The 55,764-nt window shown below is 40.7% G+C and carries 51 protein-coding genes and 3 pseudogenes (1 of these 54 only partly in view); 32 read left to right on the top strand and 22 right to left on the bottom strand.

From position 1 onward, the window contains the following. Positions 1-84: 84 nt before the first annotated feature. The 6 genes and pseudogenes from MN869_RS10715 to cyoE all read left to right on the top strand — a co-directional run. Positions 85-474: pseudogene (locus tag MN869_RS10715) on the top strand (RDD family protein); the annotation flags it as partial. Positions 475-773: 299 nt separating this feature from the next. Further along, the gene (gene cyoA / locus MN869_RS10710) at positions 774-1,829 is read left to right on the top strand and encodes a ubiquinol oxidase subunit II (RefSeq protein WP_004654397.1); all 1,056 of its coding nucleotides are present in this window, start codon (positions 774-776) and stop codon (positions 1,827-1,829) included. A gap of 3 nt (positions 1,830-1,832) precedes the next feature. Then, on the top strand, positions 1,833-3,824 hold the full coding sequence (gene cyoB, locus MN869_RS10705) for a cytochrome o ubiquinol oxidase subunit I (RefSeq protein WP_004806017.1): 1,992 nt from the start codon (positions 1,833-1,835) through the stop codon (positions 3,822-3,824). A gap of 4 nt (positions 3,825-3,828) precedes the next feature. Continuing rightward, positions 3,829-4,449 carry a cytochrome o ubiquinol oxidase subunit III gene (gene cyoC, locus MN869_RS10700; RefSeq protein WP_004806016.1) on the top strand — a complete coding sequence of 207 codons (621 nt, stop codon included), beginning with the start codon at positions 3,829-3,831 and terminating at the stop codon, positions 4,447-4,449. After that, complete coding sequence (locus MN869_RS10695) at positions 4,449-4,778, top strand: cytochrome o ubiquinol oxidase subunit IV (RefSeq protein ID WP_004806013.1); 330 nt, start codon at positions 4,449-4,451, stop codon at positions 4,776-4,778. The genes cyoC and MN869_RS10695 overlap by 1 nt, the downstream gene beginning before the upstream one ends. A 10-nt stretch (positions 4,779-4,788) precedes the next feature. Then, the gene (cyoE, locus tag MN869_RS10690) at positions 4,789-5,667 is read left to right on the top strand and encodes a heme o synthase (RefSeq protein WP_241345132.1); all 879 of its coding nucleotides are present in this window, start codon (positions 4,789-4,791) and stop codon (positions 5,665-5,667) included. Between the two features lie 158 nt (positions 5,668-5,825). On the opposite strand, the gene MN869_RS10685 is transcribed toward cyoE, so the two are convergent. Then, positions 5,826-6,320, bottom strand: coding sequence for a hypothetical protein (locus MN869_RS10685; protein ID WP_033133676.1), 495 nt, complete (start codon positions 6,318-6,320; stop codon positions 5,826-5,828). A gap of 173 nt (positions 6,321-6,493) precedes the next feature. Here MN869_RS10685 and rpsF point away from each other — a divergent pair, with 173 nt between their 5' ends. The 7 genes from rpsF (at position 6,494) to MN869_RS10650 (ending at position 11,286) form a co-directional block, all read left to right on the top strand. Continuing rightward, positions 6,494-6,877: a 30S ribosomal protein S6 gene (gene rpsF / locus MN869_RS10680; RefSeq protein WP_004806006.1), complete on the top strand. Its 384-nt coding sequence runs from the start codon at positions 6,494-6,496 to the stop codon at positions 6,875-6,877. 11 nt (positions 6,878-6,888) lie between these two features. After that, complete coding sequence (rpsR, locus tag MN869_RS10675) at positions 6,889-7,116, top strand: 30S ribosomal protein S18 (RefSeq protein WP_000090661.1); 228 nt, start codon at positions 6,889-6,891, stop codon at positions 7,114-7,116. Positions 7,117-7,128: 12 nt separating this feature from the next. Then, positions 7,129-7,575, top strand: a complete 447-nt coding sequence (rplI, locus tag MN869_RS10670; protein WP_004654410.1) for a 50S ribosomal protein L9 — start codon at positions 7,129-7,131, stop codon at positions 7,573-7,575. 116 nt (positions 7,576-7,691) lie between these two features. After that, complete coding sequence (locus MN869_RS10665) at positions 7,692-7,991, top strand: TM2 domain-containing protein (RefSeq protein ID WP_033133675.1); 300 nt, start codon at positions 7,692-7,694, stop codon at positions 7,989-7,991. A 186-nt stretch (positions 7,992-8,177) separates the two neighbouring features. Further along, positions 8,178-9,623, top strand: coding sequence for a replicative DNA helicase (dnaB, locus tag MN869_RS10660; protein ID WP_004806002.1), 1,446 nt, complete (start codon positions 8,178-8,180; stop codon positions 9,621-9,623). A gap of 57 nt (positions 9,624-9,680) precedes the next feature. Then, positions 9,681-10,754, top strand: coding sequence for an alanine racemase (gene alr, locus MN869_RS10655; RefSeq protein WP_004805999.1), 1,074 nt, complete (start codon positions 9,681-9,683; stop codon positions 10,752-10,754). Between the two features lie 61 nt (positions 10,755-10,815). Next, positions 10,816-11,286, top strand: a complete 471-nt coding sequence (locus MN869_RS10650) for a DoxX family protein (RefSeq protein WP_033133674.1) — start codon at positions 10,816-10,818, stop codon at positions 11,284-11,286. A 49-nt stretch (positions 11,287-11,335) separates the two neighbouring features. Here the strand turns inward: MN869_RS10650 and MN869_RS10645 are convergent, their stop codons facing one another. From MN869_RS10645 to MN869_RS10630, 4 genes are all read right to left on the bottom strand, one after another. Next, positions 11,336-12,070: a proteasome-type protease gene (locus MN869_RS10645; RefSeq protein WP_004805995.1), complete on the bottom strand. Its 735-nt coding sequence runs from the start codon at positions 12,068-12,070 to the stop codon at positions 11,336-11,338. Positions 12,071-12,086: 16 nt separating this feature from the next. After that, positions 12,087-12,866: a transglutaminase family protein gene (locus tag MN869_RS10640; RefSeq protein WP_033133673.1), complete on the bottom strand. Its 780-nt coding sequence runs from the start codon at positions 12,864-12,866 to the stop codon at positions 12,087-12,089. Continuing rightward, the gene (locus MN869_RS10635; RefSeq protein WP_033133672.1) at positions 12,863-13,465 is read right to left on the bottom strand and encodes an alpha-E domain-containing protein; all 603 of its coding nucleotides are present in this window, start codon (positions 13,463-13,465) and stop codon (positions 12,863-12,865) included. The genes MN869_RS10640 and MN869_RS10635 overlap by 4 nt, the downstream gene beginning before the upstream one ends. Before the next feature lie 72 nt (positions 13,466-13,537). Then, the gene (locus MN869_RS10630; RefSeq protein ID WP_033133671.1) at positions 13,538-15,088 is read right to left on the bottom strand and encodes a circularly permuted type 2 ATP-grasp protein; all 1,551 of its coding nucleotides are present in this window, start codon (positions 15,086-15,088) and stop codon (positions 13,538-13,540) included. 212 nt (positions 15,089-15,300) lie between these two features. On the opposite strand from MN869_RS10630, the gene MN869_RS10625 reads away from it, so the two are divergent. Further along, positions 15,301-16,311, top strand: a complete 1,011-nt coding sequence (locus MN869_RS10625) for a WYL domain-containing protein (protein WP_081406949.1) — start codon at positions 15,301-15,303, stop codon at positions 16,309-16,311. A gap of 325 nt (positions 16,312-16,636) precedes the next feature. Here MN869_RS10625 and MN869_RS10620 read toward each other — a convergent pair whose 3' ends face one another. The 6 genes from MN869_RS10620 to MN869_RS10595 all read right to left on the bottom strand — a co-directional run bounded on the left by MN869_RS10620 (position 16,637) and on the right by MN869_RS10595 (position 21,935). Continuing rightward, positions 16,637-16,957: a putative quinol monooxygenase gene (locus MN869_RS10620; RefSeq protein WP_033133669.1), complete on the bottom strand. Its 321-nt coding sequence runs from the start codon at positions 16,955-16,957 to the stop codon at positions 16,637-16,639. Positions 16,958-17,033: 76 nt separating this feature from the next. Then, positions 17,034-18,353: an adenylosuccinate synthase gene (locus MN869_RS10615; protein WP_004805984.1), complete on the bottom strand. Its 1,320-nt coding sequence runs from the start codon at positions 18,351-18,353 to the stop codon at positions 17,034-17,036. A gap of 57 nt (positions 18,354-18,410) precedes the next feature. Further along, a complete protein-coding gene (locus tag MN869_RS10610) occupies positions 18,411-19,577 on the bottom strand; it encodes an ATP phosphoribosyltransferase regulatory subunit (RefSeq protein ID WP_033133668.1) in 1,167 nt (388 codons plus the stop codon). Between the two features lie 415 nt (positions 19,578-19,992). Beyond that, positions 19,993-20,493, bottom strand: a complete 501-nt coding sequence (locus tag MN869_RS10605) for a GNAT family N-acetyltransferase (protein ID WP_033133667.1) — start codon at positions 20,491-20,493, stop codon at positions 19,993-19,995. 64 nt (positions 20,494-20,557) lie between these two features. Beyond that, on the bottom strand, positions 20,558-20,872 hold the full coding sequence (locus MN869_RS10600; protein ID WP_033133666.1) for a hypothetical protein: 315 nt from the start codon (positions 20,870-20,872) through the stop codon (positions 20,558-20,560). Between the two features lie 37 nt (positions 20,873-20,909). Next, on the bottom strand, positions 20,910-21,935 hold the full coding sequence (locus MN869_RS10595; protein ID WP_004805974.1) for a type I glyceraldehyde-3-phosphate dehydrogenase: 1,026 nt from the start codon (positions 21,933-21,935) through the stop codon (positions 20,910-20,912). A gap of 257 nt (positions 21,936-22,192) precedes the next feature. Here MN869_RS10595 and alaS point away from each other — a divergent pair, with 257 nt between their 5' ends. The 4 genes and pseudogenes from alaS to MN869_RS10575 form a co-directional block, all read left to right on the top strand. Further along, positions 22,193-24,883, top strand: a complete 2,691-nt coding sequence (gene alaS / locus MN869_RS10590; RefSeq protein ID WP_171248657.1) for an alanine--tRNA ligase — start codon at positions 22,193-22,195, stop codon at positions 24,881-24,883. Positions 24,884-24,949: 66 nt separating this feature from the next. After that, positions 24,950-26,230 carry an aspartate kinase gene (locus MN869_RS10585; RefSeq protein ID WP_004805971.1) on the top strand — a complete coding sequence of 427 codons (1,281 nt, stop codon included), beginning with the start codon at positions 24,950-24,952 and terminating at the stop codon, positions 26,228-26,230. A gap of 237 nt (positions 26,231-26,467) precedes the next feature. Next, positions 26,468-26,695 (top strand): annotated as a pseudogene (csrA, locus tag MN869_RS10580) (carbon storage regulator CsrA); the annotation flags it as partial. After that, a pseudogene (locus tag MN869_RS10575) lies at positions 26,696-27,061 on the top strand (cytochrome b/b6 domain-containing protein); the annotation flags it as partial. Positions 27,062-27,103: 42 nt separating this feature from the next. Here the strand turns inward: MN869_RS10575 and MN869_RS10570 are convergent. From MN869_RS10570 to MN869_RS10555, 4 genes are all read right to left on the bottom strand, one after another. Further along, positions 27,104-28,102 (bottom strand): adenosine deaminase, encoded by a 999-nt coding sequence (locus tag MN869_RS10570; RefSeq protein WP_005204754.1) that lies wholly within the window; start codon positions 28,100-28,102, stop codon positions 27,104-27,106. Positions 28,103-28,227: 125 nt separating this feature from the next. After that, positions 28,228-29,547 (bottom strand): NCS2 family permease, encoded by a 1,320-nt coding sequence (locus MN869_RS10565; protein WP_004805960.1) that lies wholly within the window; start codon positions 29,545-29,547, stop codon positions 28,228-28,230. A gap of 325 nt (positions 29,548-29,872) precedes the next feature. Continuing rightward, positions 29,873-30,058 carry a hypothetical protein gene (locus MN869_RS10560; protein WP_004805957.1) on the bottom strand — a complete coding sequence of 62 codons (186 nt, stop codon included), beginning with the start codon at positions 30,056-30,058 and terminating at the stop codon, positions 29,873-29,875. A gap of 317 nt (positions 30,059-30,375) precedes the next feature. After that, positions 30,376-32,574, bottom strand: coding sequence for a TonB-dependent siderophore receptor (locus tag MN869_RS10555; RefSeq protein WP_033133663.1), 2,199 nt, complete (start codon positions 32,572-32,574; stop codon positions 30,376-30,378). 283 nt (positions 32,575-32,857) lie between these two features. On the opposite strand from MN869_RS10555, the gene MN869_RS10550 reads away from it, so the two are divergent. Continuing rightward, positions 32,858-34,930, top strand: coding sequence for a TonB-dependent receptor (locus tag MN869_RS10550; RefSeq protein ID WP_033133662.1), 2,073 nt, complete (start codon positions 32,858-32,860; stop codon positions 34,928-34,930). 158 nt (positions 34,931-35,088) lie between these two features. Further along, positions 35,089-35,310 carry a DUF6500 family protein gene (locus MN869_RS10545; RefSeq protein WP_033133661.1) on the top strand — a complete coding sequence of 74 codons (222 nt, stop codon included), beginning with the start codon at positions 35,089-35,091 and terminating at the stop codon, positions 35,308-35,310. Here the strand turns inward: MN869_RS10545 and MN869_RS10540 are convergent. The 3 genes from MN869_RS10540 to MN869_RS10530 are packed head-to-tail and all read right to left on the bottom strand — an operon-like array spanning position 35,307 to position 38,981. Beyond that, the gene (locus tag MN869_RS10540; RefSeq protein WP_033133660.1) at positions 35,307-36,776 is read right to left on the bottom strand and encodes a sulfite reductase flavoprotein subunit alpha; all 1,470 of its coding nucleotides are present in this window, start codon (positions 36,774-36,776) and stop codon (positions 35,307-35,309) included. The genes MN869_RS10545 and MN869_RS10540 overlap by 4 nt on opposite strands. 9 nt (positions 36,777-36,785) lie before the next feature. Beyond that, on the bottom strand, positions 36,786-37,376 hold the full coding sequence (locus MN869_RS10535) for a PepSY-associated TM helix domain-containing protein (RefSeq protein ID WP_033133659.1): 591 nt from the start codon (positions 37,374-37,376) through the stop codon (positions 36,786-36,788). A 33-nt stretch (positions 37,377-37,409) separates the two neighbouring features. Then, the gene (locus tag MN869_RS10530) at positions 37,410-38,981 is read right to left on the bottom strand and encodes a DUF2271 domain-containing protein (RefSeq protein WP_033133658.1); all 1,572 of its coding nucleotides are present in this window, start codon (positions 38,979-38,981) and stop codon (positions 37,410-37,412) included. Positions 38,982-39,296: 315 nt separating this feature from the next. On the opposite strand from MN869_RS10530, the gene MN869_RS10525 reads away from it, so the two are divergent. The 3 genes from MN869_RS10525 (at position 39,297) to MN869_RS10515 (ending at position 42,028) form a co-directional block, all read left to right on the top strand. Continuing rightward, positions 39,297-40,184, top strand: coding sequence for a DUF4198 domain-containing protein (locus MN869_RS10525; protein WP_033133657.1), 888 nt, complete (start codon positions 39,297-39,299; stop codon positions 40,182-40,184). A 121-nt stretch (positions 40,185-40,305) separates the two neighbouring features. Beyond that, positions 40,306-41,307, top strand: coding sequence for an AraC family transcriptional regulator (locus tag MN869_RS10520; protein WP_241345133.1), 1,002 nt, complete (start codon positions 40,306-40,308; stop codon positions 41,305-41,307). 97 nt (positions 41,308-41,404) lie between these two features. Then, a complete protein-coding gene (locus MN869_RS10515) occupies positions 41,405-42,028 on the top strand; it encodes a sterol desaturase family protein (RefSeq protein ID WP_033133655.1) in 624 nt (207 codons plus the stop codon). Positions 42,029-42,091: 63 nt separating this feature from the next. Here the strand turns inward: MN869_RS10515 and MN869_RS10510 are convergent, their stop codons facing one another. Both MN869_RS10510 and mnmG read right to left on the bottom strand, forming a co-directional pair. Continuing rightward, positions 42,092-42,424, bottom strand: a complete 333-nt coding sequence (locus MN869_RS10510; protein ID WP_005204777.1) for a multidrug efflux SMR transporter — start codon at positions 42,422-42,424, stop codon at positions 42,092-42,094. 100 nt (positions 42,425-42,524) lie between these two features. After that, a complete protein-coding gene (gene mnmG, locus MN869_RS10505; RefSeq protein WP_033133654.1) occupies positions 42,525-44,405 on the bottom strand; it encodes a tRNA uridine-5-carboxymethylaminomethyl(34) synthesis enzyme MnmG in 1,881 nt (626 codons plus the stop codon). 252 nt (positions 44,406-44,657) lie between these two features. Here mnmG and MN869_RS10500 point away from each other — a divergent pair, with 252 nt between their 5' ends. The 9 genes from MN869_RS10500 (at position 44,658) to MN869_RS10460 (ending at position 54,078) form a co-directional block, all read left to right on the top strand. Beyond that, entirely contained in the window at positions 44,658-45,050 is a 393-nt protein-coding gene (locus MN869_RS10500; RefSeq protein ID WP_005204781.1) for a hypothetical protein, read from the top strand. 176 nt (positions 45,051-45,226) lie between these two features. Continuing rightward, positions 45,227-46,132: a 50S ribosomal protein L11 methyltransferase gene (prmA, locus tag MN869_RS10495; RefSeq protein ID WP_033133653.1), complete on the top strand. Its 906-nt coding sequence runs from the start codon at positions 45,227-45,229 to the stop codon at positions 46,130-46,132. A gap of 14 nt (positions 46,133-46,146) precedes the next feature. Then, the gene (locus tag MN869_RS10490) at positions 46,147-47,010 is read left to right on the top strand and encodes a DUF3426 domain-containing protein (protein WP_033133652.1); all 864 of its coding nucleotides are present in this window, start codon (positions 46,147-46,149) and stop codon (positions 47,008-47,010) included. Positions 47,011-47,383: 373 nt separating this feature from the next. Continuing rightward, a complete protein-coding gene (gene fis / locus MN869_RS10485; RefSeq protein ID WP_001086304.1) occupies positions 47,384-47,653 on the top strand; it encodes a DNA-binding transcriptional regulator Fis in 270 nt (89 codons plus the stop codon). A gap of 82 nt (positions 47,654-47,735) precedes the next feature. Next, positions 47,736-49,310, top strand: coding sequence for a bifunctional phosphoribosylaminoimidazolecarboxamide formyltransferase/IMP cyclohydrolase (purH, locus tag MN869_RS10480; RefSeq protein ID WP_033133651.1), 1,575 nt, complete (start codon positions 47,736-47,738; stop codon positions 49,308-49,310). Positions 49,311-49,513: 203 nt separating this feature from the next. Beyond that, on the top strand, positions 49,514-50,800 hold the full coding sequence (purD, locus tag MN869_RS10475; RefSeq protein WP_033133650.1) for a phosphoribosylamine--glycine ligase: 1,287 nt from the start codon (positions 49,514-49,516) through the stop codon (positions 50,798-50,800). A 609-nt stretch (positions 50,801-51,409) separates the two neighbouring features. Then, positions 51,410-52,285, top strand: a complete 876-nt coding sequence (locus MN869_RS10470; protein ID WP_033133649.1) for a MetQ/NlpA family ABC transporter substrate-binding protein — start codon at positions 51,410-51,412, stop codon at positions 52,283-52,285. A gap of 72 nt (positions 52,286-52,357) precedes the next feature. After that, positions 52,358-53,386, top strand: coding sequence for an ATP-binding cassette domain-containing protein (locus MN869_RS10465; RefSeq protein ID WP_033133648.1), 1,029 nt, complete (start codon positions 52,358-52,360; stop codon positions 53,384-53,386). Further along, positions 53,383-54,078, top strand: coding sequence for a methionine ABC transporter permease (locus tag MN869_RS10460; RefSeq protein WP_033133647.1), 696 nt, complete (start codon positions 53,383-53,385; stop codon positions 54,076-54,078). The genes MN869_RS10465 and MN869_RS10460 overlap by 4 nt, the downstream gene beginning before the upstream one ends. A 53-nt stretch (positions 54,079-54,131) precedes the next feature. On the opposite strand, the gene MN869_RS10455 is transcribed toward MN869_RS10460, so the two are convergent. Together MN869_RS10455 and MN869_RS10450 are read right to left on the bottom strand one after the other, a co-directional pair. Further along, a complete protein-coding gene (locus tag MN869_RS10455) occupies positions 54,132-54,998 on the bottom strand; it encodes a histone deacetylase (RefSeq protein WP_033133646.1) in 867 nt (288 codons plus the stop codon). Next, a protein-coding gene (locus MN869_RS10450; protein ID WP_033133645.1) for a hypothetical protein crosses the window boundary here: on the bottom strand, positions 54,992-55,764 show its 3' portion. The gene runs 214 nt beyond the window's last position; the window shows 773 of its 987 coding nt (coding positions 215-987); its start codon lies beyond the right edge, outside the window — the gene reads right to left on this strand; it ends in the stop codon at positions 54,992-54,994. Before MN869_RS10450 ends, MN869_RS10455 begins: the two co-directional genes overlap by 7 nt.

Genomic DNA, 55,764 nt, shown 5'->3' with positions numbered 1-55,764 from the left:
CCAGTTCGTTGTTTTGTATCGGCTTTTTGATTCTGTATTCATCTAACATGTATGGGGATGAAATTTATTTATGCAACAAAGCCGTTTGAAATTCAAAAACAGATGCAAGCCACCCAAATTGCATCTGATAAAGCAGTAGAATTACAGCATCAATTGATGCAGCTAATTCCAAATGAAGCATGGATAATGATCTTTGCTTACCTCATTATCATGCTCATGATTCAGGCGTTCTTTATTGCAAAATCAGGCCAGAGTATTGGTAAAAAAATCGCCAAGATTAAAATTGTGGATGTCGAAACATCAGAAAAAGTCAGCACAATTCGGGCCTTTTGGTTGAGAAGCGTGTTCTTTATCATTCTCAATTTGATCCTTGTCCCAATCATTACCGTGATTGATTATGCTTTATTCGCATTTACCAAAAATCGTCAAACTTTGCACGATAAAATGGCAAAAACTAAGGTCATTAAGCAGTAATCACAAATCGATAAACAAAAGAGGATTTATTCCTCTTTTTTTATGTATTAAGCTGATATCTATATAAAAAACACAGATGCAAATAACAATCCCTACAAAATAAATCGGGTTTTAAAACAAGTATTTCACACGACTTTATGAGTAGCTTAGTTTTTCAATATAAGGCATAATGCCCAACAACGTTGCGGTGTCGCGTGATTGCTAAGCATTTTTTAACCAATCCTTATCAATCACGCGACACTTTAATCGCTATCCCATAATTTTAATTAGGGAATGGGACTCTTCACCGAGGTTGTAAAATGAGACAAACGATTTTAGCTGTATTGTCTTTATCAACGATGGCTGCGCTCTTGACTGGGTGTGGCGGTGATATGGTACTTCTAAACAATAAAGGTCCAGTTGGTCAAGGTCAAAGTAACCTGATGATGACTGCGATCTATTTAATGCTATTGGTGGTGATTCCATCAATCATTATGGCATTATGGTTTGGTTGGAAATATCGCGCATCGAATAAAGATGCAGACTATAAACCTACTTGGGCACACTCAACGACAATTGAGATCGTTGTATGGGGTGTACCTGTCATTATTATTGGTATTTTAGCTTGGTTAACTTGGTGGGGTTCCCACAAGTACGACCCTTACCGTCCGTTAGAATCAGATAAAGCACCATTGACTATTCAAGCTGTCGCTGAACAGTTCAAGTGGATTTTTATCTATCCTGAGCAAAACATTGCAACGGTAAACGAAGTACGCTTCCCAGAACAAACACCAGTAAGCTTTAAGATCACTTCTAACTTCACGATGAACTCGTTCTTCATCCCACAGTTAGGCGGTCAGATTTACGCAATGGCTGGTATGCAAACTCACCTTCACCTATTAGCCGACGAACCAGGTATCTTCCGTGGTTTCTCAGCAAACTATTCAGGTTACGGTTTCTCACAAATGCGCTTTAAAGCACATAGCGTGACTGAACCAGAATTTGCACAATGGGTAGAAGCAGTGAAAGCTGGTAATGGTACAAGTATTAACCCTGAAGCAATTCAAAAAGGCACACTTGACCAAGCTGAGTTAGCAACGCTTAAAGATGGCGATCGTTCTAAGCATCAGATCGAGCATTTAGTGAATCGTGCTAAAGCTGCTGGTGATGAAGAAGCACTTGCAAAAGCTGAAGCGATGAAACCGTTCCCGACTAAGCCACACCCAGTGACTTATTACTCATCAGTTGAGCCAAAATTGTTTGAAACAATCATCAACCACTACATGAGTAACTATCACGGTGCTGACCATTCTGCTGGACATGATGCAACGGCAGAAACTCATGCTGCAGCAGAACACGCTGCTCAAGGGGAATAAGACATGGATATGATTTTTGGTAAATTGGGGTGGGATTCTATCCCGACTGAACCCCTTGTACTTGTCACCATGGTCTTTATGGCACTTGGTGCAATTGCTGTATTAGGCGGTATTACCTATTTCAAGAAATGGGGATATTTGTGGAACGAATGGTTTATCACTGTAGACCATAAAAAGATTGGTATCATGTATATCATCGTATCTGTAGTCATGCTGTTGCGTGGCTTCGCCGATGCGATCATGATGCGTCTACAACTTTTCCTCGCGAAAGGCGGCGGCGAAGGTTACTTACACCCTGACCACTACGACCAGATCTTCACCGCGCACGGTGTCATCATGATCTTCTTCGTAGCAATGGGTCTTGTTGTTGGTATGATGAACATCTCTGTACCTTTACAGATTGGTGCTCGTGACGTTGCCTTCCCATTATTAAACTCTTTAAGCTTCTGGTTATTCGCTGGTGCTGCTGGTTTAATGATGCTTTCACTTGTATTAGGTGAATTTGCTGCGACTGGTTGGATGGCTTACCCTCCTCTATCTGGCATTCAATATTCTCCTGGTGTTGGTGTTGACTACTATATCTGGGCACTTCAGGTTTCTGGTCTAGGTACGCTTTTATCTGGTGTTAACTTCTTTGTTACCATCATCAAAATGCGTGCACCTGGCATGAAATTAATGGACATGCCTATTTTCACGTGGACTTCACTTTGTACGGCTGTATTAATCATTGCATCATTCCCTGTATTAACAGGTACGCTTGCAATGCTTACTTTAGACCGTTACTTCGGCTTCCATTTCTTCACAAATGAGCTTGGCGGTAGCCCAATGCTTTATGTGAACTTGATTTGGACATGGGGTCACCCTGAAGTATATATCTTAGTATTACCAGCATTTGGTTTATACTCAGAAATCGTTGCAACCTTCTCTCGTAAAGCGTTGTTCGGTTATAAGTCAATGGTGTATGCGACGATTGCGATTACTGTACTTGCGTTTGTTGTATGGCTTCACCACTTCTTCACCATGGGTGCTGGTGCGAACGTTAACGCGTTCTTCGGTATCATGACCATGGTTATTGCGATTCCTACAGGTGTGAAAATCTTCTCTTGGTTATTCACAATGTATAAAGGTCGCATCACCTATACTACTCCTATGTTATGGACGCTTGGCTTCCTTGTAACATTCGGTATCGGTGGTTTAACTGGTGTACTTATGGCTGTTCCACCTGCGGACTTCCTTGTACACAACTCATTATTCTTGATCGCTCACTTCCATAACGTAATTATCGGTGGTGTGGTGTTTGGTATGTTTGCCGGCATCATCTTCTACTGGCCGAAAATGTTTGGTTGGAAGCTCAACGAAGCATGGGGTAAAGCTGCGTTCTGGTTCTGGTTCATTGGTTTCTATTTTGCATTCATGCCACTTTATATCCTTGGTTTCATGGGTATGACGCGTCGTTTGAATACATATGACAACCCTGAGTGGGATCCATACTTAGCGATTGCATTGTTTGGTGCTGTCCTTATCGCGATCGGTATTGCATGTTTCTTAATGCAAATCATCGTTGGTTTCTTACAACGTAAGGACAACATGGACCATACAGGCGATCCATGGGATAGCCGTACCCTTGAATGGGCAACGTCATCTCCTGCTCCGTTCTATAACTTTGCGCATGAACCAGATGCTAGCGGCGTTGACCGTTTCTGGACTGACAAAGAAAATGGTGTAGCATACGCACGTAACACTAAATATGAAGACATCCACATGCCGACTGATCGTGCTGCTGGTTTTGTCATTGCAATGTTCATTACAATTCTTGGCTTTGCACTCATCTGGCATATTTGGTGGCTCGCTGTTGTTTCATTCGTTTCAGCTATTGTTAGCTTGATCGTAAGCTCATTCACGAAGAATGTTGATTACTACGTTCCTGCTGCTGAAGTTGAGCGTATTGAAAACGAACGCTATGCATTACTTGAAAAACACTTGAAGAAGGACTAAGGAAATGGCTGAAGTACTTCATCACGACAACCACGGCCACGATGGTCATCATGAACATGATGATACTGACTTAACGGTCTTTGGTTTCTGGACATACTTGATGAGTGACTTGATTCTTTTCGGATCACTCTTCATTGCGTTCGCTGTATTAAGCAGTCATATCCCGCCAGGAACCCCAAGTGCATATGACCTGTTCCATGATTCATTAGGCTTCGTGTTAACTGAAACATTTGCCTTATTGATTTCATCGGTAACATTTGGTTTTGCTGTACTTGCATCTTATAAAAAGAATGTAAATCAAGTGATCACTTGGTTGTTTGTTACATTCCTTTTTGGTGCATCGTTCATTGGTATGGAAATCTATGAGTTCCATCACCTTGTACACGAAGGCCATGGTCCAACTCACAGTGCATTCTTATCTGCATTCTTTACTTTGGTTGGTACACACGGTATCCACGTAACTTCTGGTTTAGTGTGGATGCTGGTATTAATCTACCAAATTAAAAAGAATGGTTTGACTTTACCGAATACACGTCGTCTTGCTTGCTTAAGCTTGTTCTGGCACTTCCTTGACATCGTTTGGATCTGTGTATTCAGCGTCGTTTACTTACTGGGAGTTCTCTAATGAGTAGTCATGACCATAATGCTGCAGGTGCGTCACACGGTAACTTTAAACAATACACGATTGGATTTATCCTATCTGTCATCCTTACCATCATCCCTTTCGGGATGGTGATGGCTGGTGGTTTTAGTCGTGGCATTTTAGTTACAGTAATTGCAATTACTGCTGTTGCTCAGGTACTTGTACAACTTGTGTATTTCTTACACATGAATACATCATCTGACCAACGTTGGAACCTTATTGCATTTATCTACACAATCTTATGTATCGCTGTACTTTTAGTCGGCTCTGTGTGGATTATGAATTACCTACACTACAACATGATGATCTAAACTGATCGTCATGTGGAAAAAGTACTTATTCCTGACTAAACCAGGAATTCTCTTCGGTAATTTTATTACCACCTTGGGCGGCTTCTTCTTAGCCGCCCAAGGCTCTATAGACTGCCTCTTATTATTACTTACTCTTCTCGGAACAACATTAGTGGTTGCTTCTGGTTGTGTAGTTAATAACGTAATTGATCAAGACATCGATCAGAAAATGCAACGCACCATGAACCGTGCACTTGTGACCAAAACCATTTCCCCTCCTGTTGCCATGTGCTATGCGCTGGTTTTAGGTGTGATTGGCTTTAGCATGCTCTGGTTTTATGTTAATGCTTATGCTTTTTTATTCGCTGTCATTGGTTTTGTCGTCTATGTCGGTTTTTATAGTTTGTGGAGCAAACGCACCACAATCCATCAAACCGTGATCGGTAGTATTTCTGGAGCGAGTCCACCTGTTATTGGTTATGTGGCTGTAAGTCATCAGTTCGATATGGCAGCCCTATTGATCTTTGTTGCATATGCTTTATGGCAAATGCCGCATTCATGGGCAATCGCAATTTATCGTTTTGACGACTATAAAAATGCAGGCGTTCCTATTCTACCTGTAGCCCGTTCAATCCTTAGAACAAAAATCGAATCACTGATTTATGTGGTTTTATTTACTCTATCGATGAATGCATTATATGTATATGGATACACCAATATCGTGTTCTTGGTCATCTGTAATATACTTTGCATTTACTGGTTCTACATTGCTATTTTAGGATTCAAGGCCGAAGATGATCAGCTTTGGGCCAAACGCTTTTTCCTTTTCTCAGTAATCCTCATTACTGTTATCAGTTTAAGCTTTAGCTTCACCTTTAAAAGCCCTGCACCATTCTTTCCTATTTTTTAAAAAGATAGAGAATGCTCTATCTTTTTATGCTCTCCCAATTTTTATCATTTCGTGCAATAAAAACATTTCGTTCTTTATTGCCTAAATGAAACAAGCCCAGACTAAATTCCAAATCAGTCGTTACATATAATCTTTAAAGATTAACCTGCAACACGACTCTAGCCAAAAAACTCACTGTCTGGCTCAAAACGTCTAAAAAATTGATCAATATTATGTGGATATTTTTGATCTAATTTTTGCCATACCTCTTGAGGTAACGGAATGAACTCCAAGGTATCGGACCCATCGGAAGCCACACAAAAACGGATTTCATAATCAGGCTGCAAAATTTGATTGAGTGCTTTTAAGGTGGTATCTCGATCTGCGCCCTCACCTTGATAAGGAATAATCAAAGTTTGATTCTGATAATAAACAGTAATGGTAAATCCTTGCAGGTTATCCGCATTTTGTATCTCTGCCCGCAAACTCCCCGTTTGTAAAATATTTTCGCAATATTCAATAATCGCCTCGTCCTCTTCACGCCAATCGACAATCATTAAGATTTGGTAAATGTTACCTTGGTATTGCTCAAAAGCGTCTAAATATGCCTCCTCAGTATTCGACTGCAAAATCGACTCAAGCAGGGCAACTGTCTTTATAAATTGTGGTTCCATTTTTATTGCCTATTTTTATTTAAAAAATATATCACAAAGACTATGGCAAATTTGCTTTATAGCGTCAATTTGCATATAATCCCCGCTTCGCAATTTGCGACATAACTTTTTAGTTATGACTCCTTGCTTCTAATTTTTTAATTAGGGGCTGCTTAAACCGTAAGGAGCTGACAATGCGTCACTACGAAATCGTACTATTGGTACATCCAGACCAAAGCGATCAAGTTGTAGGTATGGTTGAACGCTATATCTCTCAGATCAAAGAAGCTGAAGGTCAAATTCACCGTTTAGAAGATTGGGGCCGCCGCCAATTGGCTTACCCGATTAACAAAATTCACAAAGCACACTACATTCTTATGAATGTTGAATGTGGTCAAACGACGCTTGATGAGTTAGAAGAATTGTTCCGTTATAACGATGCAATTATTCGTAACATCATTATCCGTCGTGAAAACGCAATTACTGAAGAATCTTTGCTTGCTAAAAGTGCTGAAGAAAAACGTGCGCGTAAAGCTCAACGTGAAGAAGCACAACAAGCAGTTCCAGAAGCTGAATAAGGAGAACATCAATGGCACGTTTTTACCGTCGTCGCAAGTTCTGCCGCTTTACAGCTGAGAATGTTGCGTACATCGACTACAAAGATATCGACACATTAAAACAGTACATCACTGAAAACGGCAAGATTGTTCCTAGCCGTATTACAGGTACTAAAGCTCGTTATCAACGTCAATTAGCGTTAGCTATTAAACAAGCTCGCTATTTGTCTTTGATTCCGTACACTGACAACCATAAGTAAGTGAGGTGAGCTGTGGACGTTATCTTATTACAACGCATTAAAAACCTTGGTAAATTAGGCGACAAAGTATCAGTTAAAGCTGGTTACGGTCGTAACTTCTTGATCCCTCAAGGTAAAGCTGTAGCTGCAACAGAAGCAAACACTGCTGCTTTTGAAGCTCGTCGTGCTGAACTTGAGAAGCAAGAAGCTGAAGTATTAGCTGCTGCGAATGCACGTGCTGAACAATTGAACGAAGTTAACATCGTAATCACTGCGAAAGCTGGTGACGAAGGTAAACTATTCGGTTCTATCGGTACTCGTGACATCGCTGATGCTTTAACTAATGCTGGTCTTGTTGTAGACCGTGCAGAAGTTCGTTTACCAAACGGTGCGCTTCGTCACACTGGTGAATTCAACATCGCAATCCAATTGCACCATGATGTTGTTGCTGAAGTTCTCGTTACTATCGTATCTGAGTAATTTCTGCAAAGAAAAAGAGCATGTTTTACATGCTCTTTTTTTTTATCTCTAAAAAATACAAAAACATATCTAATTAAGTTTTAAATCTTATAATTTTCATCTCTATAGGACCACATATGCAAAATAAAAATCGTATCATCGCTTTGGTACTTGCCATGTTTTTAGGGTTCTTTGGCATAGATCGTTTCTATCTCGGAAAAAAAACCAGTGGCATTTTAAAATTAATTACTTTTGGCGGTTTAGGCTTTTGGTGGTTTATCGATACAGCCCTACTCCTGCTTGATGCTTTTCTCTATTCTTTAGGCAAAGACAATGGCTTTGTTAAAGATGCCCAAGAGAATAACCTTCGCTACGGCCTTTCAGCGTATCGCTTAAAAAATGGCAAATTTGTTCAGGACTGGTTTGTAAAACCTTAAAACAAAGTCTTTTATCTCAATCAATACATAAGAAGCACCATAACACTAGCTGTGATAGTAGAAGTGACTATCTATTATGCTATTGCATCACTTTCACAATTTTCACTGAATTAAATTGTGCCGACGACCTCCATTTGGATTAAGATAGTCATTCGGTTTTGTTTCATCTTTTTATTAGGTCTTGTTATGTCACAGGCGAATGCCAATTTTACAAAAAATTCTCCAAACACAGAGAGTAAAGTGAGTGACTCAGGTCAACTAAAAGAATTTCGCACTCCACCTCATAATCTTGCAATTGAGCAAGCGGTATTGGCAGCGTTAATGACGGTTGCTGAATCATTTGAACAAGTCAGCGACCTGCTTAAAGAAAATGATTTTTATGCGACACGTCACAAATATATTTATCGTGCCATCGAAAAACTAGCACAGGAAAACTCACCGTATGACGCTGTTTTGGTCAATGACTGGTTGCTCAAACAAAACCTGTTAGATGCCATTGGTGGTGAAGAATATCTGATGCAATTGATGGCAGACTCTCCATCAAGCTTCTACAACCTTGAAATTTATGCAAATAAAATCAAAGAGTTCTCAACTCTGCGTAACATGATCAAGATCAGCAGTGATATTTTACAAAATGCTTATGACACCAAAGGTCGTCCAGTCAGTGAAATTCTTGATTTAGCAGAAACCAGTATTTTCTCTTTGGCAGAACAGCACAATAACAATAAAAAAGATTCTGGGCCAAAATCAATCAGCTCTGTGACTGCTGACGTTATCACCAAATTAGATGAACTGTCTAAACTAGATGGCAACATTACTGGTTTAACCACAGGCTTCTTAGAGCTTGATAATAAAACATCAGGGATGCAGGCGGGAGATTTGATTATTGTTGCAGCACGTCCATCGATGGGTAAAACCACGTTCGCCATGAACCTGGTTGAAAGTGTACTGCAATACAACCGCCTACCTGCTCTCGTATTCTCTATGGAGATGCCAGCAGACTCGATTGCTATGCGTTTGATTTCAGCAATGGGTAAAGTCCATCAGGGCCATCTACGTTCAGGTAATCTCGATGCAGACGAATGGACCAAAGTCACTGGAACTATTCTTCAGCTACAAGAAATGCATCTCTATATCGATGACTCATCTGCCCTACCACCCACCGAACTACGTGCACGTGCGCGTCGTGTAGCTAAAATGCATGACGGTAAAATCGGCTGTATCATGGTCGACTACTTACAGTTGATGAAAGTCCCAGGCATGGGTGATAACCGTGTCGGCGAGATCTCGGAAATTTCACGAAGCTTAAAAGCTTTGGCCAAAGAAATGCAATGCCCTGTAATTGCACTGTCTCAGCTTAACCGTAGTTTGGAGAACCGACCAAACAAACGCCCAGTAATGTCAGACTTACGTGAATCGGGTGCGATCGAGCAGGATGCCGACTTGATCATGTTTATTTACCGTGATGAAGTCTATAACAAAGAATCTAAAGAAGCTGGTACTGCTGAAATCATTATCGGTAAGCAACGTAACGGTCCAATTGGTAGCGTACGTCTCGCATTTGAAGGTCAATATACGCGTTTTAGTAATCTCTCACCTGAGTTCTATGCTCAGTATGAAGATGACGAATAACATTCAAACTATTTCTATTTTATATACAATCCAAGTCGACCCAAAGGAGAACTCAGGGTGCGCCAAGCAACAGTTTATATTGACAGTGAAGCACTGCAATATAATTTAAACCGTGTTAAACAACTTGCTCCACATTCAAAAATCGTCAGTATGGTCAAAGCCAATGCTTATGGACATGGAGTCAAAAACTGTTTAGCCGCCCTTGAGGCCACGGACGCTTTTGGTGTCGCCTGTTTAGAAGAAGCACTGGAGATCAGGCAACTTGGATACACTCAGCCGATTACATTGATTGAAGGTGTATTTTCTGAAGATGAAATGACGCAAGTCATCGAGCAGAAACTTGAATGCATCGTACATCACAAACAACAAGTAGAATGGTTGATTCAACATAAAGCTGCTTATAATGCGTTGGGTTTAAAGGTTTGGGTTAAACTAAATAGCGGCATGAACCGTTTAGGTTTCAAAGTCGATGAAATCATTAACGTGATTCAACGTTTAAAAACTGAAGGTTTTACCTGTGTACTTGCCATGCATTTTGCCAATGCTGACGTAGACCACCCCTTAAATGAGCAACAAAAGCAACAATTCTTACAGGTAAAACAAGCCTGTGAACCGATCTTGGTATCTTGCTGTAATTCTGCTGCGATTTATAAATACCCTGAACTGCATTTTGATTTTGTTCGTCCGGGCATCATGCTTTACGGTGCATCACCCTTCGCGGATCGCAATGTACATGAACTCGATCTAAAGCCGGTAATGACTTTTAGTGCCGAAATTATTGCCCTCAATCAGATTCAACAAGGTGAGTTTGTCGGTTATGGCTCGACCTACTCAGCGTCATGTACGTCACAAATTGCCATTGTTTCGATTGGCTATGGTGACGGCTATCCACGCGCGTATATCGAGCAAAACTTTGTTGCCATCGATCAGCAACTTGTTCCTGTAGTCGGCCGTGTCAGCATGGATATGATCGCCATTGATATCAGCAATGTTAAAGCAGAAATTGGCACAAAAGTTGAGCTTTGGGGCCAATCTCGCCTGGTTGATGATGTTGCAGCAGCAAACGGAACTATCGGCTACGAGCTACTTTGCCGCCTCACCCAACGCCCAATACGTCAATTAGATAACTAAACATTACTTGATCAATTTTTGTGTTTTATCTCTAATAAGGTTTTAACCATTCAGATCCAGAATGCTCAAACTGATTTATGATAATCCGCTGTATAAAATGCCGATCCAGCAATTCGTGCTCTTTTTGATCCGAATTTCGATCGGCATTTTTTTCTTCACCACAGGCTTCAATAAACTTTTCGTTGAAAAAAATAAACTGATTATGCTGGAAACGATCATTGATGCAGGCATTCCATTTCCAGCAATCATGAGTAGCTTTGTGTCAGTCACTGAAATGCTTGCAGGTTTATTTCTGATTTTGGGCTTATTTACTCAGATCAGCAGTATTTTCTTGTTTATGATCTGCCTGACAGCACTATACACGGTTGGGATTCATACGATTCCAAGCGGCTTAGATCCGATAAGCTGGCTCAGTTGGTTCTTCTATATACATGACCTATTGTATATGCTCATTCTGGCGATATTGATTACATCTCGGCCAAGCATACTGTCGCTAGATCTTATTCTAAGCAAAAATATAACAACATCTTAGGATGATTCTCCCTCAAAAGGATCTATGCTTTTGAGGGAGTTTAAGGAAGTTATAAACCATAGTCCGCTGTTGGCTTTGGTAACTCTTGTAAACCACGGCGCAAGGTCTCAGACCACTGTCGACTAATCTGAGTAAAATAAGGATCATCCTCACCAATCCGCTTACCTTCTGGAATTTTAAAACTATCTTTATGGTAAACCAGTGCATCTAAAGGCAAACCCACTGAAACATTCGAGCGCAAAGTCGAATCAAAAGAAATAAGCGAACAGCGCAGTGCATCATCCAAAGGCATATCATAGTGTAAAGCACGATCTAGAATCGGTTTTCCGTACTTGCTTTCACCAATTTGGAAATACGGCGTATCGGTGGTTGCACAAATAAAGTTCCCTTGTGGATACACATTATAAAGCTGTATCTCCTCGCCTTGAATTTGCCCACCGACCAATATGCTACATGAATAATTCATCTGTTCTTGGGTGTCACTGGTAATATCTTCAAGCACTTTGCGTAGAGTTTTTCCAACCAATTCAGCCACTTCAAACATGGTATTGGCACTATACAAATTCGGCTCTTGATGCAAAGCCAAAGCATTCTGCAAATGCCCGATCACGGCTTGTGTCGTCGCCAAATTACCTGCTGTTTGCAAAGCAATAAAACGTTCACCTTCAACACCAAAGGTATGCAACTTACGAAATACAGAAATATGATCGACCCCTGCATTGGTTCGGGTATCACTAATCAACACCAAACCTTGCTCTAATCTTAATGCGCAACAATAGGTCATCTTTCTCTCTTTACATTCAACACGCCAAAACCTGCACCACAGACATCATACTTTCTACCCCGCCTTGCTCACGAATACCACGAACAGGCGCCACATCTAAATAATCACGTCCAACTGCAACGTATATATGGTTTTGGGGTGTAAATATCTGGTTACTTACATCGAAACAATACCACTCATTATCCACAAAAACCTCTGCCCATGCATGACTGGCGAGGTGTGGCTGATTTTCATCGTAGATATAGCCCGAAACGTAACGTGCAGGTAATTGTAACGCACGACACATGGCAATTAATATATGTGCGTGGTCTTGGCACACTCCCTGACCCGCATAAAAGGCATCAATAGCTGAGGTCGTAACCGAGGTACTTTCAGGTTGATAAGGCACTTGCTGTAAGATTTTTTCTGATAAAACAATCAAATGGTGGCGGTCTTTTACAGCAACAATCGAATGCGCAAAATCCGTCATGGTCAGGTCACAGCAGGTCATTGCCGTGCGTTGTAAAAACAGTAATGCTGAAATATCTGTCTCAAAATAACCCAACTCAGTCGCATGCAAATCCACTACACCCTGTGCCATGATCGTCAAATAACGATAATCATGGCGTTGCGTTGCTGTAATCCATAGGTTATTAAATGCATCACGTTGACACGAGTACTGTCCTGGCACACTAATATGCCAATTCTCTACACTCTGATGCCGTGAACTTTGTGGCATCATTTTGATGGATTGGACACTGTTCCGCGCAATCTCAGTATATTGATAATGCGTTTGGTGATTCACCATGAGTTTCATGAGGATACCTCAAATTGATTTTCCAATTTATAGGTAAATGCATAAAACTGATTTAAATATGGCTGTTCTTTTAATGTCTCCCAACACGGTTGTAAGTCTTGCCATCCCAAATGATATAACCGCTCAATGGTTGGATCAATCGCATCAAAAACAGCATGTGTATTGTGTTGAAATCTGAAATAGGTATCAATTTGCTCAATACATTGCCCAATATGAAAAAATAGAAAAATATCTTCTTGCTCAGCTTTCAGAATGTCGCAACAGCTATGCACCACATCCTGAATGGCTAATCCATCTGCTGCCACATTTTTGATCAGATAATTGAGTTCTGCATAGGCCTGTGCGGTTAATAATCCCCTCAACTCCTGAATATTGTCCCGCGCAATCTCAAGCTGACTCAATAAAGAATAAGGCTGCTGACGATCTAACATAAATTGATTCAAGTTTTCTGCATCATCAATATGCAAACAAAGTGCCTGTGCAAATTCTGATGCCTGATAATTATCATCAAAAGGCAAATGTCCAGCCACATGACCAATACGGAATAAATAACGTCCTAACCAATAAATATGTTGAGCGCTTGAGCTAAGTAAAAGCATAAATCTCCTCCCTTTTCTTAATCTTCAATCTCACAGCCCGCATTGTTATCATCTTCGGGCTGTGGATATGGTTCAGGAACGTAATGATTCAACCACCCATGTATCTTTAATTCCACCACCTTGAGAAGAGTTCACCACGAGAGAGCCTGCTTGCATGGCAACACGTGTTAAGCCACCCGGCACAATTTCAGTGCGATAAGGTGAGCTGAGTACAAAAGGTCTTAAATCAATATGTCGCTCAGCAACGCCTTCTGCTGTCATGGTTGGAGCAACGGAAAGTGCCAAAGTCGGTTGTGCAATATATAAATGTGGCGTCTCAATCAGTTTCTGTCTGAAACAATCAATCTGTTGTTGATCTGCTTGAGGACCAATCAACATGCCATAACCACCTGAGCCTTGTGCTTCTTTCACCACTAATTTTTCTAAATTACTAAGTACGTAATCCAGTTGCTCCGCTTCTCGACATTGATAAGTTGGCACATTATTCAAAATAGGTACTTCACCTAAATAGAACTGAATCATCTGATCGACATAAGGATAAATCGACTTGTCATCCGCCACCCCTGTTCCCGGTGCATTGGCAATCACAACATTGTGTTGTAAATATGCAGACATCAGTCCGGGTACACCCAAAGTGCTGTCAGGTCTAAAACTGAGTGGATCCAAGAATTCATCATCAACACGGCGATAGATAACGTCTACCTGCTGCCGACCACGAATAGTTTTGACAAAAACCTTATCATCTTCTACATACAGATCTCGGCTGGTCACTAGCGGTACATCCATTTCACGCGCTAGAAATGAATGTTCATAATAGGCACTATTAAAACGCCCAGGTGTTAGCACCACAATTAATGGCTGATCGACATAAGCATTTTCTTCGAGAATTGCTTTTAACAGACTTGGATATTGCTCAATCCCCTGTAAATTATTACTGCTACAAAGATCTGGCATCAATTTCTGACTGATTTTACGACTTTCCAGCATATAAGACACACCTGATGGTGTGCGTAGGTTATCTTCCAACACAAAGAAATCACCTTGCCCATCACGGATGATATCGATACCACTAATTTGTGAATAAACCTTGCCTTTCAACTGGTGCTTTAGCATATGCGGCTGGAACGCTTCGTGCGCAATCACCTGTTCTGCAGGAATCAAACCTTCTTTTAAAATATGCTGTCCATGATAAATATCATCTAGAAATAAATTTAATGCTTTGACTCGTTGTGCACAGCCCGTCGCGATCTTTTCCCATTGCTTCTTTTCAATCACACGCGGTATCAAATCATAAGGAATGGTACGCTCAGCACCCTCCTGATCACCGTAAACATTAAAAGTAATGCCTTGATATAAGAAATGCTGTTTTGCTTGTGCTTCTAGTGTTTTTAAATCATCAAGACTACGAATACTCAACCATTGCTCAATTTTTTTCGATGCTTCACCGTTAAAACTTTTGTCATCTAACATTTCATTGAAAAATTGTGATTTAAGTTGCTCAAATAAATTGGTGGTCACATTGAGCTGCGAAATAAATGTAGAGGTATCAACGGATGCTGCTGGATTGGGTTCTGGTGCGTAATAATCTGTGCTGATATGTAGGTTGTGTTCTTGTTCTGACATAGAAACCTCGTCTCATCATTTATTTATATCTAAAGGAAGCAATTTCAATGCCACTTATACAAAATGATCAATTTTCAACCAGACTTAGAATATTTAAGCAAAACTAGGGTCATTTCAGTCGTAAATACGTAATCTAGATAGGATGGACTTGATAATTAAGTATAGTTTTTTTATTGTGTCTGCTTTAGACCATTGAATTATGTATTTCGCTTATGTCATCCATACAAGAAAAAGAAACATCCAATAGCCTTTATCGCCAATGGCAAATCTTATCCCGCCTTTCTACTGGGAAATGGATGGGCACACGCGAATTACAAGAAATATTAGAACGCGAAGGCATTGATATCAGTCTGCGTACCATTCAGCGTGATTTAAATCAAATTGCTCAGCGTTTCCCAATCGAGAGCAATAAAACCGTACCACAAGGTTGGCGTTGGCGTTCAGATGCACCAATTCAAAGCTTGCCCCACATGACCAGCTCGCAAGCGGTTACGTTTATGATGGTCGAAGAGCATTTACGTCACTTGCTTCCACCAAGTTTATTAGAAGAAATGACACCTTGGTTTGATTTGGCCAAACGTAGCCTATCGACACAAAATAATGTTCGACAATGGATCAACCGTGTTCGTATTGTACCGGCGACACAACCCTTGATTCCGCCTGTTGTCGACAAACATGCACAACAAGCGATTTATGAAGGTTTATTACAAGACAAACAGATCGAATGTATTTATCTCGCCCGTACCCATCAAGGCGAAGATAAGACCTATATCCTCAATCCGCTGGCTTTGGTTCAAAAAGGTGCAGTGATTTATTTAATCTGTACCCGAAATGATAAAACTGAAGTACAAACCTTCGCCTTGCACCGCTTTAAAGCAGCAACGGTATTGGAAAGTCGCGCCTTACATCCTGTGAACTTTGAAATTGATAATTATATTGAATCAGGTGCATTGGGTTTCCGTGTTGACTACAGCAAGCCAACCGAACAAATTCATTTAAAACTGACCATGACCGAGAGTACAGCCAAGAGTTTCTACGAAAGCCAGCTGAGTAAGGATCAAATCATCCAACATCTAGAAGAAAACATTGTCGAAGTCTCTGCAACTGTTCCATTTACCTCACAACTGGTGTGGTGGCTCAGAAGTTTTGGTAAGAAAATGCTGAATATTGAACCCGCTGCCGTTTATAACGCAGTGAAAGAGATTGAAGAGCAAGCCCAATAAAAAAGAGAACCTTTCGGTTCTCTTCGATTTTTTATAAATTTTATTATCAAACACTCAATATTATTTTTATTGTTTAAATGTTCAAACCAACCTCTCTCCCCGCCTTGATCAAAATTGGTTTGTACCTTTTTAAGCGCTTAGATTTAAATTAACATCGGCACGCTAATTCATAGCCATTGTAGCGGATTCTCTTTTTGGTCATGGTTAAACCCTCTTTGTTTGAACGTAGAATCACTATAACGAGGATTTTTTAGACTGTGAAATAACAAAGATTGGAATCAAAATCTAATTTTTTGCTATCGCTGATCTTTGCGTCAAAATCAACTTATTCATCTTCTTTTTTATCAGATAATAAAACTTCGAAGCGATGCAAATGGGTAAAACGCCCAGCCTGTATTTGATATTGATCAATCTGAGGCACTAATTTCCGGAAATGCTCCGACTGTACATGTAAATCTAGTGCTTCACGATCAACCCATTCTTCGATAAAAACAAAATGCCCTTTTTGTTTATGGTCATGATAAAGATCATAAGCAATGCATCCTGCCTCGGCTTTAGTTTTCTCTACCAACTCTTGATAAAGCGCTAACACCTCATCAATTTTGTCTGGCTGGATATAGTCTTCAGCAATCAGTTTTAAGGTCATTTACCTCGCTCTCCCTAAATATTTCCCATAAAAAAAGCTCTCAAATTCATGAGAGCTTTTTTGTCATCAATTCAGCTTATGCTGAAAATGGATGACGCAATACGATTGTTTCTGCACGGTCAGGACCTGTTGAAACGATATCAATTGGGCAACCAATTAAAGTTTCAATACGACGTACATAGGCCAATGCATTTGCAGGAAGTTGATCAATTTGAGTCAAACCAACAGTAGACTCGCTCCAACCCGGCATGGTTTCATAGATCGGTTTCAAGCTTTCAAATGAAATCGCATCAGAAGAACCTGCACAGCCAGAATCTACATCTTCATAACCCACACAGATTTTTACTTCTTCTAAACCATCTAATACATCAAGCTTAGTTAGGCAAATACCAGATAACGAGTTCACATCAACCGAACGACGTAAAATCTCAGCATCAAACCAACCACAACGACGTTGACGGCCAGTAGACGCGCCAAACTCATGACCAACTGTACCTAAGTGACGACCAATCGCATCACCTGTATCTGTTGCTGCATCATAATGCAACTCAGTTGGGAACGGACCTGCACCTACACGTGTTGTATATGCTTTGGTAATACCCAATACATAGTCTAAATGCAATGGACCCATACCTGAACCAGAGCTTACGCCACCAGCAGTAGTATTCGAGCTTGTTACAAATGGATAGGTACCATGATCGATGTCCAGCAATGAACCTTGCGCACCTTCAAACATGATTGCCTTACCTTCTTTGCGGTAATTATGTAATACAGTCGTTACATCAATCACTAATGGAGCAAGAACTTCGCGCCATGCATCACAAAGAGCAAGTACATCTTCAAACTTAACTTCTTCAACGCCATAGAATTGAGAAAGTTGGAAGTTATGCAGCTCAAGCATTTCCTTGAGTTTTTCTTCAAGTAAAGCACCACCACGAATCAAATCTGCTACGCGTACAGCACGACGTGCAACTTTGTCTTCGTAAGCTGGGCCAATACCGCGACCAGTTGTACCAATTTTCGCGTTACCACGTTTTTTCTCACGTGCTTGGTCAAGCGCGATGTGGTTTGGCAAAATAAGTGGACAGTTTGGAGAAATACGTAAACGCTCTTTAACAGGTACGCCTTCTTGTTCCAAAATCGCCATTTCTTTAATCAAGGCTTCAGGAGAAAGAACAACACCATTCCCGATTAAGCACAATACGTTTTCACGTAAAATACCTGATGGAATGAGGTGTAATACAGTCTTCTTACCACCTACCACAAGCGTATGACCTGCGTTGTGTCCGCCTTGGTAGCGAACTACCGCAGCCGCTTGATCTGTGAGCAGGTCGACGATTTTACCTTTTCCTTCGTCGCCCCATTGGGTACCAAGTACCACAACATTTTTGCCCATAATAGCCTCATTACATCATGCTGTTAAAATTGGAAACCAAGTCTTAAAACTTGGCAATTAAATTTTTTCAATCACCCACTGCCCGTTTTGAGACACCAACTGATGGGTCGCATAAGGCACTGAGCTTAAATCATCATTACCCAACAACTGCACCACACGTGAACCTTTGCCACGTACATCTGCAATTGCATTTAATAAATCTTGATCATGGCCTTTCGGTGCAACCACAGTTTCAATTTCTACAAACTGAGTCGCGCCTAAAGCATATAAGTCACAACTAAATCCAGTTGCTGGACGCGCACGCCCAAAATGCTCACCAATACCATCATAACGACCACCTTGAGCCAGTGGTGCGGCACGATTCGGTGCATAAATGGCATACATCAAACCTGTATGATAGTGATAGCTGCGTAACTCAACCACATCTATCCCAATGTTCAGATTCGACCAACGTGACTGGATTTGCGCTAATGTAGATTTCAATGCATCTAATGCATTTTTGAAATCCGCATCATTTAAAATATCTTGGCTTAAATGCATTTCTAGTGCATCAAGGTCGCTTGCATAACGCCCTAAAGCATAAAAGTCCGCACCCATCGCTAAATCTTGCGTGAATTCTTCTAACTCTGGGAAAGCTTTACGCTGATATAAGTCAGAAAGTTCACTTTCGGTATTTTTATTTAAGCCAGCGCGTTTAACCAGACTACGGAATAAACCAACATGACCTAAATCTAAATGAGCGCCCTCTAAAGTATGAGTATGCTCAATTAACGCCAACATAACGTTGATCATTTCAACATCTGCTTCGATGCTGTCATGACCATACAACTCTGCACCTAACTGCAAAGGTGCACGGGTTGCATTGAAATTCTGTGGTTTGGTATGCAAGACTGAACCTGCATAGCAATAACGTGCTACACCTTCAATTGGTCGAACATGAGCATCTATACGCGCAACTTGCGGCGTCATATCCGCACGCACACCGAGTAAACGGCCAGATAGTTGATCAATAACTTTGAAGGTAACTAAATCTAAATCTTGATTAGATTCTGAAAGTAGCGAGAGCGATTCGATGTATTCAATAAATGGCGTATACACCAATTGATAACCTCGAACTGCGAGGAAATCTAACGCTTCTCGACGCAAGGTTTCAACCACTTGCGCTTGTTCTGGCAATACATCTGCTACCCCGTCAGGGAGCAACCATGTCTCTGAAATGGCCATGTTCCAAACCTAAAATCTGTTCAATGTGGAAGCATCCACACAAAAAGCAACCACATAAAAAAATCGGGTGAATGCCCGATTCAGCGTAGTGTAGCACGAAGATTTATGTGATGCACCTTCGAATTTGAATAAATCTTTCGGGTTTATTGATCAAATAACTTCACTAAGTAAGAAAAATTAACGAGTAGATTCAATAGATTGAAACTAATCACTGAGAGTATAAGTCCATGTTCTTGTCCCTAAGAACTGCCTAACATCTGAACTATTGCCCTGCTTGCAATTGATCAAGTTTGATTTTTACAACATTGATTGCTTGGGAGTCACATGCAAGACTGCCTGTCCGAAATTCCGAGCCTCTTAAGCAGCGATTACCCCAAATAAATGAAACACCTTAAGGTCTTGTTCTTAGTTTATATTAAAAAACACATTCCATTTTTTGATTTCTTTCACCTGAACTCAGGGCTAAAGATTCCCATTCAGGTATAAACACAAAATTGTGCCTAGAATATAAACACACTGCTCGCTCATTTTTTGGAGATACGCTTAATACAATCCTAGAATGACCTTTAGAAACGGCTAAATTCTTAATCGCAGAAATCAGCAGATCGGCTATACCACTGCCACGAAACATAGGATTAACCCACATCGCGATCACATTAAATTCACGTACAGCGTTTTGAGTTCCACCAATAATCCCAATTGCCCGATCCCCTTTAATTGCTAAAACATATCGAAATTTAGTCTTTTGTGAGGCACGGTCACGCCATTCTGATTCACTATATTTCTCTGTAGTCGCATAATTAGCAGCGAAAACATCAGGACTATCCAGTAGAGACTCTAAACGAACGGTTTTAAGGATTTTCCAATCCTCCTCGGTGGTGAGACGTACCACCAATTCCTCCAAGTCTGGACTCATTCAATACCTCTAACTTATCGCGAATCTGAATTTTTATAAAAGATTCTCAAAAATTAGCTTATATTTATTCAGTTCCTTTGCCGCCTTTTACTACGATTTCTAGCAAATTCACCATTTCAACATTTTGCTTTTCTAAAGCGGCAATATTTGCCACAGTTCGATCCAAAACCTCTTGTTGCACATGCATCTTCTTGGCCAGATCCTGCATGATTTCCAAACTCTTTTTTAGATGTAATTCTAAATGCACAACTTTTTCTTCAAGTTGCAAAACTTGAACATCTTGGTTTGGTACATCTACATTTTTAAACTGCAGCCAGAATAAAAATACAACCGCCGCCAATAAAATAGCAATTAATCCCCAAATCAACATCAATGTCATTCACTACTCCGAATTAATTTTTATATTATTTAAATCATTAATCACAAAAAGTTTCACACAAATCGAGTAAGCGATTTGCATATCCCCATTCATTATCATACCACGCAAAAACTTTCGCTTGATGTCCCACCACCATGGTTTGAGTTAAATCCACAATCAGAGAATAAGGCGAATGATTAAAGTCACTAGAAACCAGATCTTCATCTGTCACTTGCATGATCTGCGCATAATCATATTGCGCCGCCTTGCTCAAAACTTCATTGATTTTATGCACAGTAATCGGTGAATGCGAAACAAAAGTGAGATCAATGGCAGCCACATTAATGGTCGGTACACGAATGGAATAGCCATTGATCCGATCTTCCATTTTCGGCATGACTTGTTTCAATGCACCCAAGGCACTTGATGTGGTTGGAATAATATTTTGCCCAGATGCACGTGCACGACGTAAATCCCGATGCGCGTGATCCAAAACCGATTGATCGGCTGTGACCGCATGGATTTCTGTCATTAATGCGGTATCAATACCAAAGGCATCATCAATAATTTTAACCAACGGCACTAAGGCCTGTGTGGTACATGAGACACTGGAGATGATTTGATCTGTGGCCTTTACGTCATTATGATTAACACCATAGACAATCGCCGCATCCACAGAATCAAAAGGTGCAGCACCAATAATCACACGCTTTGCACCTGCCTCAACATGGCGTGTAGCATCAGCACGTGAACGGAATAAACCGGTACATTCAAGCACCACATCAATATCTAAGTCAGCCCAAGGCAATAATTCTGGCTGAGCCTGCTTAAAAACCTGTAGTTTTAACTGACGCTGATTGGACTGGATATTCAAAAAAATATGTTGATTTTCAATTTGAATTTCAACTTGACCTGCAAAACGACCATGCGTGGTATCGTATTTGAACAAATGCACCAAGGTCTGCACATCTGCGATGTCATTAATGGCAACAATATCAAACTGAAATTGCTTAGGACTCTCAAACCACGCACGTAATACATTCCGACCAATTCGACCAAATCCATTGATAGCGATACGTTGCATGTAGGGTCCTTATTCATCAAAACATCATCTTTTCTATGCTATATGGTAAAACATCAAGCACATTGTTGAATATAGATTTTTAGCTTAAACACAGTTTTATATGATATTGCTTGTAAAATCGTTGGTGAGGCAGGTATTTTCCGTTATAATTTAGCACTTTTAAAATCTATGCCACGCACTGGGTTCGATTGTAGAACGTTAGACACAACGTACCTTGTTGCATATAGCCAAATTCAAAATTATGGAGTGTCTTGGTTGTGAGTACTCGCTTTATGACATCAGCTGAAATCCGTGAAGCATTTTTGCGTTATTTCGAATCGCAAGGGCATACACGTGTCGCTTCGAGTTCTCTCGTTCCCGCCAACGACCCAACTTTGCTGTTTACCAATGCTGGTATGAACCAGTTTAAAGATTGTTTCTTAGGTTTAGAAAAGCGCGACTATGTTCGTGCTGTTTCATCTCAAAAATGTGTCCGTGCCGGCGGTAAGCATAATGACCTCGACAACGTAGGTTATACCGCACGTCACCACACTTTCTTTGAAATGTTAGGCAACTTCTCTTTCGGTGATTATTTCAAACAAAATGCACTGAAATTTGCTTGGGAATTTTTGACCAGCGAACAGTGGTTAGGCTTACCGAAAGATCGTTTATATGTCACGGTTTATCATACCGATGATGAAGCATTTGATATCTGGAACAAAGAAATTGGTATCGATGCTGAACGTATTATCCGTATTGGCGATAACAAAGGTGGCCAATACGCATCAGATAACTTCTGGGCAATGGGTGATACAGGTCCTTGTGGTCCTTGTTCTGAAATTTTCTATGACCATGGTGACCATATCTGGGGTGGCTTACCAGGCACACCAGAAGAAGATGGTGATCGTTTCATCGAAATCTGGAACAACGTTTTCATGCAGTTCAATCGTACTGCTGATGGTGTCATGCACCCTCTTCCAGCACCTTCTGTTGATACAGGTATGGGCTTGGAGCGTATTTCGGCTGTACTACAACATGTCAATTCAAACTATGAAATTGACCTGTTTCAACACTTATTAAAAGCTGCTGCTGAAATCATTGGTTTAGATACCACTGCCATTGAAGCTGAAGCAAAAGCACAAAATAAACCAGTTGAATATCCTGCATCGTTAAAAGTGATTGCTGACCATGCGCGTTCATGCTCATTCTTGATTGCTGACGGTGTTAACCCTTCAAATGAAGGTCGTGGTTATGTGCTACGTCGTATTATTCGTCGTGCCGTGCGTCATGGTAACAAGTTAGGTGCAACAGGTTCATTCTTCTATAAGATGTTACAACCGCTAATTGAAGTCATGGGCGATGCCTATCCTGAACTTGCAGCGCAGCAAGCACGCATCGAAGCACAGCTTCTTAAAGAAGAAGAGCAATTCGCGAAAACACTTGAGCAAGGCTTGAAGTTGTTAGAAGGTGAATTAGCACAACTGAAAGGCAATGTGATTGCTGGTGAAACCGTATTTAAACTATACGATACTTACGGCTTCCCGACTGACTTAACCGCTGATATCGCACGTGAACGTGATCTTACCATTGACGAAGCCGGCTTCGAAGTTGAAATGGCTGCGCAACGCCAACGTGCACGTGATGCAGGTAAATTTGCAGTTGACTACAACAGCATTGTCAAAGTTGAAGGCGAAACTCAATTTGATGGTTATGAAGCGACTCAAGGCCAAGGTCAAATCGTTGCGATCTATAAAGATGGCGTGCAAGTTGATGAAATCAACGAAGGTGACGAAGCACTGATCGTATTGAACCAAACCCCTTTCTATGCAGAAAGCGGTGGTCAAATCGGTGATACAGGTATCTTCAAAAACGATACTGGTATTTTTGAAGTTCAAGATACTAAAAAATCTGGTGGTGCATTTGTCCATCAAGGTATCGTGACCATGGGTAGCCTCAAAGCCACTCAAAATGTTGAAGCAACGGTTAAAGCAGACATTCGTGCAGCAACAGCGCGTAATCACTCAGCGACTCACCTTCTACATGCGGCTTTACGTCAGATTCTTGGTGAGCATGTACAACAAAAAGGTTCTTTGGTTGCCAGCGATATTTTACGTTTTGACTTTGCCAACGACCAACCTGTTTCGTTTGAACAATTGCAACAGATTGAGCGTTTAGTCAATGCCGAAGTCATTGCGAACAGCCCTGTAACAACTGAATTACTTGATATTGAATCAGCAAAAGCCAAAGGCGCAATGATGCTGTTCGGTGAGAAGTATGGCGAAGAAGTTCGCGTACTTTCTATGGGTTCTATTATTGAAGAAAAAAACTTCTCTATCGAACTTTGTGGTGGTATTCACGTTAAGCGCACGGGTGATATTGGTCTATTTAAAATCACTTCTGAAGGTGGTGTTGCTGCGGGCGTTCGTCGTATTGAAGCCGTGACTGGCACCAAAGCGCTTGAAGTGGTTCAAAAAGCAGAAACAGATATCCAAATCATTAACGGTTTGTTGAAAGCGCAAAAAGACCAAACTGTAGAGAAAGTTGAAGCAATTGTTGAAACTGCTTCTAGCCTACAAAAGCAAATCGAACAATTGAATCAAAAATTAGCGAGCTTCCAAGCGGCTGAGCTTTTAGATCAAGTCACAGAAATTGCGGGTCGTCAAACGCTTATCACATCGGTAAAAGGTTTAGATGCCAAATCATTACGCAATCTTCATGACAGCGTAAAATCAAAATTAGAAGATGCAGTCATTATTTTAGCTGGTGTTGAAGGTGATAAAGTGAGTTTAATCGCTTCCGTCGCTAAACAATACGCTGCAACTCTAAAAGCAGGTGACATCATCAAACACTTGGCTCAAGAGCTGGGCGGTAAAGGTGGTGGTAAACCTGACTTAGCACAAGGTGGCGCGCCACTTAACGAGAAGTTTGATCAAGTCATCGCAGCATTACCTGCTTGGCTTGCGCAATAATAAAGACTTCACTTTTGTGTAACTGACCCTGATGCCTCTCAGGGTCATGGCTTATATGGAACAACTATGGCTTTAATCGTTCAAAAATATGGCGGTACCTCTATGGGTACTCCTGAGCGCATTTTAAATGTTGCTCATCGTGTCAAGCGTTGGCATGATCATGGTCACAAGGTGGTCGTGGTTGTATCAGCAATGAGTGGTGAAACTAACCGCTTACTTGCGCTTGCCAAAGCCATTACTAGCACCCCTGACCCACGCGAATTAGATCAAATGGTGTCAACGGGTGAACAAGTAACGATTTCCATGTTAGCTATGGCACTTAATTCTATTGGTGTAGAAGCTAAATCATATACAGGTCGTCAAGTTGGTATCAAAACTGACAGCGCGTTTACCAAAGCACGTATTGAATCCATTGATACTGATGTAATGACCGCTGATCTAGATGCTGGTCGTGTCATCGTCGTTGCCGGTTTCCAAGGTTATGATGCCAATGGCAATATCACAACTTTAGGTCGCGGTGGTTCAGATACTTCAGGCGTTGCACTTGCAGCAGCACTAAAAGCAGATGAATGCCAGATTTATACCGATGTAGACGGTGTTTATACCACTGACCCTCGTGTAGCGCCTAAAGCAAAGAAAGTTGACCGTATTTCTTTTGAAGAAATGCTAGAAATGGCATCTTTAGGTTCGAAAGTTTTACAAATTCGCTCTGTTGAATTCGCAGGCAAATATCAGGTGCCATTACGTGTATTATCAAGCTTTGATAACGATAATGATGGCGCATTTGATGAAGATTTCAAACAAAACGTAGGTACACTAATTACGACTGAGGCGGAAGACGATATGGAACAACCAATCATCGCAGGTATTGCATTTAACCGTGACGAAGCAAAACTCACTATTTTAGGTGTTCCTGACGAACCAGGTATCGCATCTAAAATCTTATCACCGATCAGCAATGCCAACATCGAAGTGGATATGATTATCCAGAATGTTGAAGAAGACGGTACAACAGATTTTACTTTTACCGTGAATCGTAACGACTTGGCGAAAGCAAAAGCAATTTTAGAACAAACTGCAAACAGCATCGAAGGTTGTGAAGTTGTGACGCGTGATGACATCGTAAAAGTGTCAATCGTAGGTGTTGGTATGCGTTCTCACGCAGGTGTAGCGAGCAAAATGTTTACTGCATTAGCTGAAGAAAGCATTAATATTCTCATGATTTCTACATCAGAAATCAAAGTTTCTGTGATCATCGAAGAAAACTATTTAGAATTGGCAGTTCGTTGTTTACATACAGCTTTTGGCCTAGATCGTGAACACGGCGAAAGCAGTGCACGTGCTTAATTAATAGCTGCTTAAACATATTTACTCGCAAGTAAATAAGAAAAAAAACAGAGCCACTATAGTTTTTCTTATAGTGGCTCTGTTATATTAGCCTTGAGGTTTTTAAAAAGACTCTCACAGAACTTACGAAAAAAAATGTTTTTTACATATTTCTGTTAGAGTTTTCTGTATATTAGGCTGTACTTTCAAACAATGAATTCCCTGTCGCAAGTTTAAGCGTTTAGCAAGGAGATAAACATGCTGATTCTGACCCGTCGTGTCGGAGAAACATTAATGATTGGGGATCAAGTCAGTGTTACTGTGCTTGGCGTAAAAGGCAATCAGGTGCGTATTGGTGTAAATGCTCCAAAAGAAGTTTCTGTGCATCGTGAGGAAATTTACCAACGTATCCAACATGAACGTGCCATGCATGAGCATCTGCAACATCTTGATCAAGATTATCAACATTCTTATGAAGAAGAGAATGTCGTTATCCGTATTTTTTGGCGCTATACCCACCCTGTACCTGAACTACCAAACACCATGTCGCCGCTGATGAAAATGTTGGCGCATGTTGGACATTTATTCCTTTATTTAATGTTATTAGCGTTGCCAATTACTGGCTGTTTATTTAGTTGGAGTGCTGGCCACCCTGCTCCAGTTTTATATTTATTCGAAATTCCACGTTTAGTACAAGACAATCCAGAATTACTAGCAATTGTTAAACCTCTACATATTTATCTTTCATGGTTCGCTGGCCTACTCGTTGCCGGACATGCTTTGGCTGCCATCAAACATCATCTGATTGATAAAGATAATGTCTTGCTCAGTATGCTACGCCAGCCCAAATAATTCTTCAGATATAAAAAAACCGCTTTACGCGGTTTTTTTAATTTAGATCTTTTTCACTTCTGCAATCCACTTTTGCTTTTCTTCATCCGAAATGAATGAAGCTTCAAAAGAGTTGATTGCCAGTTGCTTTAATTCATCATTGCTTAAATCCAAAGCTTGCTGAATCGCCACAAAGTTATCATTCATATAACCACCGAAATATGAAGGATCATCTGAGTTCACAGTAACATGTACGCCCTGCTGCAATAAACGGCGGATGTTGTGCTCACCCATGTCTTTTACAACACAAAGCTTTAAGTTACTTAAAGGACAAACTGTTAAAGGCATTTTCTCAGCGATTAAACGCGCCATTAAGCGCTCATCTTCTTCAGAACGCACACCATGATCAATACGGTTTACTTTTAACAAGTCTAAAGCTTCCCAAATATATTCTGGTGGGCCTTCTTCACCCGCATGTGCCACGATCAAGAAACCAGCTTCACGGGCTTTAGCAAATACACGCTCAAATTTTGCTGGAGGATGTCCAACTTCGCTTGAGTCTAAACCGATCGCAATAATGTCATCTTTGAATGGCAATGCTTGCTCAAGCGTTTCAAATGCTTTTTCTTCACTTAAATGACGCAAGAAACACATGATCAACTGAGAACTAATTCCTAGCTTTGCTTGTGCATCTGTACAGGCACGTTTTAAGCCAGCCAACACAGTTGCAAATTCAACCCCACGTTCAGTATGCGTTTGTGGGTCGAAGAACATTTCGGTATGTACCACACGATCTTCAGCACATTTCTCGAAATATGCCCAAGCAAGATCATAAAAATCTTGTTCAAGCACCAGCACATTTGCGCCCGCATAATAAATATCTAAGAAAGATTGAAGATTATGGAAGTTATACGCTTGCTTCACTTCTTCAACCGACTGATAGGGAATCTGAATCTGATTACGCTGTGCAATTGCAAACATCAGTTCTGGTTCAAAAGTCCCTTCAATATGCACATGCAATTCGGCTTTGGGTAAAGCACGAATCAGCTCGATTTGATTCATATTAACTCCACGTCTAAAGAAAAAAGGGTGTTATCGAAATAACGCCCTTTTAGGCTCTCTTCACAGAAAGAGCTGTTATTCAAACAGCTCACAAAGAGAATGATAAAATAATAATAACGATTTGCTTAGCCGCCAAATGCAACAAATTTAAACACCCACAGTGCCGCAATAATCCAAACCATATAAGGAACTGTCTTTGCTTTTCCTGTCAGTAGTTTCACCAATGCATAGCTGATAAAGCCCATCGCGATACCATCTGCAATTGAATAGGTAAATGGCATAAATACGATGGTTAAAAAGGCAGGAACAGCTTCAGTAATATCATCCCAATCGATATGTGTGATCCCTTGGATCATCAACACACCAATAAATAACAATGCGGGTGCTGTTGCAAAACCTGGAACTGATTGAGCCAATGGTGCCAAGAACAAGCAACCAATGAATAGGAATGCAACAACGACTGCGGTTAAACCCGTACGTCCACCTGCCGCAACACCTGAAGCTGATTCAATATAAGGTGTAGTTGACGATGTACCTAAAGCAGCACCCGCTACGATTGCAGTTGAATCTGCAAATAATGCCTTCTTCAAACGTGGTAATTTACCATCTTGAAGCAGGCCTGCGCGATGTGACACACCAACTAAGGTACCTGTACTGTCAAATAAATCGACAATAAAGAAGACGAAAATCACCCCAACCATACTGGCGGTAAATAGACCTTCGAAGTCCATTTGCATAAAGGTAGGTGCTAGAGAAGGAACTTGACCGACAACACCCTTGAACTCATTCAAGCCCATTGCAGTTGCAATCGCAGTCACAACCAGAATACTAAGAATGATCGCACCACGTACTTTAAACTGATGCAAAACTACTATCATTAAAAAACCAAATAAGGCCAATAAGACTGTTGGCTGTTTGATATCGCCTAGACCAACCAAGGTCGCTGGATTATCAACAATAATGCCTGCATTTTTCAGTGCAATTAAAGCAAGGAATAAACCAATACCACCACCAATTGCAAATTTCAGAGACATTGGAATTGCATTGACAATTGCTTCACGAATTTTAAAGAAGCTAATTGCAAGGAAAACCAACCCTGACACAAAAACTGCAGCTAAAGCAGTTTGCCAAGGCACGCCCATGCCTAAACAAACAGAATAGGTAAAATAAGCATTTAAGCCCATTCCAGGTGCAAGTGCGATTGGATAGTTCGCAATAATCCCCATGACCAAACACCCAATTGCCGCAGCCAAACAGGTTGCAACAAACACAGCACCATGATCCATGCCAGTTTCAGAAAGAATGAGTGGGTTTACAATGATGATGTAACACATCGTCAAGAATGTAGTTACACCTGCTAGAACTTCCGTTCTAAAGTTGGTTTTGTTTTCGCTCAGCTTAAATAAGCGTTCTAACAAACCAGCCGAAGCATTAGGCGTTGTCATAACATAGCACCTGTTGAAATCTAAGATCGTAGAATATGAAATCTATACGTTTGTGTTTGCAATCTTTTTTGAATGTACACAAAAAGGTATACAAGGCTAAAAGCAATCTATATGCCAGCTTTGCGCTTGTTACACAGAAGATATGTATAAATTCGATTCCGATATCAAAACGTAAAAAGCCGCATATCAACATGCAGCTTTTTATTTAATGGTAAATATTTTAACAGATTCTACTCAAAACTTGAGTATCACAATACAAAAAAAGCGTATTTCACGATCAAACTCAGATGATTGAATCAGCAATGCTCTTTATTGGCACATAAAACTACTGATTACGCTGATAAGAGGATAAATGCGTATGTTGATTATGCTGTATCGTATTCAAGCTGTTTTCGGCATCTTGAACAATTTTCATTAGCTCTTGGCGTTTCTTGGTTTGGGCATCAACATAGGTGACATAACCCAAAATAAATACAGAAAAAGCCAAAGCGATTGCAATCTTAATCTTCATTATTATTATCTCTATTATAAAGTTTTCTTTAATGCTAACAAAAAAGACTGAAAAGGAGAACAAAAACGCATATTAAAATCACAAATGATAACCACATCACAATTATACAGTTATTCTAATAAGTTTTTTGCTTAATTTTCACTCAATCAAATATTAGAATATTCCAGTTTTTTTAGCAATGACATTTTATATAATTCAATAAGATAGATATAAACTATATCTTTATAACAGAAAAAACTGTTCATTTTCAGCAGCTAAAAACAAGAAAGCACTTTTGTCTAGACAAAAGTGCTTAAAGTCACATTAACGTGTTTAGATTAGAACTGGTAGTTCAAACGCACCAAGAAGTTGCGTGGTGTACCTGGCATTGACTCTGAACGCCAATATTCTTTATTGGTCACATTATTGACAGCGAATGTAATGTTCCAAGGATCTGCACTATAGCCAATCGCAGCATCTAGTCGAGTAAACCCAGCAAAGTCAGTTGGTTCTCTATCTAGGTTTCCGTTTGGATAAATTTTGGCATCACCGACATAAGTTGCCCCCACTTCACCATAAATCTTATCTGTTGGTAGATAACGAACAAAGAGATTACCAGTATGGTGAGGCGTATTATTTAACTCTTTTCCAACATTTTGTGGCTTGGGATCTTTAGAAACCTCCGTGTCCATATAGCTATAACCACCACGTACAAACAGATTATCTAAAGCACGTCCAATAAAGCTAAATTCAATCCCCTTGGACTGGTGCTGCGCACCAACAGCCCACTTTTCTGGCTCATCTGGGTTTGGCTGGTAACGGATATTGTTCTTACGGATGTCAAATACAGAAAGCTGGGTATTTAAACGATCATTCAGCCAATCACTTTTTATACCAACTTCGTATTGTTCATTGTATTGTGGTTTAGCATCAAATGTATCTACATCTGTATTTGCTGAAACAACACTTACTCCCACTCGCCCACCAAATGGCGCGAAGCTTTTACTATAAGAGGCATAAAAGCTCTGACTTTCTACAGGTTGCCAAATAAAACCTATATTTGGGCTAAAGCTCTCACCATCAATACGACGATGATAGTCCAGAGACTCACGTGATTTTAAACGGTTGGTGGTTTCAGATTGATAATAGTCATAACGACCACCCAACATGACTTTAAAATAATCATTAAAACTAATGAGGTCTTGGATGAATACACCATAACCTTCACCTTGGTTATAGTTATGTGTATTTAATATTAAGTTACCCGAACCTCTAGAACTGCTGCGCTCACCAGTTAACGGATTTACATAGCCATAGATAGCACCACCATCTTTCTTATTGGCTAAAAGCGGCTCACGTTGTTCATAAGTCCAGTCTGCACCAACCAATAAATTATGTTTAATACTGCCTGTATCAAACTCACCACGGATATCAAAAGTATTGCTAGTGGTTTTATTATCGGTTTTCTGCCAATAATAAATTTGTGAGATATCACCGACATGGCCTTTACATGTTCCAGCATTAGTTACCGTTGTACTTTCTGTCGCACATAATCCACCCGCATAAAAGTGATCAAAGTTTTGCTCTGCTTGACGATAACTTAGTGCCCAATGAAAATTCCAATTTGGTGCAAACTCGTAATTCAGGTCAGAACGCGCAACTTGTAAAACATCATTTACATAGTCTCCATCTTGGGCAAAACCTGTTTTAATCGAGGTTCCCTTCGGAAGTGCTGTATAAGATGGTCCACGATCCGGCACACGATGTAATTTATCGTAGGTATATTGCATGGTCCAAGTTAAACCCTCATCATTTTTATAAGTAAAACTTGGTGAAAGCATTTCGATTTTATTTTCAATGCCTGAACGGAAACTATCTGACTCTCCATATTCTCCAGTTAAACGTACAGCAACGTTATCTGTGAGCACTTGATTGAAATCTACTGTTGTTCCATAGTTATCATATGAACCACCGTAGATACCCACCGAGCTTTTTGAATCAAAATTGGCGAATTTACTCACCATATTGATTACGCCACCACCCGAACTACGACCATATAGAACCGACGCAGGGCCTTTTAAGATTTCAATACGTTCGATATTTGCTGTGCTACGGCGAACCTGACCGCTTTCACGAATACCATCACGATAAATATCGCCTGTATCTGCATTAAATCCTCTTAAGTTAATCCCGTCACCGCGCATGTCATAACTGGTTGATACACCTGGTGTCCCCTGTAGCATGATACTCAGATCATTGGCGCCATAAATTTTATATTTTTGCACATCAATGGTATCGATGGTCTGTGGAATATCTTTTTTCTTAAGACCATTTCGGGTCACACTTGCCTGATCATAATCGATATAACTTTTGATCGGATCAAGCTCGCTCATTGCTTCGATCTTAATGGTTGGCATCACTGCTGTTGGTGTTGGAGCCTCATTGGCAAAAGCATACTGTGCTTGCAACAGCATCATGGTTAACAAGCTAAATTTGAAAATAGGCTTGTGATGCATATTTAAGGGTAAAGAACGCATAAAATTTCTCAAAAAACTCAGACAAAAATTAAAAAAATATTAAAAACAAAAAAACGCTACAATTTTAATAAAAATCATTCTCATTTTCATCATTTTTTGCATTAATTTTTAACTAAACAGGCCATTTATTATTCATTTAAAATTTATGCTTCATTTTCACCTTCAAAGACAATTCTGAAAATAATTTTTAAATCTTTGAGTTCTTAGGAATAAATTCCATTTTTCTACACAATTTTACATTAGGCTACACAGAAAATAATTTGATCATTTTTGGGGTTTGATAATGAAAATTTCTACGTGTTATGGAAAACTGAGTGTACTCAGCTCAGCTTTACTCAGTATAAGTGCATCAATTTATGCTACCGAACCCCAAAGTGAGACTCCCGCTTCCACGGTATCTGAATCAAGTACTCAGGTTCTACCTACCCTTTCATTCAAAGCTTCAGCAGAACCTCAAAAAGCCAAAGATGATGATATTAGTGCTGTACCTAAAACCATCATTACTCAAGAAGAAATGCTGCAATATGGCGACCAGTCGGTTATGGATGCTTTGCGTCGTGCTGCTGGTTTCCAGATACCAAGTTTTGGCCAAGGACCACGCGGCGGTGGTGGCGCTTCGGGCATGCGTTTTCGTGGTGGCGGCGCACCCACATTTTTGGTCAATGGCGAGCCCGTGCAAGGTGGCCCACGTGGTGGTATGTCGGTTATTGATACCATTACACCTGAAATGATTGAACGTATTGAAGTGGTCAAACAACCCAGCGTTGCCCAAGCCTCTGTTGCATCCTCAGCGGTAATCAATATCATTTTAAAAGAACCTCTAGATACCCGCTTAAATGGCTCAGTGAAGCTCGGCTATGGCTTACGCGATAGCGGTGAACAACAATCTGAACGCAAGCAAATCAACATTCAAGCAGACGGTCGTGAAAACCAGTGGTCTTATAGTGTCTCTGCCAATCAAATGTGGATGGACAACACCTCGATCACCAAAACTGAAACAGCAACTGGAACACGAGAACAACTCCGTACCGTAAACCGTACCATGCAGATGTTTTCGCCCCGTTTGCAATACGATCTCGATGATCAACAAAAGTTGATTGCAGAATTGTTCTATCGCAATATTAAAATGGATGGCTATTCATCCAATCAGACTCAAGATGACAAGAACGATAGTATTCGCTTAAACACGCGTTATGAACGTAAAGACAAAGATCTGAGTGATAAAATCCGCTTGTCTGTTGAACGTCAGACAGAAACACAGCTCACCCGCTCGCCACAAAACACAATTTATACCGATGAAACAGTAAATGAGTACGGTCTTGCCTATGATGGGGTCCGTAAATTAGATAAAGACCGTCAGATTAAATTTGGTTTTGATACTCGCAGTAATGAACTCGATAGTAATGTCAGCAAAAGTCTGGATGAGCAACGTTATGCTGTTTATGGTGAAGGTAGCTGGCGTTTTACAGACCGCCAAACGGTGACTTTAGGTGCGCGTCAGGAATGGCTGAATCGTTCAGGCTTGGTTGATTATCAAGATCAACATTTAAGTCCAGTTTTGGCTTATCGTTTTGACCTCACTGAGCAATGGTCAATTCAAACTAACTTGAGCCAAGCATTTAAAAGCCCAAATACCGATCGACTGGTTCCGAACGTGACTGTCTCTACAGACAGTGATGCAGGTAGCTTGAATAATCCTGATCGTGGTGGCAATCCAAACCTAAAACCAGAAAAAATCCGTGCAGCTGAATCCACCCTTGCCTATGATTCTGCGAGTGGTGGTGTGAGTGTTACGGCCTATCATCGTGAAATTAAAGATTACATCGAGAAAGTCATCGCACTTGAAGGCACACGTTATGTGGAGCGCCCACAAAACCAAGATCAAGCGACCACTTATGGCGTTGAGTTGTCTGGACGCTATGCACTCAAACAAACCGAAGCTGGACATGCGTTTATGCTCAATGGGCAAGTGTCAACAGTTCGTGCCAAAATCGAAGATGGGCAACACCGTGAACGCTTAGCCAGTGATGTTGCACCTTATAATACTAGTGCGGGCTTATCCTATAGCTATAAACCATGGCAACTCTCAACCAGCGTGAACGTCAGTTACACGCCTGAATTTACCCGCGCCTTAGATGGTCAACCCTATGATCGCACCACCAATGAACGTTTTAGTTTAGATTTGAGCGCAACCAAACGCTTTAGTCATGGCTGGGCAGCGAGTCTTAATCTCAATAACGTCTTGAGTACCCATTATAAGGAACGCCTCACCAATCAAACAGATGGCAGCTTATATCAGGCGAGAACCAATGAAAGCATTCCATCATTACAGTTCAGCCTTGAGAAAAAATTCTAATTTTCTTGCGCTTTAAAATGATTGAAGTACCGAAAGTCAGCTTAGCTCAAGCTGACTTTTTTAATTTCAAAACAAATATTAAAACTAAATGATGACAATCACTTAGGTTTAGGATGCTATGATCTGCACCAAATTCTGATTAACCACTTAAAAACAAGATGAAAACCGAATTAAAAGCGAAGATCGTTCATATCTGCGATGAAAAAATGGCCAAGAAAGGCAACAATGTCGGACTTTCATTTTATGCTTTCTTTGCCAATAAAAATGATGATCCTGAACTTCTCATGGAGGCTGCTAAATGGTGGATTATGGAGCATCGACTGGATCATTTTGAAAAAGCCAGCAAGATTAAAGCACTGGTTCTAGCTGAATCCGATTAATACACATCGCGTTGATAACGCTGTTGTTGTTTAAGCTGCTCCAGCAAATCAAGACCTAAAATCTCTTTTAAGGCATGATCAACGCCACCCGCCATACCCTTAAGGCTACCACAGACATAAATTGCTGCGCCCTGTGCAACCCAAGTCTGTAATCGAGTGGATTGTGCTTTTAAACAATCTTGTACATAGATTTTTTCGGCTTGATCACGGGAAAATGCATAGTCAACTTGATCAAGAAAACCATGCTGTTGCCAATAATGAATTTCCGTCTGATAAAGATGATCAAATTGCTGCTGTCTTTCACCAAAAATCAGCCAGTTTTGTTTATAACCCCAATGCTCTCTCTGACGTAGATGTGCCAGCAAACCCGCAATCCCCGTACCATTACCAATCAAGATCAAAGGTCGTGCATCATGCGGCAAATGAAAACTTGGATTATGACGAATATGAGCTTGTAAGATTTGGTCTTGCTGCAAGCCTTGTGTCAACCAGCCCGAACCCAAGCCTAAACCTGTTGCCGTACGTTGCTGTCTGACCACCAATTCAATAAAGCCGTTTTCAGCCAAGCTGGCAATCGAATACTCACGCTTAGGTAAGCGCTCAAATTGTGTTAACCATTGCTGAAAAGACTGCTCTGCTTTGCTCGGTAATTTTCTTAAATTCAGCGTGCTTAATTGAGCGATCAACTTAGCATTGATGGGCTGTTGCTGTGATTGCAAAAATGCCTCAACATCATCCAAATTGTTTTCGCATTGAATCTCTAAAATATCACCTGATGACCAAACCAAGTCCTCATCACCAATCAATTGAACTTTATAAATGGGTTCACCGATACTACCTTTATTTAAGCACTGCCGATGCGCAAACTTTAATTGCAGCCTCTGTTCAGAATGGGTTAAATCACTGAACTGCATTGAAGTTAGCTGCTCTAACCCATTCAACCATTGTTCTAAATCACGGCTATTCATTTGATCTACTAAAACCGTATTAAATAAAGCCTGCGCCTGTTGTTGAACTAACCATTGTTCCAGTCGCTGCCCAAACTGACAGAAGTGAGCATAGCGCCGATCTCCCAATGCCAAGATTGCAAAAGATAGATGGGATAAATCTAGGCCTTGAGTAAAAGCTTTATTGATAAAGGATTGTGCACTATCCGGCGCATCCCCTTCACCATAAGTACTGACCACCCATAGAATCCGTTGTTGCTCGCTTAAATCATGGAGACTTAGATCTTGAATATTTCTGACCGCAATCTGATCATCAACTAAACGTAATTGCTCAGCGGTGTGTCTCGCCCAGATTTCGGCATGTCCAGACTGACTGGCATAGACCACCAAATAAGCAGGATGCGATTGCAGCAGTGATTTTGAATTTCTTTGCTGCCAATATAGCCACACAATCACAAAAAGATGCAGACTCAATAATATTGCCAATATAGCAATAACGATCAGCACAGCCTGAGTCATGATGTCCCCTTAAATGGCAAACCAAATGAGTAAAATAATTGCCGCTAAACTGCCTGCTGTGAGCAGCAAATGCGTAATTAAACGGGTTTTAATGGTTAAAAATAAAATATAGCCCGCCAAGGACAATAAAATGATGATGATCGCACTAATATCAATGAGCCAATGCCATGTTGCACCGACATTTTTACCGCGATGTAAATCATTGAGCAATGAAACAGTGCTTGCTGGTTTTTGGGTAATTTCAACTTGACCTTCATCCATCAACACCCAGAGATCTGTTGAACCCGCAGGACTCTCTAAACGAATCATCACCTCCCCATCCATCACTTCACTGCTTTTATAACGCCCAATCAGCGGCTGCTTGTCTCGAACAAAATCCAGAATCGCCGGAGTTGGATTCTCTTGTTTTTGGATGGCACTGACAAAAGCAGCAGGTAAAGTGAGTTTTACAATTTGTTCATCGTTGGGTGATTTAAACCAATCGGGATTATTCAGTAATAGTCCTGTGGCAGCAAAAAAAATCAGTACGATGAAAGCAAATGCAGAGAGCCAGCCATGCACATAGCGTGCATGGCGGTAAAAATCACGGCGTTGATACAAGAGATAAGCCTCGTAAATAAGTAGGGCTTTTAATTAAGCACCACGTTGGAAGTTTAGTTTCAGCGTACCAATTTCTGCCTGTGCAGGAAGTGTTTTTGTTACCGCTTTCGGCCCGACTTCTAATTCAAAACTTTGGTATGAATGATCACCATGCTCACGAGAGGTCTCAATATGGATTAAATATTTACCTGCATCGACAGCTTTACCAGCTTCATCTTTACCATCCCAAGCTAAACGGTACTGTCCTGGTTGGCGTGATGGCTTAGCCACCGCATCCAAGTTTGGCATTTGACGACCATAGCGACGCCACCACACATAATTTGAATTGATCCATTTCTCATCTTTACCCCAAACCGCAAGGGTACGCACTAATTTTTTATCGCTATCCGTCACCCATACTGAAACATAAGGCGCGCGATAATTATCAACAGCGAGCTTAGGAATATTCACTTCAACTTGTGCCTGATAACCTTTAGGCCAAGCGGTTGCTGCACCATTAGCTGCCACATGTCGCATGATCGCAGGTTGATTGGCATCTAAAAGTGTAGACCAACCTGAGCTTTGATAACGACTGCCATCAGTCGCCACCAATTGCGCTTCAAAACCAACCAATTGTTCAATCAGCTGCATGCCTTCCTGAGGCGACATTGCGGTTAAAGCCGTTGCCAAAGCATCCGCATCTGCAGCGCATTGTCCTACGACGACACATTGCTCTACGGTTTGAATTGGCATACCTGTTTGCGGATTAAGCAAATGCGATTGGCCTGCCAACGAACGATAACCTTGCCCACTAAAAGCAACAGCTTGGTCTTTAATATTTAAAACTTGTGTTGGTGCTGTATTATCAAAGCGTTCATTTGGATTCTGAATACCAATTTTCCAGCCCGCTTGTTGTGGTGATTGACCCCACACACGCATATCGCCACCAATATCGATCAAAATCCCCTGTAAATGTGGCACAGCTTGTTTTGCCGCAATCAAGGCACGATCAATGACATAGCCTTTGGCATAGGCATCAGGTGCAATTTTAATGGCTGAATCGAGTTTAATCTGTCTGGTTTTCGGGTTTAACTCAATACTTTGAGTTTTTAATTGGCTTAATAAAGCTTCTTGCGTTTGATCATCCAGATTGTGTACCTGATGACTTTGTTCCCATAACTGAATCAATTGGCCTAAACGTGCATCAAAACCACCACAGCTCGCACTGCGCCATTGTTCACAAGCAGCAATTACCTCATAAAGTTCAGAGGAAGCTTCGATCTGTTGTTCACGATTGAGCTGACTGATTTCACTATCATCACGCCATACCGATAAAATCTGGTCCAATCGTGCCACTTCGTTCTGAATTGCCTGTAATGCCTTTTCTGCATCTTTTTGATGTGCAGTGGTCACAACCACATCCAAAGACGTTCCTAAAATATGATCTTGATGAAAGCTATAACTTGGTGTTTGAATGGGTGCTTGTAAGGTCTGAGCATCTTTTACAGTAGTTTCATTGGCCTGAACTATCGTGACTGGAGACATAAATACAGCAATGGCTGCCATCAACGGAGATAAACGAAATATGAGTAGAACGGGGCGAAAAATTTGTTGCGTTGATGACATCGTTAAGCTTCCATTTTCTAAGATTTAACTCGGCCGACCTACTGACTTTATGCACAGTCAATCGCTCGGCTTCTCACATGAATTACAGCCAAAAGAACATGGAAATGAAATGATTTTATTCTGAATAAAATCAAAAACATTTGATTCATTTGCGACACGCATTTGGGAGATAAAAAACTTCTTAATCTTTGTCTGCCCAATGGCATAAAAACGATTAAAATTTTATCGAAATAATATTGCAACTGATACTCGTTATCAAGTAAATTGTAGCAAATCTTTTGCATTTTTGTTTATTTCTCTTTTAAGGAATTCTTCATGCGTCATCTACTCACTGTTGCTCTATTTTCTGCGCTACCAACTCTGAGCTTTGCTCATACAGCAAGCCCTTTTTTATTGCCAGAAGTGTTCGACAGTAAGGCCGATAGCGTTAGCTTCCAAAGTGGAATTACCGTTGAAAAATTCTTTGTAGCAAGTCGCAACTTTAAAACTGATTATCAGGTGACAACGCCCGAAGGAAAAACCGAAACCATTAAAGCAGCAGCAGAATTAAAAAAATTCAATATTGCAGAAGTCAATTTAACCACGGATGGCACCTATCGTCTTCGTACTGAAAATGCGACAGGCAACCCAACCAAATATGCATTGATTGATGGTCGTTGGTTACGTGTTCGCCCTCAACGCCCTGCCAATGCAAACCCGATGCAGCCACAAGGTAATAATGCAGAGCAAAAAGCAGCTCAAGCACCAGCCAATCAACCGCCACGTTTTATTGCTGAAGACCAAATTCCTGCCAACGCAAAAACAGCACAAACTAGCAATACCTATATTGCTGAAAGTTTTATCACTAAAGGCAAACCAAGTGCTGTGCCTGCTGTGAGCAACAAAGGTTTCGAGTTTAAGTTCCTCACTCATCCAAATGAGTTGTTTGCAGGTGAATCTTTTAAAGCACAAGTGCTCATGGATGGTAAGCCTGTTCCAAATCTAGAAGTTGATGTGTTTAAAGGTGCTAGCAGCTATCAACCCAATGCAAAACGTGAACAACCACATGTTAAAACCAACACCAAAGGCGAGGTTGAAGTGAAGTTTAGTGAAGCTGGTATTTACCTGATTACCACCGCTTATCCTGAAACGAATGCTGACAACACCAAACCACCCATCGCGCAATCTTATACCTACAGTGTAACGGTTGAAGTGACTGAATAAGCCTTTTGACTAAGGTGCTTATCAACGTATAAGTACCTTTATCCTCTGATTTAGTTGCAATCTATTTCTATCTCAAAAAGAACAGCGTATATTGTTTTAAAACACATCTTTAGCCTGTTTTATGACTTCAAAAAAAACCAGTGATGCGGGCATCTTTTTATGGATGGTTTATCAAACCATGCAAAAGATGAATTTAGATGCCGCTGCCATCTTTGCGCGTGTTCATTTACCCGATCAGCCACCTGATAAGTTTGTCCGTCGTGACAACGCCACACAGCAACGCTTTTGGCAAGCCGCAGAACAAATTAGTCATGATCCCGATATTGGTTTACATGTTGGGCACAATGTTCCACCCTTTCGTGGACAAGTGATTGAATATCTTTTTCTCAGTAGTGCAACATTTGGGGAAGGCCTCAAACGAACCATTCGATATCAGGCCTTACTCACTGATGCCATGTCATTTAACTTAGAAATGATAAATGAACATAGAGTGATGATTTCAGGGCTCAATCATCCTGTTCGACACTATTTGGAATGTGCGATTGGTATTTTGCTTAATTTCTTTAAATATATTAGTGACGGAACTTTTACGCCGACTGAAATTGGCCTGCCATATCTAGACGGAGCGGATCAAGAGGAATACCAGAAAATCTGGGGATGTCCTGTCAAACTCGGGCAAGATAATGGCTATATTTGCTTTGATTCAGCACAATTAACGACGCCCTCTGCTGCTCATGAACCAGAACTGTTAAAAGTACATGAACATCATGCCGCCTCACAGCTTGAGCTATTAAACAAACACCAGCTTATAAACGAAATCGAAAAAATCTTGGCCAGTGGTTTATTAGAGTCTGGTGAATTTGATCAGAACATCATTGCCGAACATTTAGGACGTAGCGCTCGTAGCTTAAGAGCAGATTTACAACTATTAAATACCCGCTATGAAAAAGTCATTGCCCATTATCGTGAACGTCTTGCTCGTCGCTTACTTTCTCAAACCGAAGAAAGCATCGACCAGATTGTTTATCTGACTGGTTTTTCTGAACCCTCAGCATTTTCCAGAGCATTTAAACGCTGGACTGGTGAGACCCCAAGCGCATATCGACAGCGTAAACAGACGTAAATTGATTGGATAGGCAGCTTAAAACTGTCAGATCAGTCAAAACTTTTAGCCCTTCTCTTTTTAAAATCCGATCTATGTTAGACGAGGTAATCCAAGCATGATCGGTTTTCCAGTAGGTGTTTTTGTTGCAAATGGTATGGAGTGGTATTTCCACAAAGTCTGGTTACACGAATTTCCAAGCAAAAATAGAAACAGTCCGTTCTTTACCCATATTGCACATCACAAACGTGCTCGCTTAAATGGCTTTCATGATGAAGGCTATGCAGAGTCGATGTTTAAAAACTCTGAAATGTACAATGAAAAATCAGCGCTCATCGGCTTAGCTGCCGCATCCACCATTTTTCTACCGGTTGCGCCGTTCTTTACCGCAGGTCTGTACTACGGCATTTGGAATTATTGGAAGGTACATGCCAAATCACATCTCGATCCAGAGTTCGCTAAAAAACGAATTCCTTGGCACTATGATCATCACATGACCAGCAATCAAAATGCCAATTGGTGTGTGACTAAGCCATGGTTTGATTACATTATGGGAACGCGGGTAATGACCGATGAATCGGTAACAGAAACCAATCCATTGGCGATCAACATGCCGAAATGGCTAGAAAAAAGAGTGAATCGCGTAGCACGCCGTCTCTTACCAAAAGCCTATGCTCAAATTGATGCCAATACACAATTTGATCAACAGAATTTACGCCAAGGGATTGAGGTCGCGTTATAAATACGTTGAAGTAGAAGATTAATTCAAACCGAGTTATGCATGACTCGGTTTTTTGTGGCAAAGCTAATGCGAGCTGGTTTTAGACAGTAAATTAAGAATCAACACACCACTCATAATCAAGACTATCCCAATTATTCCCCAAATATCCAATTTTTGGTCAAATACAAACCAAGCCACAGTCGTAATCAAAACAATCCCAACGCCAGACCAAATCGCATAAGCAACGCCTACAGGAATCGTTTTTAAGGTTAGAGACAAGCAGTAAAATGCAATCACATAACCCACTACAACCACGATGGAAGCAACTGGTTTGGTAAAACCTTCACTACTTTTTAAGGCAGAGGTTGCGATCACTTCTGCAGTAATCGCAATGAATAAAATTATCCAATTGTTCATTTACTCATCCCCTTCAATTAAACAGAATTTGCTTAGCAGAAAAAAACACCCTTTGTAGAAGGGTGTTTTTAACATTTACGACAATAGACGAAGCAGGCAATTAAGCCGATTTCTTCGCCATATTGTTTTTACGGATCGTAATCATCAGTAACTGTACCGCAGCTGGTGTAACACCAGGAATACGACTTGCTTGCGCTAAGGTTTCAGGGCGAACCGTGTTTAACTTTAATGTGATCTCACGTGACAAACCCGAAATACCCTCATATTCAAAATCAGCAGGAATTCGGGTTTCTTCAAGACGTTTTAATTGTGCAACATCTTCATGCTGGCGATTAATATAGCCTTCGTATTTCACCGCGATTTCAATCTGCTCACCCACATGCTCAGACACTTCTGAACCTGTTAATTCAGCAATTTGGCTAAAATTGATATTTGGACGTTTCAGTAAATCGATCGCACTACATTCTTTACTGAGATCTGCACCTGTCATTTCAACGAACTTTTTACCCATTGGGTTATTTGGTGCAGCCCACAAATGTTGTAAACGAGAAGTTTCACGCTCAACCGCTTCCATTTTTTCGCTATATGCAGCCCAACGCTCATCATCAACTAGGCCAAGTTCACGACCAATTGACGTTAAACGCTGATCGGCATTGTCTTCACGTAACATCAAACGGTATTCCGCACGTGAAGTAAACATACGATACGGTTCTTTAGTACCCAAAGTGATTAGATCGTCGACCAAAACACCCATATAAGCTTGATCACGTTTTGGTGTCCACTCTTCTTGTTCCCACGCACGGCGTGCAGCATTCAAACCTGCAAGCAAGCCCTGTGCCCCCGCCTCTTCATAACCCGTGGTACCGTTGATTTGACCAGCAAAGTACAAGTTTTGAATAGCCTTGGTTTCAAGTGTGAATTTCAACGCTTGTGGATTGAAATAATCATATTCAATCGCATAGCCTGGACGCAAGATATGCGCATTTTCCATACCACGAATTGAACGAACCAAATTGAACTGCACGTCAAATGGCAATGAAGTCGAAATGCCGTTTGGATAAAGCTCATGGGTATCTAAGCCTTCTGGCTCCAAGAACACTTGATGTGAATCTTTATCGGCAAAACGATGGATCTTATCTTCAATTGATGGGCAATACCGTGGGCCAACACCTTCGATCACACCGGTATACATTGGTGAACGATCTAAACCGCCACGAATAATTTCATGGGTTTTTTCACTGGTATGCGTGATATAGCAATTCACTTGTTCAGGGTGCATAGATGCATCACCCATAAACGACATCACTGGCGATGGGAAATCACCCGGTTGTGGTGTCATGACAGAAAAATCAACTGTGCGTGCATCAATACGAGGCGGAGTACCTGTCTTTAAACGCCCAACGGGTAATTTAAGTTCACGTAACCGATGCGCTAAAGCAATTGATGGTGGATCACCTGCACGACCACCACTTGAATTTTGTAAGCCGACATGAATCACCCCACCCAAGAAAGTTCCTGTCGTCAATACTACCGTCTTGGTATCAAAACGGATACCCATTTGGGTCACAACACCTTTAACAGTATCGCCTTCAACAATTAAGTCGTCTGCAGCTTGCTGGAAAATATCCAAGTTCGCTTGATTTTCTAAAGTATCGCGAATCGCTGCTTTATAACGTACACGGTCCGCTTGCGCACGTGTTGCACGCACAGCTGCACCTTTACGAGAATTTAGAATACGGAATTGAATACCACCTTTATCCGCTGCGAGTGCCATTGCACCACCGAGTGCATCGATCTCGCGGACAAGATGTGATTTACCAATACCACCAATCGCTGGGTTACAGCTCATCTGCCCCAAAGTTTCAATGTTATGCGTTAACAATAATGTTTGTCTTCCCATACGTGCCGCAGCAAGTGCTGCTTCCGTACCAGCGTGACCGCCGCCAATTACGATAACGTCGTAAACTTTAGGATAGTGCATAGTGGTAAATGTGTATTCAAAAAATGACAGAGCATTATACAGGAGTTTTGCATTAAATTGCCAAAAACAGTCAAGATTGTTGAGGCTTGCAAGCCCCTGTTCTGACTACAGAACATACAAAAAGAAACCTTATGTTGCATTTTCCTCTTAGACTGCACACAGCGATTCATCACTATTAACTTGAACACCACTGTTTTATCTGCCCAGTTTCTTATCCTAAAAAGTGTATAAAAAATACTTTAGGACAATGATATGAACTCAAAGCTTTTATTTTCATCTCTAATTTGTAGTCTATGTTTTAGCGTAGCTGCGCATGCAGATACCAAAGCAAGCCAAGACCAACAGGCCAAGAAATATCAACAGGTCTGTAAAGGCAAAAAACAAGGTGATCCAGTTTCATTTGCATTTAAAGGCGTTGTTTTCAATGGTTCATGTGAGCCTAATGAAGCTGGTAAGTTAGCATTCCAACCACCAACACCTGCATCTAATGCTGCCGTTGAGACTCAAAGTCGTCTCTCAGAAACGCAATCGGCACCTCGCCCAGTCAGTAGTGCACCAGCAGACAATAGCACTGCACCTATGGAATCACCCGCTATCGCTCCTGCACCACCAGTAGCACCTGATGTCGAACAGACTGCACCTTAATGCATAAATGATATAAAAGAAGGCCTAATTTGGCCTTCTTTTATATAAAAACAATATAATAGATTGCATGAGGACAAAATATTTCATCTTAAAATTGTAATCTGTCTACTTTATAATCCCTTTAACAAGCACGAATCCATTACAATAAGCACAAATACATTTATTTAGGTTTTCCTGTGAACTGGCTACAAATTCATATTACTGTTGATCAAAACCAAGTCGAACTGACCGAAACATTACTCCTGTCATTAGGCGCGGTGAGCGTAACTTTAGATGATGCTGAAGACCAAGCCTTACTTGAGCCATTGCCAGGTGAAACGCCACTTTGGAATAAAGTCATCGTCACGGGGATTTATCAACAAGAAGAAGATGATCCAATTGATGTCGATACTTTAGAAGCCTTCTTAAAAGCACAACTTCCAGATGTACCAATGCGCCATGAATACTTGGAAAACCAAGTGTGGGAACGTGCTTGGATGGATTATTATGAACCGATTCAAATTGGTGAAAAATACTGGATCGTACCAGAATGGTTAGAACCACCTGAAGCTGATGCAACCAATATTAAGCTAGATCCAGGCCTTGCCTTCGGTACTGGAAACCATGCAAGTACCTTCTTATGCTTACAATGGCTAGGTAAAACTGATGTTAAAGACAAAGTTGTGATCGACTATGGTTGTGGCTCAGGCATCTTAGGTGTTGCGGCTTTATTACTCGGCGCTAAAAAAGTTTATGCGACTGATATTGACCCACAAGCGGTACTTGCGACAAAACAAAATGCAGAATTAAATGGTGTACTGGATCGTCTTTCTGTAGGATTACCCGAAGAGTTTGATCAAGAATTTAAATCACAACAAGCAGATGTCCTTGTCGCCAATATTTTAGCGGCACCATTAATGGCACTTGCGCCTGAATTCTCAACTTTAATAAAAAATGAGGGCGAGTTCGCACTTGCTGGTGTAATCGAAGAGCAAGTTGCTGATGTTTCTAGTGTTTACTCACAGTTTTTTGATATATTAGAGATCGAAAAGCGTGAAGAAAACTGGTGTCGCATTTCGGGAAAACGTAAAACAACAATTTGAGAACATTGTTACTTATGAGTGAAAAACAAACCCGCTGCCCTAAATGTTCAACTGTGTACAAAGTGACCCTTTCACAACTCAGTGTTGCACAGGGTATGGTTTGTTGTCCGAAATGTGTCATTAACTTTAATGCATTAACCAACTTATTAGAAACAGATAGTGAAGCGATTCCGACACCTGTCAATCGCTCACTTTTTTCTTCAATTCAACCTGACAGCTCGTTTGCAGAAAAACAAATGCAGATTTTGAGCATCTTTGATCAGAAAATTGAAAACTCAAATATTGATTTATTGACCTATCTCAACAACCTCAATTATTTCAATACCGAACCTGTTACTGCCCTACCTAATTTAAATCTGTCTGAAGATACTTTACAAATTGACCATGAGAATAATAATGATAAACAACATGGTTGGCTGTATTACACGCTTTGGGGGCTCGGTAATATTGCTTTAATTTTAGTATTTGCTTTTCAGATTTTATGGTTCAACCCAAAACTGATGCATGAAAGCCCAGCCTTGAATCAGATGTTTAATTATGCTTGCGGCATTTTCTCGTGCAAAACCAGTGATGAACAATATAAATATCTTAGTTTTGAAAAAGTAAAAATTAAACGTGGAGAAAAAGATGCTACTGTTTTTTCAGGTGTACTTCTAAATCATAATGAGAACAGCGTGGCACTGCCTCCTATTAAAGTCGTGCTCAAACAAAACGACGAAGCCGTTTTTAACGTAATGCTCAAACCACAAGATTATTTAGTTGACAGTTTGAAAACGATTCAACGCATTCCAACCAACAGCCCTTTTCGCTTCGAATTTACCCTTCCAAAAAGTAAAAATAGCTTCAATGACTATAGTTTAGAATTTGTACAGCCCTAAAAGCTCAAAAAAGTGACAAAAAAACAAAAAAAAGTGCAGTTAATTTGCTCACTTTTTCGCTGACAGTGGTATGATACGCGCCACGAATGCTTGACCTACTTACTCCTCGTAATTTATAGACAATAAAATCGTTAAACGAACTGTGCTTTTACCCAATAAGCGCATTGTTGGTTTTTTTGTTTTTAAAAGTAGGCGGTAACAAATATTTAACTATTGTTACGCTTATTTTTTACACAGCTCGAGGATTTGTGGCAAGCTAATAGTCCTTTTGTTTTAGAGTCACTGTTTTAGGATCTAAAACGGGGCTCAGTAATTTAGACCACATTTATATCACTTTACCCAAGTGATATTTTGATATTTCGGATTAACACGCATGAATAGCAAATCTCCTATTTTTACGGCTCAATCTGATGTCGCTCTTCGCATCCATGTAGATCGCGCAGTTCGTCATTATTTTGCACAATTGCAAGGTGAGCAACCATCTCAAGTTTATGACATGGTTTTAGCAGAAATGGAGAAACCTCTTTTATCTGTGGTCTTAGAATATACTCGCGGTAATCAAACACGTGCCGCTGAGATTTTAGGCCTTAACCGCGGAACTTTACGCAAAAAGTTAAAAGCTCACGGTTTAATGAGTGAATAATTGATAAAATGCTCACGTTCTCGTGGGCATTTTTTTTGCCTTTTATTTTTAATCTGTAGACTTCAAACTGTTGACTAAAATCATGACTATCAAACGTGCTTTAATCTCTGTATCTGATAAAACCGGAATCGTTGAATTCGCTCAAAATCTTGTAGCTCTAGGGGTAGAAATTTTATCTACGGGCGGTACATATAAGTTGCTTAAAGACAACAATATCGCCGTAGTAGAGGTTTCTGAACATACAGGTTTTCCTGAAATGATGGATGGTCGTGTAAAAACATTACATCCAAAAATTCATGGAGGCATCTTAGCGCGTCGTGGTCTGGACGAAGCAGTGATGCAAGAACACAACATCGATCCGATTGATCTAGTGATTGTAAACCTGTATCCATTTGCAGCAACAGTAGCAAAACCGAACTGTTCACTTGCAGATGCAATCGAGAATATCGACATCGGTGGTCCAACGATGGTTCGTGCCGCTGCAAAGAACCATGCTTCAGTAGGCATTATCGTGAATGCAGCTGACTACGACACAGTCGTTGCTGAATTAAAAGCAAATGGTGCGCTTTCTTACGAAACTCGTTTCGACTTAGCGGTAAAAGCATTTGAGCACACTGCACAATACGATGGCATGATCGCATCTTATTTAGGCGCACGCGTTGGCAAAACTGAAGGCGAAGCGGATCTGTTCCCACGTACCTTCAATACCCAACTGAATAAAGCACAAGATTTACGTTATGGTGAAAATCCACACCAAAACGCAGCTTTCTATGTTGAAGCGACTGCTCAAGAAGCATCTGTTTCTACTGCGAAACAATTACAAGGCAAAGAACTTTCTTACAACAATATTGCAGACACCGATGCAGCGCTTGAATGTGTGAAATCATTTGCGAAGCCCGCTTGTGTCATCGTTAAACATGCAAACCCTTGTGGCGTTGCTGTTTCATTGGACGGCATTAAAGCAGCTTATGATCTTGCTTATGCAACCGATCCTGAATCTGCTTTCGGTGGCATCATTGCATTCAACCGTGAATTGGACACTACGACTGCACAAGCGATTGTAGATCGTCAATTTGTTGAAGTGATTATTGCACCAAGCATTGCGGATGGTGTACTTGAAATCACCGGTGCGAAAAAAAATGTACGTGTGTTGGTATGTGGTGAGCTTCCAGCAATTGACGCTCGTGCAGCACAGCTTGACTATAAGCGCGTGAATGGCGGCTTATTGGTTCAAGACCAAGACCTAGGCATGATCACTAAAGATGATCTTAAAGTTGTGACCAAGCGTGCACCAACTGAGCAAGAAATTGATGATTTGATCTTTGCTTGGAAAGTTGCGAAATATGTGAAATCAAATGCAATCGTTTATGCCAAAAACCGTCAAACGATTGGTGTAGGTGCTGGTCAAATGAGCCGCGTCAACTCAGCACGTATTGCAGCGATTAAAGCGGAGCATGCTGGTTTAGTGGTTGAAGGAGCTGTGATGGCATCCGATGCCTTCTTCCCTTTCCGTGATGGTATTGATAATGCGGCTAAGGCTGGTATTAAATGTATTATCCAACCAGGCGGTTCAATGCGCGACGAAGAAACCATTGCAGCAGCGGATGAAGCTGGTATTGCCATGGTGTTCACAGGCATGCGTCACTTCCGTCACTAATACTACTTTAAAAATTCCGTCTTATTTACCTCCCTCTAAATCTCCCTCCTAAAAGGAGGGAGACTACACCAATATCAATATGGGTTCCCTGTCCTCTTAGGAGATGAGGAACGATTGTAGTTCCGCAAGGGAGAGGTTAAGAGGGACTTTTTTATTCTGAACAGGTATATTCTTAGATACTGAAAAAGGGAAATAACTTAATAATGAATATTTTAGTTTTGGGTAGCGGTGGCCGTGAACATGCACTTGCATGGAAAATCGCACAAGATGCAAAAGTCACTCAAGTGTTCGTTGCACCGGGTAATGCAGGGACAGCAACTGAAGACAAATGTAAAAATGTTGAGCTCGATATTTTAGACAATCCAGCGATTATTGAATTTGCCAAGGCAAATGATGTTGCTTTGGTCATTGTGGGTCCAGAAGCACCATTAGTGAATGGTGTGGTGGATGCAGCACGTGAAGCAGGCTTAAAAATCTGGGGACCAACCCAGTATGCTGCACAGCTTGAAGGCTCTAAAGCATTTGCCAAGCACTTCTTAAAGCGTCATAACATTCCGACGGCTTTTTATGATGTATTTACTGAAGTTGCTGCGGCTAAAGCCTATGTTGAACAACACGGTGCACCAATCGTAATTAAAGCAGATGGTCTAGCTGCAGGTAAAGGCGTGATCGTAGCAATGACCAACGAAGAAGCCTTTGCTGCGATTGACGATATGCTTGCAGGCAACAAATTTGGTGATGCAGGCTCACGTGTAGTGATTGAGCAGTTCCTTGCGGGTGAAGAAGCTAGCTTTATTTGTATGATCGATGGCAACAACATCTTGCCAATGGCCACCTCACAAGATCACAAACGTATTTTTGAAGGCGATGAAGGACCAAATACAGGTGGTATGGGAGCTTACTCTCCTGCACCAGTGGTAACGGCAGAAGTCTTTGAACGTGTCATGAAAGAAGTGATGCGCCCTACGGTTGATGGTATGGCTGCAGATGGTCATGTTTATACAGGTTTCTTATACGCTGGCTTAATGATTGATGAACAAGGTCAACCGCGTGTAATCGAATTCAACTGTCGTTTTGGTGACCCTGAAACCCAACCAATCATGATGCGTTTAAAATCATCTTTGGTTGATTTAGTGGAAGCAGGTATTGCAGGTAATTTACCAAGCGAAGCTGAATGGGATGAACGTAAATCGATTGGTATCGTGCTGGCCGCTGGCGGTTATCCTGAAACGGTTCGCAAAGGCGATGTGATTTCAGGTCTTGGTCAATCTCCAGAAGACACCAAGATTTTCCATGCAGGTACGGCAATGAGCACAGATGGTCATGTCATTACTGCTGGTGGTCGCGTACTTTGTGTGACTGCACTGGGTGATACTGTGCTAGAAGCGCAAATCAATGCCTTAGAAGTTTGTGGTCAAGTCACATTTACGGGGATGCAATACCGTAGTGACATCGGTTACCGTGCCATTGCACGAGAAAAAGCTGAATAAGCTTTGTTGAGCAAAAAAGCCTTCTTCGGAAGGCTTTTTTATTCCATAAACCGCATAAATATGAATTCTATATTCATTATTTAAATATAAAATTCAGAAAAATATATATTTATTATTCAATTGATTCCTCTCTCTATATTTTTGGAAAAATTCATAAAACTATCATTTATTTATATTTACTTAGACCATAATTATCTTCTAGCAAGTAGGTTATTAAGCTTCAAAGTACAAGCTGTTCCACTATAACCGCCCATAAATTGTTGCTATGATTGCCGAAATTTTAGATGTTGTTTTTATGTTAACTGTATATTCTTTTTCATTATTTTTAAATGTCTAGAATATTGAACCTAACAAAACAAATTGCAGCTAAATCCAAATTTGATTTGAAAATGAGATGAACAGTTGGTTCCTATCTGTATATACTGAATCGGAACATGAATATTCATCTACTTTTCGGATGTTGTAGATCTATCACACTTGTTCAAACTTTAAGAATAATTCAGGGATTGTTTTGAGTGCGATGTCAATTTACAACATACAAACCTATTGCAATCATTAATGCTAGAGAAATGATGATTTTCTCGCCATTTTTCCGATTAGGATTTATACATGAAAAAGCTGATTAGTCTTTTTTTAAGTGTATCTGTGTTATTACTTGCGGCATGCAGTAAACAACCAGATACCGCATCTACCGAACAAAAAGGTGATGCTGCTGCATTACAAACCGTTGTAATCGCTTCTACAGGTTCAGACGCTGATATTTGGCGTTATATCGCAACATTACCAGAAACTAAAGCCGCTGGACTTAAACTCGAAATCAAGAACTTCACAGACTACGTTGCAATGAACACTGCAGCCGCAAATAAAGAAGTTGATTTGAATGCATTCCAATCTTACGCTTACCTTGTCGCATTCAATGCTGCAAATAAAGACAAGATTGCACCTGTTTCAACCACTTATTTAGAGCCAATGGGTATTTACTCAAGTAAAGTGAAAAAGGTTGAAGAGTTTGCTGAAGGTGCAACCATTGCGATTCCAAATGATGGTGCAAACGAATCACGTGCATTATTACTTTTACAAAGTGCTGGCTTGATCAAGTTAAAAGCTGACTTCGATCCAGTCAAAGGCACGCCTGCTGATATTATTGAAAACAGCAAAAAAATCGTGATCAAACCAATTCAAATGGCAACAGCAGTTCGTGTTAAAGACGAAGTTGATGCAATTTTATTGGGTAACACGCTTGCGATGGAAGGCGGTTTAAACGTACTTAAAGACGCAATCTTCTATGAACCAGTGGACCAAAGCACTAAATTAAACGTAAACGTATTAGCAACTGCAGAATCTCGTAAAGATGATCCTGTGTTACAAAAAGTTGGCGCGCTTTATCATACTGAAGCAGTGAAGCAATATGTTCAAGAACACTTTGCTGGTACGAAAGTTGACGTGAACAAACCAACAAGCTACCTCACAGAAGCAAATTCGTAATATAATGCTCTCAAATAAAACAGGCAAAGTGATTTTGCCTGTTTTTTCTTTTCTGCCATAGTACTGACGAACATGATCCAATTTAAAAACATTTCGAAACACTATCAGTTGAAAGGTCAAACGATCAATGCACTGGACCAGATCAATTTAGAGATCCCGGACGGTAGTATCTTTGGCATTATCGGCTATAGTGGTGCAGGTAAAAGTACGCTGATCCGTTTGATTAATTTGCTTGAACGCCCGACGCAGGGGCAAGTCATTATCAATCAAAAAGACTTTACTGCTATGGACGCGCGAACACTTCGTCAAGAACGTGCAAATATTGGCATGATCTTTCAGCACTTCAATCTCCTTCAGACTAAAACCGTGTCTGAAAATATTGAAATGCCACTTAAATTACTTGGGCATAGCAAAGCTGAACGTGAAAAACGTCTGGCTGAACTACTTGAGTTTATCGATCTTAAACATAAAAAAGATGCCTACCCTGATGAGCTTTCAGGGGGGCAAAAACAACGTGTTGGTATCGCACGTGCGCTGGCAAATCATCCCAAGATTTTACTCTGCGATGAAGCAACTTCTGCCCTTGATCCACAGACCACAAAATCTGTTTTAGCACTATTAAAAAAGATTAATAAAGAACAGAACATTACTATTGTGATGGTCACCCATGAAATGGATGTCATCGAATCAGTATGTGATTATGTGGCGGTCATGGAGTCAGGTCATGTGATTGAAACTGGCCCGACACTGGATATTTTCAGTCAGCCACAGCATCCAACCACCAAAACCTTTATTCAAACGGTATTGCAACAACAGTTGCCGATCAATATTCTGAATAATCTTGAGCATAAGCATCACAATAGCATCTATAGCTTGCAGTTCTTAGGTACATCAGCACAAGAAACTGTGATTCAGGCAGCGATTAAGCAGTTTGATATCAGTTTGAATATCCTATTTGCCAACATGACCGAAATTAATGGCACGGTGATTGGCCAAATGTTTATCCAACTGCTAGGCGACCCGCTTATGATCCAAGAAACGGTAAAGTTCCTTGAGCTTCAAGGTGTGAAAGTTGAACAGTCTGGAGTGGTTAGCCAATGAGAGATTTAATTGTACAATGGCTGACTCAAATCACAGCACCATTTTGGCATAGTTCACTTTCAATTGACCAGTTTGTTACCGCCCTGCAAGAAACCTTTCAAATGGTGTTCTTTTCTCTGCTGTTTGGCTGTATTTGGGGACTTATCCAAGGCATTACCTTAGTGGTTACCCGCACAGGTGGTATTTTACAAAATCGCGCGATTTATTATTTCCTCAATCCGATTGTGAATGCACTGCGTTCCCTTCCCTTCATTATTCTGCTGATTGCCGTTATTCCACTGACCAAAATGCTGGTTGGCACTTCAATTGGAACATGGGCAGCGATTGTGCCTTTGACTATTTATGTGGGCCCATACTTAGGTCGTTTAATTGAAACTTCGTTACTTGAAGTGAATGAAGGCATTGTCGAATCCGCTCAAGCAATGGGTGCTTCACCTTGGCAAATTATCTTTAAATTTATTATCCCTGAAGCACGTAGCTCTCTGATTCTGAATTTAACTACGGGTACGATCTCGCTCATCGGTGCAACTGCAATGGCAGGTGCTGTTGGTGCTGGTGGTATTGGTGACTTGGCAATTTCTTATGGTTACCAACGTTTCGACACCAGTGTGGTGATTTTAACGGTCATCGTGTTATTACTGTTGGTTCAGATGGTACAAATGCTCGGTGATTGGTTAGCAAAACTGCGATAGAAAAAATAGAAAAAACGCTCAGCTGAGCGTTTTTTTATGTCTTGTATTTTTACTTAAGGAAAATAGATTTCATTCGCCGCTTTAAAAGTATTGACATGCAATGGCACTAAATCATCCAATGCTTGATATCCTCCAGCCAAAACGAACAGTATTGGAATCTTCATTTTCTTGGCCATCTCAAAGACAATTCTGTCACGTTCAAATAATAACTCAGTGCTAAACCATTTAGAGCCGTATTTATCATGTTGATGGCAGTCCATGCCTGCTTGATAAATAATTAAATCTGTATCCCAACGCGAAGCATATTGGAATGCCTCAAAGATCGCTTCACGATATAAATCGAAATTACCTTGTTTGGGGTGAATATAACGGGTCAAACTGCGCTCACTAGCCTTACAGCCAAAACGAATGCCAAAAATTCCAAAATTAATCAGATTGGTCATACGATTGGTGAAAATAGCTGTGCCATCTCCACCATGTTGATCACAATCCAAAACAAAGATTCGTTTTTCAGGATATTGCTTAGCAACCAGCGCTAAGCCATTAAAGGTACAATAGGCTGCACCAGATTCATAACTGGCATGATGAAAACCTTGAGCAATATTTGCTGCAATCCCCTCATTCAAAGCAATTTCAGCTCCAACTAACTGTCCAGCCTGAACCGATAAAATTGCATCTCTCAGTTGTTCATTCCACGGCTTAAATCCTTGTATGGTGGCAAATGCTGACTGTCCCGATAAAAACGCCTCCACATACTGTGGATTATGCAATTTCTTTAACAGCTCAACATCAATACTGCCAGGATCGATCAGTTCAGCCATCTGTTGAGCACGTAATACATCCGCAACAGCAGTGAGTTTTTCCATACTATTGGTATGCGTTCGTGCAAAATAGCGTGGAGAGTAACAGGCTTTTAGCATGGATGTCCTACGTAAATCTGATCACGCGCAATTTCCATCAGCTGACTCAATTCGGTTGTATCAGGTCTAAATAATCCATTGTCGACCTGTTGTTTAAAGTGATATCCAAATGCCCGAGCACGATTTTCAGGTGACACAGCCAAAGTTGTTAAACGTAAAAACCAAAAACCATTCATCTCGGCAATCGGGATCACATAGCCTTTATATTGCTTATTTTTATGCTTCTCGAGTTGCTCGATTTCATAATGTGTTGAAAACAGACTTCCGGCAGGTAAACGAACACCATTCATCATTAAGGGAACTAAGCTGATGCAAGAGTGGTTATCCCCCATATTTAACTTTTCCATCATGATGGGTTGATCATGCTCATCCACAAAAATATTGATTTCGCCCTGCCTTAATAAACGGTGGTGTGCAATACGCAAGAAGAATTTTTCTGCCATTGGACAAGAGCCGACCTTAGGCTTTTCCTCTAAAGCCTGACACTCAATCATGCCAATCTGCTGTGCTTTTTGCGGCAGAATAATATCGCTAAGAAGCTGACAAATCAGCTGACTTTCTTCAAGTTCTGCATATTGATGAATGGTTCTTAACTTGGCTTGAAACTCAACTTCCTGCTGTAAGCTCTGTGCAAAACTTTCTTGTGGATTTATACGCTGCAAGCATTGCTGGACGTTTAAATTGGTATCCAAATTACGCCATGTTTCTAACTCTAAACCATAAGATGAGCTTTGATTAAGAATATTACGCAAAGCTTTGGTCTCGT

Source organism: Acinetobacter sp. NIPH1876 (assembly GCF_022808535.1).
Lineage (GTDB): Bacteria > Pseudomonadota > Gammaproteobacteria > Pseudomonadales > Moraxellaceae > Acinetobacter > Acinetobacter higginsii.
The sequence above is the reverse complement of the archived record's forward strand: the minus strand, read 5'-3'. Positions and strand labels throughout refer to the sequence as shown.

Excerpts from the sequence above, each read along its gene's own strand:
- rpsR (WP_000090661.1), top strand. The coding sequence starts at position 6,889 with ATGGCACGTTTTTACCGTCGTCGCAAGTTCTGCCGCTTTACAGCTGAG.
- mnmG (WP_033133654.1), bottom strand. The coding sequence starts at position 44,405 with ATGCACTATCCTAAAGTTTACGACGTTATCGTAATTGGCGGCGGTCAC.
- MN869_RS10645 (WP_004805995.1), bottom strand. The coding sequence starts at position 12,070 with ATGACCTATTGTTGCGCATTAAGATTAGAGCAAGGTTTGGTGTTGATT.
- MN869_RS10465 (WP_033133648.1), top strand. The coding sequence starts at position 52,358 with ATGATCCAATTTAAAAACATTTCGAAACACTATCAGTTGAAAGGTCAA.
- MN869_RS10610 (WP_033133668.1), bottom strand. The coding sequence starts at position 19,577 with ATGGCCATTTCAGAGACATGGTTGCTCCCTGACGGGGTAGCAGATGTA.
- MN869_RS10525 (WP_033133657.1), top strand. The coding sequence starts at position 39,297 with ATGCGTCATCTACTCACTGTTGCTCTATTTTCTGCGCTACCAACTCTG.
- MN869_RS10500 (WP_005204781.1), top strand. The coding sequence starts at position 44,658 with ATGAACTCAAAGCTTTTATTTTCATCTCTAATTTGTAGTCTATGTTTT.
- MN869_RS10550 (WP_033133662.1), top strand. The coding sequence starts at position 32,858 with ATGAAAATTTCTACGTGTTATGGAAAACTGAGTGTACTCAGCTCAGCT.
- MN869_RS10600 (WP_033133666.1), bottom strand. The coding sequence starts at position 20,872 with ATGACATTGATGTTGATTTGGGGATTAATTGCTATTTTATTGGCGGCG.
- dnaB (WP_004806002.1), top strand. The coding sequence starts at position 8,178 with ATGTCACAGGCGAATGCCAATTTTACAAAAAATTCTCCAAACACAGAG.
- MN869_RS10560 (WP_004805957.1), bottom strand. The coding sequence starts at position 30,058 with ATGAAGATTAAGATTGCAATCGCTTTGGCTTTTTCTGTATTTATTTTG.
- MN869_RS10585 (WP_004805971.1), top strand. The coding sequence starts at position 24,950 with ATGGCTTTAATCGTTCAAAAATATGGCGGTACCTCTATGGGTACTCCT.
- MN869_RS10695 (WP_004806013.1), top strand. The coding sequence starts at position 4,449 with ATGAGTAGTCATGACCATAATGCTGCAGGTGCGTCACACGGTAACTTT.
- rpsF (WP_004806006.1), top strand. The coding sequence starts at position 6,494 with ATGCGTCACTACGAAATCGTACTATTGGTACATCCAGACCAAAGCGAT.
- MN869_RS10685 (WP_033133676.1), bottom strand. The coding sequence starts at position 6,320 with ATGGAACCACAATTTATAAAGACAGTTGCCCTGCTTGAGTCGATTTTG.
- MN869_RS10630 (WP_033133671.1), bottom strand. The coding sequence starts at position 15,088 with ATGTCAGAACAAGAACACAACCTACATATCAGCACAGATTATTACGCA.
- MN869_RS10570 (WP_005204754.1), bottom strand. The coding sequence starts at position 28,102 with ATGAATCAAATCGAGCTGATTCGTGCTTTACCCAAAGCCGAATTGCAT.
- MN869_RS10545 (WP_033133661.1), top strand. The coding sequence starts at position 35,089 with ATGAAAACCGAATTAAAAGCGAAGATCGTTCATATCTGCGATGAAAAA.
- purD (WP_033133650.1), top strand. The coding sequence starts at position 49,514 with ATGAATATTTTAGTTTTGGGTAGCGGTGGCCGTGAACATGCACTTGCA.
- cyoC (WP_004806016.1), top strand. The coding sequence starts at position 3,829 with ATGGCTGAAGTACTTCATCACGACAACCACGGCCACGATGGTCATCAT.
- fis (WP_001086304.1), top strand. The coding sequence starts at position 47,384 with ATGAATAGCAAATCTCCTATTTTTACGGCTCAATCTGATGTCGCTCTT.
- MN869_RS10620 (WP_033133669.1), bottom strand. The coding sequence starts at position 16,957 with ATGACCTTAAAACTGATTGCTGAAGACTATATCCAGCCAGACAAAATT.
- cyoE (WP_241345132.1), top strand. The coding sequence starts at position 4,789 with ATGTGGAAAAAGTACTTATTCCTGACTAAACCAGGAATTCTCTTCGGT.
- cyoB (WP_004806017.1), top strand. The coding sequence starts at position 1,833 with ATGGATATGATTTTTGGTAAATTGGGGTGGGATTCTATCCCGACTGAA.
- cyoA (WP_004654397.1), top strand. The coding sequence starts at position 774 with ATGAGACAAACGATTTTAGCTGTATTGTCTTTATCAACGATGGCTGCG.
- MN869_RS10625 (WP_081406949.1), top strand. The coding sequence starts at position 15,301 with ATGTCATCCATACAAGAAAAAGAAACATCCAATAGCCTTTATCGCCAA.
- MN869_RS10530 (WP_033133658.1), bottom strand. The coding sequence starts at position 38,981 with ATGTCATCAACGCAACAAATTTTTCGCCCCGTTCTACTCATATTTCGT.
- MN869_RS10455 (WP_033133646.1), bottom strand. The coding sequence starts at position 54,998 with ATGCTAAAAGCCTGTTACTCTCCACGCTATTTTGCACGAACGCATACC.
- MN869_RS10470 (WP_033133649.1), top strand. The coding sequence starts at position 51,410 with ATGAAAAAGCTGATTAGTCTTTTTTTAAGTGTATCTGTGTTATTACTT.
- MN869_RS10490 (WP_033133652.1), top strand. The coding sequence starts at position 46,147 with ATGAGTGAAAAACAAACCCGCTGCCCTAAATGTTCAACTGTGTACAAA.
- MN869_RS10605 (WP_033133667.1), bottom strand. The coding sequence starts at position 20,493 with ATGAGTCCAGACTTGGAGGAATTGGTGGTACGTCTCACCACCGAGGAG.
- MN869_RS10565 (WP_004805960.1), bottom strand. The coding sequence starts at position 29,547 with ATGACAACGCCTAATGCTTCGGCTGGTTTGTTAGAACGCTTATTTAAG.
- MN869_RS10615 (WP_004805984.1), bottom strand. The coding sequence starts at position 18,353 with ATGGGCAAAAATGTTGTGGTACTTGGTACCCAATGGGGCGACGAAGGA.
- MN869_RS10635 (WP_033133672.1), bottom strand. The coding sequence starts at position 13,465 with ATGCTTTTACTTAGCTCAAGCGCTCAACATATTTATTGGTTAGGACGT.
- MN869_RS10520 (WP_241345133.1), top strand. The coding sequence starts at position 40,306 with ATGACTTCAAAAAAAACCAGTGATGCGGGCATCTTTTTATGGATGGTT.
- MN869_RS10595 (WP_004805974.1), bottom strand. The coding sequence starts at position 21,935 with ATGCAACGTATCGCTATCAATGGATTTGGTCGAATTGGTCGGAATGTA.
- MN869_RS10540 (WP_033133660.1), bottom strand. The coding sequence starts at position 36,776 with ATGACTCAGGCTGTGCTGATCGTTATTGCTATATTGGCAATATTATTG.
- purH (WP_033133651.1), top strand. The coding sequence starts at position 47,736 with ATGACTATCAAACGTGCTTTAATCTCTGTATCTGATAAAACCGGAATC.
- MN869_RS10510 (WP_005204777.1), bottom strand. The coding sequence starts at position 42,424 with ATGAACAATTGGATAATTTTATTCATTGCGATTACTGCAGAAGTGATC.
- MN869_RS10665 (WP_033133675.1), top strand. The coding sequence starts at position 7,692 with ATGCAAAATAAAAATCGTATCATCGCTTTGGTACTTGCCATGTTTTTA.
- MN869_RS10650 (WP_033133674.1), top strand. The coding sequence starts at position 10,816 with ATGCTCAAACTGATTTATGATAATCCGCTGTATAAAATGCCGATCCAG.
- MN869_RS10460 (WP_033133647.1), top strand. The coding sequence starts at position 53,383 with ATGAGAGATTTAATTGTACAATGGCTGACTCAAATCACAGCACCATTT.
- MN869_RS10640 (WP_033133673.1), bottom strand. The coding sequence starts at position 12,866 with ATGAAACTCATGGTGAATCACCAAACGCATTATCAATATACTGAGATT.
- MN869_RS10515 (WP_033133655.1), top strand. The coding sequence starts at position 41,405 with ATGATCGGTTTTCCAGTAGGTGTTTTTGTTGCAAATGGTATGGAGTGG.
- MN869_RS10555 (WP_033133663.1), bottom strand. The coding sequence starts at position 32,574 with ATGCGTTCTTTACCCTTAAATATGCATCACAAGCCTATTTTCAAATTT.